General features: G+C 53.3%; 59 protein-coding genes and 1 pseudogene (2 of these 60 only partly in view). 38 read left to right on the top strand and 22 right to left on the bottom strand.

Annotated features, from left to right (window positions below; translation table 11 throughout):
• The 4 genes from V7775_RS06280 to V7775_RS06265 all read right to left on the bottom strand — a co-directional run.
• On the bottom strand, nt 1-488 hold the beginning of the coding sequence (locus tag V7775_RS06280; RefSeq protein ID WP_335750997.1) for a TIGR03862 family flavoprotein. The gene continues 691 nt to the left of window position 1, outside the view; only the first 488 of its 1,179 coding nucleotides appear in the window; its start codon is at nt 486-488; the stop codon falls past the left edge of the window.
• Complete coding sequence (locus tag V7775_RS06275; RefSeq protein ID WP_335750996.1) at nt 485-1,816, bottom strand: mechanosensitive ion channel family protein; 1,332 nt, start codon at nt 1,814-1,816, stop codon at nt 485-487. Before V7775_RS06275 ends, V7775_RS06280 begins: the two co-directional genes overlap by 4 nt.
• 439 nt (nt 1,817-2,255) lie before the next feature.
• Complete coding sequence (locus V7775_RS06270) at nt 2,256-2,864, bottom strand: enoyl-CoA hydratase/isomerase family protein (RefSeq protein ID WP_335750995.1); 609 nt, start codon at nt 2,862-2,864, stop codon at nt 2,256-2,258.
• Entirely contained in the window at nt 2,861-3,610 is a 750-nt protein-coding gene (locus tag V7775_RS06265) for an SDR family oxidoreductase (protein ID WP_335750994.1), read from the bottom strand. Before V7775_RS06265 ends, V7775_RS06270 begins: the two co-directional genes overlap by 4 nt.
• A gap of 167 nt (nt 3,611-3,777) precedes the next feature.
• Here V7775_RS06265 and V7775_RS06260 point away from each other — a divergent pair, with 167 nt between their 5' ends.
• From V7775_RS06260 to lpxK, 6 genes are all read left to right on the top strand, one after another.
• Entirely contained in the window at nt 3,778-5,313 is a 1,536-nt protein-coding gene (locus V7775_RS06260) for a DUF2125 domain-containing protein (RefSeq protein WP_335750993.1), read from the top strand.
• A gap of 119 nt (nt 5,314-5,432) precedes the next feature.
• Nucleotides 5,433-6,779 (top strand): TldD/PmbA family protein, encoded by a 1,347-nt coding sequence (locus V7775_RS06255; protein ID WP_335750992.1) that lies wholly within the window; start codon nt 5,433-5,435, stop codon nt 6,777-6,779.
• The gene (locus V7775_RS06250; RefSeq protein WP_335750991.1) at nt 6,766-7,542 is read left to right on the top strand and encodes a 3'(2'),5'-bisphosphate nucleotidase CysQ; all 777 of its coding nucleotides are present in this window, start codon (nt 6,766-6,768) and stop codon (nt 7,540-7,542) included. The genes V7775_RS06255 and V7775_RS06250 overlap by 14 nt, the downstream gene beginning before the upstream one ends.
• 73 nt (nt 7,543-7,615) lie before the next feature.
• Nucleotides 7,616-7,858: a DUF4170 domain-containing protein gene (locus tag V7775_RS06245; protein WP_335750990.1), complete on the top strand. Its 243-nt coding sequence runs from the start codon at nt 7,616-7,618 to the stop codon at nt 7,856-7,858.
• 7 nt (nt 7,859-7,865) lie between these two features.
• On the top strand, nt 7,866-9,098 hold the full coding sequence (locus V7775_RS06240) for a 3-deoxy-D-manno-octulosonic acid transferase (protein ID WP_335750989.1): 1,233 nt from the start codon (nt 7,866-7,868) through the stop codon (nt 9,096-9,098).
• Nucleotides 9,098-10,093, top strand: a complete 996-nt coding sequence (gene lpxK / locus V7775_RS06235; protein WP_335750988.1) for a tetraacyldisaccharide 4'-kinase — start codon at nt 9,098-9,100, stop codon at nt 10,091-10,093. The genes V7775_RS06240 and lpxK overlap by 1 nt, the downstream gene beginning before the upstream one ends.
• Here the strand turns inward: lpxK and V7775_RS06230 are convergent.
• Genes V7775_RS06230 through V7775_RS06220 form a run of 3 tightly spaced genes read right to left on the bottom strand, consistent with a single transcriptional unit; the run spans nt 10,090 to nt 12,441 of the window.
• Entirely contained in the window at nt 10,090-11,202 is a 1,113-nt protein-coding gene (locus V7775_RS06230; protein ID WP_335750987.1) for a CaiB/BaiF CoA transferase family protein, read from the bottom strand. The two genes, lpxK and V7775_RS06230, sit on opposite strands and share 4 nt — an antisense overlap.
• Nucleotides 11,202-11,885 (bottom strand): DsbA family protein, encoded by a 684-nt coding sequence (locus V7775_RS06225; protein ID WP_335750986.1) that lies wholly within the window; start codon nt 11,883-11,885, stop codon nt 11,202-11,204. Before V7775_RS06225 ends, V7775_RS06230 begins: the two co-directional genes overlap by 1 nt.
• Before the next feature lie 49 nt (nt 11,886-11,934).
• Nucleotides 11,935-12,441, bottom strand: coding sequence for a DUF721 domain-containing protein (locus V7775_RS06220; protein WP_335750985.1), 507 nt, complete (start codon nt 12,439-12,441; stop codon nt 11,935-11,937).
• 146 nt (nt 12,442-12,587) lie between these two features.
• Between V7775_RS06220 and mutY the strand changes: the two genes are divergently transcribed.
• Genes mutY through V7775_RS06205 form a run of 3 tightly spaced genes read left to right on the top strand, consistent with a single transcriptional unit; the run spans nt 12,588 to nt 15,371 of the window.
• Nucleotides 12,588-13,640, top strand: a complete 1,053-nt coding sequence (gene mutY / locus V7775_RS06215; RefSeq protein ID WP_335750984.1) for an A/G-specific adenine glycosylase — start codon at nt 12,588-12,590, stop codon at nt 13,638-13,640.
• A 57-nt stretch (nt 13,641-13,697) separates the two neighbouring features.
• Nucleotides 13,698-14,849 (top strand): alkane 1-monooxygenase, encoded by a 1,152-nt coding sequence (locus V7775_RS06210; RefSeq protein WP_335750983.1) that lies wholly within the window; start codon nt 13,698-13,700, stop codon nt 14,847-14,849.
• 57 nt (nt 14,850-14,906) lie between these two features.
• Nucleotides 14,907-15,371, top strand: coding sequence for a response regulator (locus V7775_RS06205; protein ID WP_335750982.1), 465 nt, complete (start codon nt 14,907-14,909; stop codon nt 15,369-15,371).
• A gap of 133 nt (nt 15,372-15,504) precedes the next feature.
• Here V7775_RS06205 and V7775_RS06200 read toward each other — a convergent pair whose 3' ends face one another.
• The 3 genes from V7775_RS06200 to V7775_RS06190 form a co-directional block, all read right to left on the bottom strand.
• A complete protein-coding gene (locus V7775_RS06200) occupies nt 15,505-16,605 on the bottom strand; it encodes a site-specific DNA-methyltransferase (RefSeq protein WP_335750981.1) in 1,101 nt (366 codons plus the stop codon).
• 117 nt (nt 16,606-16,722) lie between these two features.
• The gene (locus tag V7775_RS06195) at nt 16,723-17,328 is read right to left on the bottom strand and encodes a ribonuclease HII (protein WP_335750980.1); all 606 of its coding nucleotides are present in this window, start codon (nt 17,326-17,328) and stop codon (nt 16,723-16,725) included.
• Between the two features lie 148 nt (nt 17,329-17,476).
• Complete coding sequence (locus V7775_RS06190; protein ID WP_335750979.1) at nt 17,477-18,040, bottom strand: hypothetical protein; 564 nt, start codon at nt 18,038-18,040, stop codon at nt 17,477-17,479.
• Nucleotides 18,041-18,211: 171 nt separating this feature from the next.
• Between V7775_RS06190 and V7775_RS06185 the strand changes: the two genes are divergently transcribed.
• The 6 genes from V7775_RS06185 to V7775_RS06160 all read left to right on the top strand — a co-directional run bounded on the left by V7775_RS06185 (nt 18,212) and on the right by V7775_RS06160 (nt 24,086).
• Nucleotides 18,212-18,502, top strand: a complete 291-nt coding sequence (locus tag V7775_RS06185) for a hypothetical protein (RefSeq protein WP_335751069.1) — start codon at nt 18,212-18,214, stop codon at nt 18,500-18,502.
• A gap of 1 nt (nt 18,503) precedes the next feature.
• Nucleotides 18,504-19,178 carry a winged helix-turn-helix domain-containing protein gene (locus V7775_RS06180; RefSeq protein ID WP_335751068.1) on the top strand — a complete coding sequence of 225 codons (675 nt, stop codon included), beginning with the start codon at nt 18,504-18,506 and terminating at the stop codon, nt 19,176-19,178.
• A gap of 134 nt (nt 19,179-19,312) precedes the next feature.
• Nucleotides 19,313-20,086, top strand: coding sequence for an HpcH/HpaI aldolase family protein (locus V7775_RS06175; RefSeq protein ID WP_335750978.1), 774 nt, complete (start codon nt 19,313-19,315; stop codon nt 20,084-20,086).
• Entirely contained in the window at nt 20,086-21,261 is a 1,176-nt protein-coding gene (locus V7775_RS06170) for an MFS transporter (protein WP_335750977.1), read from the top strand. Before V7775_RS06175 ends, V7775_RS06170 begins: the two co-directional genes overlap by 1 nt.
• 78 nt (nt 21,262-21,339) lie before the next feature.
• Nucleotides 21,340-22,362: an aspartate-semialdehyde dehydrogenase gene (locus V7775_RS06165; protein ID WP_335750976.1), complete on the top strand. Its 1,023-nt coding sequence runs from the start codon at nt 21,340-21,342 to the stop codon at nt 22,360-22,362.
• 104 nt (nt 22,363-22,466) lie between these two features.
• Nucleotides 22,467-24,086, top strand: a complete 1,620-nt coding sequence (locus tag V7775_RS06160; protein ID WP_335750975.1) for a DUF4139 domain-containing protein — start codon at nt 22,467-22,469, stop codon at nt 24,084-24,086.
• A 30-nt stretch (nt 24,087-24,116) separates the two neighbouring features.
• Here the strand turns inward: V7775_RS06160 and V7775_RS06155 are convergent, their stop codons facing one another.
• On the bottom strand, nt 24,117-24,794 hold the full coding sequence (locus V7775_RS06155) for a hypothetical protein (RefSeq protein WP_335750974.1): 678 nt from the start codon (nt 24,792-24,794) through the stop codon (nt 24,117-24,119).
• A gap of 70 nt (nt 24,795-24,864) precedes the next feature.
• Nucleotides 24,865-25,515 (bottom strand): carbonic anhydrase, encoded by a 651-nt coding sequence (locus V7775_RS06150; protein ID WP_335750973.1) that lies wholly within the window; start codon nt 25,513-25,515, stop codon nt 24,865-24,867.
• Between the two features lie 145 nt (nt 25,516-25,660).
• On the opposite strand from V7775_RS06150, the gene V7775_RS06145 reads away from it, so the two are divergent.
• From V7775_RS06145 to V7775_RS06135, 3 genes are all read left to right on the top strand, one after another.
• On the top strand, nt 25,661-26,041 hold the full coding sequence (locus tag V7775_RS06145; RefSeq protein WP_335750972.1) for a hypothetical protein: 381 nt from the start codon (nt 25,661-25,663) through the stop codon (nt 26,039-26,041).
• A 70-nt stretch (nt 26,042-26,111) separates the two neighbouring features.
• Nucleotides 26,112-27,494 carry a leucyl aminopeptidase family protein gene (locus tag V7775_RS06140; protein ID WP_335750971.1) on the top strand — a complete coding sequence of 461 codons (1,383 nt, stop codon included), beginning with the start codon at nt 26,112-26,114 and terminating at the stop codon, nt 27,492-27,494.
• Nucleotides 27,491-28,282: a C40 family peptidase gene (locus V7775_RS06135; RefSeq protein ID WP_335750970.1), complete on the top strand. Its 792-nt coding sequence runs from the start codon at nt 27,491-27,493 to the stop codon at nt 28,280-28,282. Before V7775_RS06140 ends, V7775_RS06135 begins: the two co-directional genes overlap by 4 nt.
• A 102-nt stretch (nt 28,283-28,384) precedes the next feature.
• On the opposite strand, the gene V7775_RS06130 is transcribed toward V7775_RS06135, so the two are convergent.
• Nucleotides 28,385-28,744, bottom strand: coding sequence for a DUF2794 domain-containing protein (locus V7775_RS06130; protein WP_335750969.1), 360 nt, complete (start codon nt 28,742-28,744; stop codon nt 28,385-28,387).
• A gap of 115 nt (nt 28,745-28,859) precedes the next feature.
• Between V7775_RS06130 and paaI the strand changes: the two genes are divergently transcribed.
• Both paaI and paaK read left to right on the top strand, forming a co-directional pair.
• Nucleotides 28,860-29,300 (top strand): hydroxyphenylacetyl-CoA thioesterase PaaI, encoded by a 441-nt coding sequence (gene paaI, locus V7775_RS06125; RefSeq protein ID WP_335750968.1) that lies wholly within the window; start codon nt 28,860-28,862, stop codon nt 29,298-29,300.
• Nucleotides 29,297-30,607: a phenylacetate--CoA ligase PaaK gene (gene paaK, locus V7775_RS06120; RefSeq protein WP_335750967.1), complete on the top strand. Its 1,311-nt coding sequence runs from the start codon at nt 29,297-29,299 to the stop codon at nt 30,605-30,607. Before paaI ends, paaK begins: the two co-directional genes overlap by 4 nt.
• On the opposite strand, the gene V7775_RS06115 is transcribed toward paaK, so the two are convergent.
• Nucleotides 30,604-30,879 carry an I78 family peptidase inhibitor gene (locus tag V7775_RS06115; RefSeq protein WP_335750966.1) on the bottom strand — a complete coding sequence of 92 codons (276 nt, stop codon included), beginning with the start codon at nt 30,877-30,879 and terminating at the stop codon, nt 30,604-30,606. The two genes, paaK and V7775_RS06115, sit on opposite strands and share 4 nt — an antisense overlap.
• Nucleotides 30,876-31,505, bottom strand: coding sequence for a TetR/AcrR family transcriptional regulator (locus tag V7775_RS06110; RefSeq protein ID WP_335750965.1), 630 nt, complete (start codon nt 31,503-31,505; stop codon nt 30,876-30,878). Before V7775_RS06110 ends, V7775_RS06115 begins: the two co-directional genes overlap by 4 nt.
• 153 nt (nt 31,506-31,658) lie before the next feature.
• On the opposite strand from V7775_RS06110, the gene V7775_RS06105 reads away from it, so the two are divergent.
• The 6 genes from V7775_RS06105 (at nt 31,659) to V7775_RS06080 (ending at nt 36,498) form a co-directional block, all read left to right on the top strand.
• Nucleotides 31,659-32,588, top strand: a complete 930-nt coding sequence (locus V7775_RS06105; RefSeq protein WP_335750964.1) for an AEC family transporter — start codon at nt 31,659-31,661, stop codon at nt 32,586-32,588.
• 76 nt (nt 32,589-32,664) lie between these two features.
• Nucleotides 32,665-33,498, top strand: a complete 834-nt coding sequence (fghA, locus tag V7775_RS06100) for an S-formylglutathione hydrolase (protein WP_335750963.1) — start codon at nt 32,665-32,667, stop codon at nt 33,496-33,498.
• Nucleotides 33,495-33,950 (top strand): YaiI/YqxD family protein, encoded by a 456-nt coding sequence (locus V7775_RS06095; RefSeq protein ID WP_335750962.1) that lies wholly within the window; start codon nt 33,495-33,497, stop codon nt 33,948-33,950. The genes fghA and V7775_RS06095 overlap by 4 nt, the downstream gene beginning before the upstream one ends.
• Before the next feature lie 66 nt (nt 33,951-34,016).
• A complete protein-coding gene (locus V7775_RS06090) occupies nt 34,017-34,637 on the top strand; it encodes an HAD family hydrolase (RefSeq protein WP_335750961.1) in 621 nt (206 codons plus the stop codon).
• Nucleotides 34,634-35,554, top strand: a complete 921-nt coding sequence (locus V7775_RS06085) for an ornithine cyclodeaminase family protein (protein ID WP_335750960.1) — start codon at nt 34,634-34,636, stop codon at nt 35,552-35,554. Before V7775_RS06090 ends, V7775_RS06085 begins: the two co-directional genes overlap by 4 nt.
• Nucleotides 35,551-36,498: an alpha/beta fold hydrolase gene (locus V7775_RS06080; RefSeq protein ID WP_335750959.1), complete on the top strand. Its 948-nt coding sequence runs from the start codon at nt 35,551-35,553 to the stop codon at nt 36,496-36,498. The genes V7775_RS06085 and V7775_RS06080 overlap by 4 nt, the downstream gene beginning before the upstream one ends.
• 116 nt (nt 36,499-36,614) lie before the next feature.
• On the opposite strand, the gene V7775_RS06075 is transcribed toward V7775_RS06080, so the two are convergent.
• A complete protein-coding gene (locus V7775_RS06075; RefSeq protein ID WP_335750958.1) occupies nt 36,615-37,073 on the bottom strand; it encodes a LysR family transcriptional regulator in 459 nt (152 codons plus the stop codon).
• A 320-nt stretch (nt 37,074-37,393) separates the two neighbouring features.
• On the opposite strand from V7775_RS06075, the gene V7775_RS06070 reads away from it, so the two are divergent.
• From V7775_RS06070 to V7775_RS06035, 8 genes are all read left to right on the top strand, one after another.
• Nucleotides 37,394-37,576 (top strand): hypothetical protein, encoded by a 183-nt coding sequence (locus V7775_RS06070; protein ID WP_335750957.1) that lies wholly within the window; start codon nt 37,394-37,396, stop codon nt 37,574-37,576.
• 51 nt (nt 37,577-37,627) lie between these two features.
• Complete coding sequence (locus V7775_RS06065; RefSeq protein WP_335750956.1) at nt 37,628-38,140, top strand: GFA family protein; 513 nt, start codon at nt 37,628-37,630, stop codon at nt 38,138-38,140.
• A 387-nt stretch (nt 38,141-38,527) separates the two neighbouring features.
• Nucleotides 38,528-39,286 (top strand): helix-turn-helix transcriptional regulator, encoded by a 759-nt coding sequence (locus V7775_RS06060; RefSeq protein ID WP_335750955.1) that lies wholly within the window; start codon nt 38,528-38,530, stop codon nt 39,284-39,286.
• A gap of 59 nt (nt 39,287-39,345) precedes the next feature.
• A complete protein-coding gene (gene iaaH, locus V7775_RS06055) occupies nt 39,346-40,728 on the top strand; it encodes an indoleacetamide hydrolase (protein WP_335750954.1) in 1,383 nt (460 codons plus the stop codon).
• Nucleotides 40,729-40,756: 28 nt separating this feature from the next.
• Entirely contained in the window at nt 40,757-41,905 is a 1,149-nt protein-coding gene (locus tag V7775_RS06050; protein ID WP_335750953.1) for a substrate-binding domain-containing protein, read from the top strand.
• 13 nt (nt 41,906-41,918) lie between these two features.
• The gene (locus tag V7775_RS06045; RefSeq protein WP_335750952.1) at nt 41,919-42,764 is read left to right on the top strand and encodes a branched-chain amino acid ABC transporter permease; all 846 of its coding nucleotides are present in this window, start codon (nt 41,919-41,921) and stop codon (nt 42,762-42,764) included.
• On the top strand, nt 42,739-44,484 hold the full coding sequence (locus tag V7775_RS06040; RefSeq protein WP_335750951.1) for a branched-chain amino acid ABC transporter ATP-binding protein/permease: 1,746 nt from the start codon (nt 42,739-42,741) through the stop codon (nt 44,482-44,484). The genes V7775_RS06045 and V7775_RS06040 overlap by 26 nt, the downstream gene beginning before the upstream one ends.
• Nucleotides 44,481-45,164, top strand: a complete 684-nt coding sequence (locus V7775_RS06035) for an ABC transporter ATP-binding protein (protein ID WP_335750950.1) — start codon at nt 44,481-44,483, stop codon at nt 45,162-45,164. The genes V7775_RS06040 and V7775_RS06035 overlap by 4 nt, the downstream gene beginning before the upstream one ends.
• A 433-nt stretch (nt 45,165-45,597) precedes the next feature.
• On the opposite strand, the pseudogene V7775_RS06030 reads toward V7775_RS06035, so the two are convergent.
• Nucleotides 45,598-45,814: pseudogene (locus V7775_RS06030) on the bottom strand (MFS transporter); the annotation flags it as partial.
• A 112-nt stretch (nt 45,815-45,926) separates the two neighbouring features.
• Here V7775_RS06030 and zapE point away from each other — a divergent pair.
• Nucleotides 45,927-46,988: a cell division protein ZapE gene (gene zapE, locus V7775_RS06025; RefSeq protein ID WP_335750949.1), complete on the top strand. Its 1,062-nt coding sequence runs from the start codon at nt 45,927-45,929 to the stop codon at nt 46,986-46,988.
• Here the strand turns inward: zapE and V7775_RS06020 are convergent.
• The 5 genes from V7775_RS06020 to V7775_RS06000 all read right to left on the bottom strand — a co-directional run bounded on the left by V7775_RS06020 (nt 46,985) and on the right by V7775_RS06000 (nt 53,683).
• Nucleotides 46,985-47,191: a hypothetical protein gene (locus tag V7775_RS06020; RefSeq protein WP_335750948.1), complete on the bottom strand. Its 207-nt coding sequence runs from the start codon at nt 47,189-47,191 to the stop codon at nt 46,985-46,987. The genes zapE and V7775_RS06020 overlap by 4 nt on opposite strands.
• A 117-nt stretch (nt 47,192-47,308) precedes the next feature.
• Nucleotides 47,309-48,583: a bifunctional folylpolyglutamate synthase/dihydrofolate synthase gene (locus tag V7775_RS06015; RefSeq protein ID WP_335750947.1), complete on the bottom strand. Its 1,275-nt coding sequence runs from the start codon at nt 48,581-48,583 to the stop codon at nt 47,309-47,311.
• A 135-nt stretch (nt 48,584-48,718) separates the two neighbouring features.
• A complete protein-coding gene (accD, locus tag V7775_RS06010; protein WP_335750946.1) occupies nt 48,719-49,657 on the bottom strand; it encodes an acetyl-CoA carboxylase, carboxyltransferase subunit beta in 939 nt (312 codons plus the stop codon).
• A 58-nt stretch (nt 49,658-49,715) separates the two neighbouring features.
• Nucleotides 49,716-50,612, bottom strand: a complete 897-nt coding sequence (locus V7775_RS06005) for a CPBP family intramembrane glutamic endopeptidase (protein WP_335750945.1) — start codon at nt 50,610-50,612, stop codon at nt 49,716-49,718.
• Nucleotides 50,612-53,683 (bottom strand): ABC transporter transmembrane domain-containing protein, encoded by a 3,072-nt coding sequence (locus V7775_RS06000; RefSeq protein ID WP_335750944.1) that lies wholly within the window; start codon nt 53,681-53,683, stop codon nt 50,612-50,614. Before V7775_RS06000 ends, V7775_RS06005 begins: the two co-directional genes overlap by 1 nt.
• Before the next feature lie 142 nt (nt 53,684-53,825).
• Here V7775_RS06000 and ilvD point away from each other — a divergent pair, with 142 nt between their 5' ends.
• The 3 genes from ilvD to V7775_RS05985 form a co-directional block, all read left to right on the top strand.
• Nucleotides 53,826-55,592 (top strand): dihydroxy-acid dehydratase, encoded by a 1,767-nt coding sequence (gene ilvD, locus V7775_RS05995; RefSeq protein ID WP_335750943.1) that lies wholly within the window; start codon nt 53,826-53,828, stop codon nt 55,590-55,592.
• The gene (locus tag V7775_RS05990; protein ID WP_335750942.1) at nt 55,573-56,178 is read left to right on the top strand and encodes a hypothetical protein; all 606 of its coding nucleotides are present in this window, start codon (nt 55,573-55,575) and stop codon (nt 56,176-56,178) included. The genes ilvD and V7775_RS05990 overlap by 20 nt, the downstream gene beginning before the upstream one ends.
• Nucleotides 56,179-56,300: 122 nt before the next feature.
• Nucleotides 56,301-56,612, top strand: partial view of a DUF6478 family protein gene (locus V7775_RS05985; protein WP_335750941.1) — the beginning only. 462 nt of this gene lie beyond the right edge of the window; 312 of the gene's 774 nt are visible here — the first part of the coding sequence; the start codon lies at nt 56,301-56,303; its stop codon lies off the right edge, out of view.

Here is a 56,612-nt window from a genome sequence, read left to right as displayed (position 1 = left end):
GCACCGCCCAGCGCAAGAATAGTTGCATCCGACACCAGGGTTTGTGGGCCTTCTGGCGTGTCAAAGCGTAGCGCGTCACCTTCAAATCCAGTCCACCTCCAACGGGTGTTAAACGTAACCCCAAGAGAATTGAGCCGAGCCAACCAAGCACGCAGCAGCGGAGACGCCTTCATCACTTTTGGAAAGACACGGCCTGTGGAGCCCGTAAATAAATCTTCTCCCAAATCACGTGCCCACGCCTGTGCCTGTTCCGGGCCAAATGCATCTAGCATCGGCGCAAACCAAGGCGCAGCTTCAGCATAGGCCGCCTGAAATAGCGCGGTCTCTTCGGATTTGGTAATGTTGAGACCAGATTTACCCGCCATCAAGAATTTGCGCCCCACCGATGGTTTCGCATCGCAAACCGTTACAGAAACGCCAGCCTGTGCCAACACTTCGGCGGCCATCAGGCCTGCAGGTCCACTGCCAATGATCACAGCGCGGCTCATTGTGACACCACGGCAGGAAACGCGCCCTTAATCTCGACCACACGGTGCGGATAGGGAATTTCGATGTTGTTGTCACGCAGCGCATTCCAAACAAGGAACAGCACGTCAGATGTGTATTTGTTTGGCCCGTCGTCAATTCCGTTGACCCAAAACTCAACAGCGAAATCGATCCCGCTATCGCCAAAACCGCGCAGCTCGCAATCAGGTGGATAAGGCAAGTTAAGAACCTCCGGGTGTTTACAAACCGCCGCTTCAATGATGGCGGGGATCAAATTGATATCCGTGTCATAGCTCACCGAAAATTCTGCCTCATACCGGTTAGCCGAGCCAGAATCGGAATAGTTCACTACACGGGTTGTGATAAAATCTTCGTTGGGGACTACAATCCAACGACCATCAAATGTCTCTAAGATAGCTGCACGCGCTGTCATCTTGACGATTTGGCCTTTTTCGCCCCCGTCAAGTTCAACATAATCGCCGACTGTTGCCTGCCCTTCGACCAACAAAATCACACCAGAGATAAAATTGGACGCAATCTTTTGCAGGCCAAAACCAAGACCAACACCGATGGCACCACCTAGAACAGCAAGCGCACCCAGATTGATCCCCATAACATTCATCAGAATGAGGAAAGCAGCGCCAAAGATCGTAAACTCGACCACTTTGATCAAAAGCTGCCGTAAGGAAGGCCGTATTTCCTGTTTTTGGATCAAAGACGACGTTTGGCTATTTGACCATTGTCCCAACCAAAACAGCAAGGAACCAGCAATCACGCCGCGCACAACGGAAATCAAAGAAAACTGTATATTACCTGCGCCTACGACGGTCTCAGTCAACTGGAGAATAACAAAATCGAGCATGCCAAGCATGTAGAGCGCTGCAATTGGAATGAGGATGAACCGTCCAAGCAACGTGAGAAATGGATCTTTCAAGATATCGCGGACAAAAATACGCACCGCAAGGAACATGAAAACCCGTTTACCAAAGGCAATCACGGCTCCGCTGTCAAAAATCGATCTAACAATCTGTTCACCGATACCAGTTAACAGATAGGCAAGAAGCGGTAACACTAATGGCAAGAACTGCAACACAAACAAGCGTGCTGACGTGAAGATGCTCTGTTTGTCGCCCGGATCGATCAGCTTTTGAAGCGGTGGACGCATTCGCCGTGTGATAAGCACTGCGAGTAAATAGGCCCCAACCAAGATGCCAAACTGCGACCAAGCGGCAGGACTAAGAAGCCAGCCCATCGCCAACTCGTACCCCTGAACCCCATAGTCAGCAATCTGCTGGACGATGGGGGGGTATTCCGAAAGGTCGAATTTCATGTGAGTACCCTTGTTTGTCTGATTGGCCGCGCCCCCCCTCTTGACCCAGTGGCACTGCAGGATCAAGTGGCGTGCTGTTTTGATGTTGCGGCAGGCAGTTTCAATTATCTACCTCCACAGCGATCAATCTGCATACAAACAACCTTAAATTGCGGCACTTATGTCTGAAATTTGAGGCAGATATGATCCAGCGGCTTCTTGCTCAAAGATCAAGTGGACCTAAGCGTGACAAGCTAAACGCATGATCTCCCGACGCTCAAGCTCCTCAAAGCCTCTGTTCTTGCACCATATCCGTGGTAAGATCCAAAGAAAGAAGCCTGAATGGGCGACCGAAATACAGGAGCTAACTCATGCGTATCGCAATTTTCCTCACATCTCTTTTTGTTCTGGCCGCGTGCGATGTGCCGTTTGTGCCGCTCATCTAAGCGGCGACAACCCCCTATTTACACATCTGTTTAATGCCATGGGCAATCTGCTCTGACGCTGCAACCGTGTCTGTACAAAATGATTGCGCAGTCTCTAGCAGTGCATCGGCCTCGACCAAACGGTCAACCAAACCGAACGCCAATGCTTCGTCAGCCAGAATTTTTTGCCCTCCCATCAGGATCAACTTAGTCCGTGAGGGGCCTATCAGCGCCGCCATACGGGCGGGATCACTGGGTTGTGGTAAAAATCCCAGTTTCATAACTGGGTAAAAGAACTTGGCAGCCGGAACCGAAATTCGGATATCGCAGGCCAACGCCATGCCCATAGCACCACCAGCCAATGTGCCGTTGAGTGCTGCAATCGTCAAACCAGGAAGTGCTGCAATCGCGCCAGACAGACGCTCCCATAGGTCGGACACGGCAAGGCCAGCACGCGCGGCCTCTAAATCAGCGCCTGCGCTAAATATCTTGCCACGTCCTGTCAGGATCACTGCGCGCGCGTCTCCTGCGCGTTCCATAATTTCGCATAGCTCTCGCAGCATATCCTCGGTCAAGGCGTTGGCCTTGTCTGGGCGGTTTAGTGTGACTGTCCAGACCTCATTGTCTTGTGTTAGTTCGATCATATTAGACCAACCACGCGGCGAATGTCGTCATCCCTTAGCGAGATTTCCTCGCCACAATACTGGTCCGCTTCGGCGCTGCACATCCACAGCAAGCATTTGGCAGGCCAATCGGCAGGGACGTGTACTTCCCAATCCAGTTGGCTAACCGGATTTATACCTGATGCTTTGATCACCCGCTGCATTTCGGTGGCCACCGTTCCCGGAGACAATCCAATGGCCCGAATGCCATTTGCGGCCTCTTCGAGGTGCAAAGATCGATTGAGCATATTCACCGCCGCTTTGGACGCGCAATAGGCGCTCCATGCTTCAATCGCACTATGTGCAGCACCTGAACTGATGGTCAGAACCGATCCGCCTCCGTTAGCCTTGAGCGCAGGTAAAGCTGCGTGAATGCCGTTAAACACACCCTTTACGTTGATATCAATCAACTGGCCCCATGCATCTGGGTCCGCATCACCCAGGTGACTGATCGGGTTAACAACACCCGCGTTATTGATAAGAACATCCAGCCCGCCAAAGGCCTGAACCGTCGTTGCTACAGCTGATGACATTTCACCGTAGCGCGCCACATTGCACGGGATCGCAATTGCGCGTTCGCCGATCTCGCCCGCCAATGCAGCAATTTCATCCTGAGAGCGGGCCAGCAGGGCAACATTGGCTCCCGCATTGGCGAAAACCCGCGCAGCTTCGGCCCCGATGCCACGGCTTGCGCCAGTAATCAGTACGGTCTTTGAGGTCATATCCATCTGAATTCTCCTAGAAATAGCCAGTTTCAACGTCGATCTTGTCGATTAGGTAGCGCGCTTGCACGCAGACGACCACCCCGAAGAGATAACTGCATTACATGCTCTTGACCCGCTTCGCAGTTTGCCAGACCTTTATGCTAACAATTAAATGACGAGGAATTTCAAACATGTCACTTGCCCGCGCCTATTTGGCATCAACCGCTCTAACCGTGTCGCTATTTGCGACCCCTGCTGCCGCAGATCTTACTTCTGCCGAAGTTTGGGGTGATTGGCGCGGATACCTTGAGGGTATGGGTTATACCGTTACCGCCACAGAAAACACATCTGGCGATACTTTGTCGGTCAACGATATTTCCATTCAAATGAATGGCGGTCCTGACATTGAAGAAATGGTTATCAGCATGGGATCGTTGCAATTCGTTGCAGCAGATAATGGCAGTGTCGAAGTGGTCATGCCTGCATCACTCCCGATCATTATCGAAGTAACACCGAAAAGCACTGAACGCGCGGCACGCATGGAGCTAAATTACACGCAAACCGGACACAGCATGATCGCAAGCGGTGACCCATCGGATATGGTCTATGTTTATAGCGCCGAAACATTTGGGTTGGCCTTGGCGGCGCTGACAGTAGATGGAACTGAGTTCGACGAAACCACCGCGCGATTTTCCCTGACTGGCGATGCGATGCAGTCCCAAACAAAAGTGACCGCCGGGCAAACCCGTAATTACACCCAGAGCATTCAGTGGGGCAGTGTTGTATACGACCTGTTCTTCAAATCCCCTGATGGTGTAGAGGCGATGACCCTCAACAGCATGGCCAACGATCTCGCGTTTTCTGGCACCAGCACAGTTCCCGTCGATAACATTTCCCAAGCTCAAGATTTGGGGCCCCTTCTGGCAGCGGGATTTGCATTTGATGGTTCATTCACCACGCAGGGTACAGAAACCAAGGTTGAAATCGTCTCGGAAGAGGGCACATCCAAAATCAAGACCGGATCGGCAAGCACAACACTTGCGGTTGCCATGGGTCAGGACGGTATTCGCTATGATGTAGATGCAACAAAAGTTCAGGTTGGTGCGCAACTGGCAGGCCTTCCGTTCCCGTTGTTCGCTGAGATGGAAAACTCGGGCTTTGAAATGACCGCTCCCCTCATGAAATCTGACGACGCGCAAGATTTTGCGTTGGCGTTCAACATGACCGATTTCACAATGTCAGATATCGTCTGGGCGCTGTTTGATCCGTCAAACCAGCTGCCCCGCGATCCAGCCACAATTGCGCTGGGATTAAGCGGCAAAGCAAAAGTGCTGGTAGACGCGTTGGCGCCTGAGGCCGTTCAGGACCTCGTTGCAAGCGGCCAATCCGCTGGTGAAATCGAAGCTCTTAAAATTGACACACTGACGATCAACGCCGTTGGTGCCAGTGTCGATGCAACGGGTGATCTGACCTTTGACAATACTGATAAAACCACATTGCCGGGCTTCCCCAAACCAGTCGGCGACATCAACATCAACCTTTCTGGTGCAAATGGGCTACTGGATAAACTGGTCGCTATGGGCATGCTACCATCCGATCAAGTGATGGGTGCGCGTATGATGATGGGTCTTTTTGCAGTGCCCGGCGACGCGCCAGACACACTGAAATCAAAGATCGAGTTTAACGAGGCGGGACAGATCCTCGCCAATGGTCAGCGATTGAAATAAACACGTCCTTAATTCGCAATATCTAAAGCGGCTCTGATGGGGCCGCTTTTTCTTTTTGCGCCAACCCTTGCGGGTCCACCAGACCACAGCTACCTCTATCCCCTGATCAGGAGAGTATGATGACCCAAGCCCTTGATGCGCTGACCGCGCAAATGCTGGATGCCGCAAAAACAGCTGGTGCAGATGCCGCCGATGCGATGGCCGTTCGCGGTACTTCGCTGTCGGTTGATGTGCGGGCCGGAGTTTTGGAAGAGGCCCAGCGCGAAGAAGGTACCGATATTGGCCTGCGGGTTTTTGTAGGCCAACGTACCGCGATTGTTTCGGCATCAGATACAACATCGCGCACCCTGTCTGAAATGGCAGAACGCGCGGTCGCCATGGCACGCGAGGCACCAGAAAATCCATATGCGGGGCTGGCCGATGCAGATCAGCTTGCCACCAATTGGGATGTCACCTCGCTAGAGCTTTATGACCAGACGGAAGAACCAGCTCCAGCCGCTCTGCAAGAAGACGCCGCCGAGGCTGAAGCCGCCGCTTTAGACGTTGAGGGCATCACGCAAGTTCAATCCGCAAGTGCCGGTTACGGCGCACGAGAGATTTACCTTGCGGGCTCAAACGGGTTTGCAGGAGGATATCAGCGCACCGACCGCGGTCTAAGCTGTGTTGCGATTGCAGGCACTGGCGCAGGTATGGAGCGCGATTACGATGGTGACAGCCGCATCTTTCAACGTGATATGCGCAGTGCGACCGAAATCGGTCGCACTGCAGCTGAACGTACCCTGCTACGCCTTGATGCACGCAAACCACCAACTGGTGCGTTTCCCGTCTTGTTTGATGAACGCATCGCCAGCTCTTTGATTGGGCATTTGTTAGGTGCCATCAATGGCAGTGCGATCACCAGAGGGGCCTCGTTTTTGCGCGACGTAATGGGCACACAGGTCCTGCCCAAAGGTCTGTCCCTGATCGAAGATCCACACCGACCCCGGATCACTGGAAGTCGCCCTTTTGATGCAGAATTTCTACCAACATCCAAACGTGCTGTCATCGAGGATGGTGTGTTGCAGGGGTGGACGCTTGATCTGGCAACGGGTCGACAGCTTGATCTGCCCTCGACCGCAAATGCGGCACGCGGTGCTGGCTCTGGCCCTTCGCCAAGTTCGTGGAATATGGAATTGACCCAAGGCACCGCAAGCCGTGAAGAATTGATCAGCGACATGGGAACAGGCCTGTTGGTCACGTCCATGATTGGCGCGACAATCAACCCCAACACAGGGGATTATTCGCGCGGCGCTGCCGGGCTATGGGTTGAAAATGGTAAAGTCACCCATGCGATTAATGAATGCACCATCGCGGGTAATTTGCGCGATATGCTGTTGGCGATGATCCCCGCAAATGACGCGCGCATGCACCTAAGCCGCATCGTGCCCTCAATATTGGTGCCGGGGATGACCATTGCCGGCAGCTGATTTATCCTTATTGATTGACGCCGTTCGCATTGCAGGCCGCGTCGCGACCAGCTTTGTCGGGACCTCTGCCAAACGATGGGACAAGCCCGATGGCGCTGGCCCTGTGACTGAGGCTGATCTGGCAGTGAATGACCTGTTGCAGCAGGTATTGCTGAAGGCACGACCTGATTACGGCTGGCTCTCTGAGGAAACAGATGACGGCGCGGATCGCCTTGGGCATGATCGCGTTTTCATTGTCGATCCCATCGATGGCACCCGCAGCTTTACTGAAGGGGCCAATACATGGGCCCATGCAATCGCGGTCGCAGAACAAGGCCAGATAACAGCAGCCGTAATCTACCTACCGCTTAGGAACCTGCTCTATACTGCCTCTCGTGGCGCGGGCGCACATCTCAATGGCGTACCTATTTCCGCCTCTGGCAAAGACAGCTTTACGAAATCGACGATCCTTGCGGCAAAACCTACGATGGCTGGAAAGGTCTGGCGTGAGGGGGTCTGTCCTCCGTTTACGCCTGCTTATCGTCCATCACTCGCTTACCGTCTTGGGCTGGTTGCGGAAGCAAAATTTGATGCCATGCTGACCCTGCGCCCAAGTTGGGAATGGGATATCGCCGCGGGCGCACTGATCGTGTCCGAAGCCGGGGGCACAATTAGCAATCAACGCGGTGCGCCGCTGCTATTCAATTCAGCCGACCCACGTCTCGACGGCGTGGTTGCAGGCGGCACTGCGATTCATGCCGTTGTAATGGATGCGCTGGCATAAACCGCTTGTCTGCTTGACGTCACGGGCCTGTCCCGTGCAAACAAACCATGAGTAACTCAAAGGACCTGATCCCATGACACAACGCCTGCACCTTGTATTTGGTGGTGAGCTGGTAACCCCCAGCGAAAACACATTCAAGAATGTCGATGATATCCATGTTGTCGGTATCTTTCCGAACTACGCCGCAGCCTATGACGCGTGGAAAAACGAAGCACAGCGCACAGTCGATAACGCGCACATGCGGTACTTCATCGCGCATCTCCACCGCCTACGCGATGAAGAGGCTGCTGCATCTTCCACAGAAGAACTAGGCTAAAGCCGCGATGGCCCGTTCCTTGGGCCTTTCTGCGTATCGTGCAATAGCGCGGCGCGGCGAGGGGGTATTACCTACCCCAAATTCTGCGCGCCCGCACGGAGAGCTTTTGTGGATTCACTGCACTGAAGATGATGCATTCCTAGCAGTTAAAGATCTTGCGTTGCGGCAAATTTCTAGCCGTCCGGGCCTCAATGTGTTGATTACAATGGCCGCTTTGCCACGCGCAGATAATGGCAAATGCATAGCACCACCCGACGGCGTTTTTGTAGAAGCGATTTGCGAAGACCATCCGGCCAGCGTGGATGCGTTCTTGAATCACTGGGCACCTGACTGTTGTGTTTGGACCGGGGGCTGGCTGCATCCAAATCTGATACTTGCCGCCGATGAGCGCAACTGCCCGCTGTTTTTGATCAACGCAGACACTTCCGGCTTTGACGGGCGGCGGGATCGCTGGTTGCCCGATGTTGCACGAAATCTGTTGCCCATGTTCGCAGCGGTGATGGTTCGAACACCTGCTACTGCACGCCGTCTGAATCAATTGGGGTTACCCAAAGAAGATATCGAAATCACAACGGCCCTTCAAGCAAGCGGGCAACCGCTGCCTTGCAACGAAAGTGATCTCGCTGATCTTTCTGCAGCTTGCGTTGGCCGCGCTATCTGGTTTGCAAATGGCGTTCATCAAGAAGAATTGCAAACTGTGCTGGCTGCCCACCGTCAGGCATTGCGCCTATCCCACAGGCTGTTGTTGATTCTACGTCCGACGGGCAACCTTGCCCCAAAAAACGCAATTTCCCAGATCCGCAATGATGGTTTCAGGTGCATGAGCTGGGATGACGGCAATTTCCCAGATGAAAACACGCAGGTTCTAATTTCCGAAGACCCACGAGAGATCGGGCTATTTTACCGCGTTGCCCCTGTATCGTTTTTAGGTGGGTCATTGGTAGTTGGTAGAGGTGACATTGATCCACTTGAAGCCGCCGCATTGGGGTCTGCCGTATTATACGGACCACGTGTTGGTCGTTATCTGCACAGTTATTCGCGCCTTGCCTCGGCCGGAGCGGCACGCATCATCAACGACAGTGCGGCCTTGGGCATGGCAGTGACACGACTGGTCGCGCCTGATCAGGCGGCCCTCATGGCGCATGCAGGCTGGGACGTCGTGAGCGAAGGCGCTGCCCTCATGGACCGGATAACCGATCTTGTACAGGATACGCTTGATACTCAACGAGGGATGAACTGATGCGCCCGCCCGATTTCTGGCACCACCCTCGTCCAGGTTTACGGGCACGTCTGCTGCAACCGATTGGCGCACTTTATGCCCGTGCTACTGCGCGGCGATTGGCGCATGGCCCACGTGTGCAAATGGATGTCCCTGTAATATGTGTCGGCAATATCAACGCTGGCGGCACAGGCAAAACACCAACCGTCATCGCAATCGTCGAACGACTGCGCGATCTTTATCTTGAGCCACATATCGTTTCTCGGGGGTATGGTGGCACATTGGAAGGACCCGTGCGCGTTGACCCCGCCCGCCATTCCGCTGCACAGGTTGGAGACGAGCCCTTGTTGCTTGCAGCTTTCGCCGAAGTTTGGGTTGCACGCGACCGCGCCGCTGGGGCTGCTGCTGCACAAGCCGCGGGCGCCAAGGTTATTGTTCTGGATGACGGATTTCAAAATCCTGCACTGGCATATGATCTAAGCGTCGTTGTGGTAGATGCGGAAAAAGGGTTTGGCAATGGATTATGCCTGCCTGCTGGCCCGTTACGAGAGCCTGTTCAAACAGGGTTGGCGCGCGCTGATATTCTTGTTTCCATCGGCGATTATGCGGCTCAATCTAACTTTGATACCTCGATACTGCCGCCGCAGTTGGCACATGTCCGCGCTGCTCTTGCCCCATTGCAAACAGGTATGGATTGGACAGATACGCCCCTGTTGGCCTTTGCAGGCATAGGGCATCCAGAAAAATTCTTTGCGACCCTGCGGGGCTTGGGTGCCACATTGGTCCATGCCGAGCCACTGGCAGATCACCAGCCACTTACAAGCGCACTGTTGGGCAGGCTAGAGTCGGACGCCCGCGCGCAAGGGGCGCAGTTGGTAACAACGGAGAAAGACGCCGTGCGCCTTCCCCCCGCTTTTAGATCCAAAGTGATCACTCTCCCTGTCCGACTGCAGCTGGATCAGGAGAATGCCCTTTGGGATGCTCTCAAAACAATTGTGAAAACCGCAACGCTTTAATCGTCTTCACCCAATTTTGGAGAAGGTCGTTTCAAAGACAGCTCGGCCCCTGAGAACCTGAAAGGTGATTTGACACCCGGCACACCGTCGATTTCAATCTGCATGCCACGCGCTTTGACTTGGGGGTCATTGAACATGTCTTCCATTGAGTTGATGGGGCCCGCAGGGACGTTGTGATCTTCGCACATCATCAGAAGGGCCTCGCGCGTGTGCTGCCGCGTTGCGCCTTCCAGCCGCGCGTTCATGGCTGGACGGTTGCGCACCCGATCGGCATTGCTGACATAGTCGGGATCGCTTGCCATATCCTCTAGGCCCAACAATTTACACAGGCGCTGATACTGGCCATCGTTGCCCGTAGCAATAATGAGATGCCCATCAGAGGTTTCAAATACTTCGTATGGGGTGAGGTTTGGATGGGCATTGCCCAGACGTGTGGGTACAACCCCTGTCGTCAGGTAGTTCATCGCCTGATTGCCCGTGATTGCAACTGCACAATCAAGCAATGCCATATCGATATGCTGGCCCATTCCACTGGTGTGCCGTTGATGCACTGCAGCCAAAATGGCCGTGGTCGAATAGACACCCGTAAAAATGTCGGTGATCGCTAGACCGTGTTTTTGCGGCTGTCCGTCAGGCTCTCCGGTGATCGACATCAATCCAGAGATACCTTGAATGATAAAATCATACCCTGCCCGATGGGCATCCGGGCCCGTTTGACCAAATCCAGTAATTGAGCAGTATATCAGCTTGGGAAAGCGCCCCTTCAGGCTGTCGTAGTCCATGCCATATTTGGCCAAGCCGCCCGTCTTGAAGTTTTCAATTAGGATATCCGCGTCTTCCAGAAGCGCGTGCATCTTTGCTTGGCCCTCAGGCGTTCGCAGATCAACAACAACAGAGGCTTTGCCGCGATTTGTCGAATGGTAATACGCCGCCGAATGATCATCACCGCGATCAATAAACGGAGGACCCCACTGACGCGTATCATCGCCAGTGGGGCTTTCTACTTTGATCACTTCCGCCCCTAGATCTGACAGGGTCTGACCGGCCCAAGGACCGGCAAGAACACGGGCAAGTTCAATGACCTTTAGACCAGTAAGCGGAGATGCCATCAGCCAGCCAACGCGTCGTCGATGATCTTTTTCATGTCAGCAAAATTCATGTTGGAGTGCTTTTTGCCATTGATGATGAAGCTTGGTGTGCTGTCGACATTATCAGCCTCGGCATTTTTCTGATACCACGCGACCATCGCCTGCGCCTGATCACTGTCTTGCAAGCAGGCCTCAAGTGTTTCGTTATCCAATCCGGCCAGACGCCCGATCTTGCGCAACTCTTCTACAATCGCTGCCGGGTCACCAGCACGTGTCCATTTGGCCTGCTCGTTATAAAGCAAATCGGAAATGCCGAAAAATTTATCTTCGCCACCACAACGCGCAATCAAAGATGCCCACAGACCAAAGCGATCAAAGAAAACTTCGCGGTACACAAACTTGATTTTTCCGGTGTCGATGTATTCAGACTTTAGCTGCTTAAACACGGTTTGGTGGAATGCAGCGCAATGCGGGCAAGTAAAGGACGCATATTCAATGATCTCAACCTTGGCGTCGGGGTCACCGATGATCATGTCAGAGATGCCGGACGTGTCTATGTCTGCATCCGTGGTTTGTGCATTGGCAGCGCCGGGTAGCGGTGCATCAGGGAATGCAACTGTTGTGCTAGAACGGTTGCTGGTCATGTACCAGCCGCCAAGGCCAAGAGCGGCAAAAGCGCCGAGGAGGATATTTCTGCGGTTCATAGGGTTCGTCCTTCGATCAATAGTGTATTTCGGTGCGCTGTTGGTGCGCTCAGTTGTTCTGTTTGTTCAGTATATTTTCGCCCAGACGTGCCAGCGCATCGCGTAGGCCATCATCACCGATGTGCGCGGCGTTTTTGGTCGCTTGCGCGCGCAAGGCTGGATCATGTGCTTTGACTGCTTTCTTGGGGGCATGTTCAAACGCCACTCGACCCTCGGCAAAGCCGGTCGCGGCGGTTTGTGTCACACGCACACGCGCAATAGCGTTGTATCCATAGACCGCATTCACCCGCACGCGCAGTTGTTCTTTTTGCATTTCCAGTATCGGCGCATTGGCCCCTGTCGTTAGCAACGTCAATGTCGCACCCATTCCTCCACGGCCATAAGATACCTCAACAGGGCGGGAAATTGCGGCAGCATCGTCCCCGACAACTTCGGCCCAATTGGTCAGCAAACGTGATTGTGCAAATCCACGGCTTTCAGACGCCTTGCGGATTTTTTGAGTGAGCAAGCTGGCTGTGCGTGCAAAACCTTTGGTGGTGGGGCGACGAGGCGGCATTTGGCGTTGTGTGCTTTCTTCTCTGTGCAGTGGTCCCTAAGGTGCCTCCGCGCTATGTGTCTTGTCAGCTATCATAGCGCAACCCAGCGGCCCTGCCACTATGACAAATCAGGATTGGTTCATAAACTGTGCGTGAGAAAGATAACATGTCTGTAATCCTACTGGGGTGGTATGATGCAAATGCGCGTCAAATGCCTTGGCGCGTGCCCCCGCAGGACCGCGCCGCTGGTGTATTGCCAGACCCCTACGCCGTTTGGATGAGCGAAATCATGCTACAGCAGACAACTGTAGCAACGGTAAAGGACTATTTCAGGCGCTTTATCATCCGCTGGCCAACAGTGCGCGATCTGGCAAGCGCGCAGGACGCGGATGTGATGGGGGAATGGGCCGGACTCGGCTATTACGCACGGGCACGCAATTTGCTCAAATGCGCACGCGCTGTTGTGGAGGAACATGGCGGCATGTTTCCGGCCGACCATGATGCGCTGCTCAAATTACCCGGCATTGGCCCCTACACCGCTGCTGCTGTTTCTTCGATTGCCTTTGATTTGCCGCACGCAGTACTGGATGGCAACGTCGAGCGGGTTATGGCGCGGCTATATGACATCCACACACCGCTACCCGAATCAAAACCACTGCTGATGGAACATGCACGGGCCCTCACACCACAACAACGATCCGGCGACTATGCCCAAGCGGTAATGGATTTAGGCGCGACCATCTGCACGCCGAAATCTCCTGCCTGCGGCATCTGCCCGTTGCAAGCGCCCTGCGCCGCCCGCAAGGCCGGAACCATGACTGAGCTGCCTAAAAAGACACCTAAAAAGGCAAAACCCACCCGCCATGGGACTGTTTATCTCGGACGTCGTCTGGATGGTGCGTGGCTGTTGGAGACACGTCCTGACAAGGGGCTGCTGGGCGGCATGTTGGGCTGGCCCGGGTCCGATTGGGTGGATGTCACCCTTGATCATCCCGACAGCATACCTCCAGTCACTGGCACGTGGGAGGAACAAGAAGGAGAGGTCCGCCATACCTTCACACATTTCCATCTGATCCTACGCATCATGACTGCAGAACTTCCTCGCGATGCCGAACCGCAATGTGGCGTGTTCAAGCCCCACAATGAGTTCCGACCCTCTGATCTGCCGACGGTCATGCGCAAAGCATTTGATCTTATCCAACAGGACAATATGTCTTAAATGACAATATGCGCCCCTATGTTATGATCGGGGGACTCGACAGATTAGGCGACAAAAATGACTGACAAGAATACTCCGATCCAACCATCCGAGCTGGCAAAAATCAGCCGTGCATTGCCGTTTTGGCTTTCATTGGGATTGGCCCCCCTCGCGTGGGTCGGTGCGATTTACGGCGGCTGGGCGCTTCTAATTGTACCAGTCACCACATGGTATCTGTTCACGGCGCTTGATGCCGCCCTTGGTCTGAATACCGAAAACGCCGATGTCTCGGCAAATGACGATGCCATGTATTGGTACAAGATGATCACAATCATCTGGATGCCTGTTCAATTTGTGATGTTAGCAAGCCTGCTCTGGTACGTCCCCCAAGCTGAACATCTTAGCTCCATCGAACGCATCGGCGTATTCTTTGGCGTGGGCGTCATCACGGGTACTGTCGGCATCAACTACTCACATGAATTGATGCATCAAAAAGACAGAATGGAGCGCTGGATGGCCGACGTTTTGTTGGCGATGGTCCTTTATTCGCATTTCAGATCCGAACACATGCTGGTGCATCACCGCTATGTCGCGACGCCGCGCGATCCTGTAACTGCGCGCTACAACGAGGGATTTCACCGTTTTTATCCGCGTGTCTTGCGGGAAAGTTTGATCAGTTCTTTTGCCGCAGAAAAGGCAATGCTCGCCCGTAAGAATTTGCCTTGGACCAATCGTAGCAACCCGTTCTGGCGTTACTGGGCCCTTCAACTAACCTTCTTGGCCTTAGCATTTGCGCTGGGCGGGTGGTCTGGCGTTGGCTTGTTTGCCATTCAGGCAAGCGTGGCGATTTGGCAGCTAGAGCTGGTCAACTATGTGGAACATTACGGACTAAGCCGCAAACATCTCGGAGAGGGTAAATACGAACATGTACATCCCCATCACAGCTGGAACGCGGCGCATAAGGCGTCAAACTGGCTACTGATCAACCTTCAGCGCCACTCGGATCATCATTACAAACCGGATCGCCGTTTCCCCGTGCTGCAAAACTATGGCCCCGATGATGCGCCCCAACTGCCTTTTGGATATCCGTTGATGACGATACTCGCCATGATGCCGCCCGTCTGGCGACGAGTCATGAACCCGCGCGTACGTAAATGGCGCAACATGTACTATCCCGAAATCGCAGACTGGAAGCCCTACAATAGTGCAAACAACCCAATGCCACGCTAAGCGGTTCTTAATCCCTTGTTGCCATACCTTCGAATAGAAAATGGTTAGGGGACTCTCATGCAGCAGCAAGGCACCGTTCAATCGCAAAATATTGCGACCTGCCTCATCGTCGAAGACAGCCAATTTGATCAACAGATGATGACGCGGGTCATTGCGCGTTCGCGAAACCCGATGAATGTGCGGGTTGCATCTACATTGAGCTCGGCAAAAGAAGCTCTAGCACATGGTGATGTCTCCCTCATTCTGCTCGACAATAATCTACCTGACGGAATCGGTGCAGACTTTGCGCTTGAGCTAGCTTCTGATCCAAAACATGCACACACACCCGTTGTGATAGTGAGTGATTGGCCAACGCCCTTCATGTGGGAAAAGGCGGCTTCCGCCGGAGTTCTCTATGTCGTCAATAAATCCGAGTTTGGCGTTCAGTACGTAGAGCAGGCAATCGGAAAGGGTGCAAAAAAACGCCCCCGTGTAAAATTTCCGAATTCGCCTAGCCCAAGCTCACTACGCAAAGCATCCTAACAAACTCCAAACCTACCAGTGCAGGCCACAAAAAAAGCCCCGCCATAAAGGCGGGGCCAAGGTGAGTGTCATCATTGCGGTCCCTCATATTGAGGGCGCAGTGACACTGGCGGTGTTCGAATTCTGGGGTGGATCAGGCTTGCATTTCTGCCCTGATCTGCTGGCGCAAGACGTCAATCGAAACTGACTTACCTTCTTTTTTATAGCACCAGTATGTCCATCCATTGCAGCTAGGTGCGCCCTCTAGGGCAGCGCCAACTTGGTGAATAGAACCTTTAATGTCATCACCGATGAGCGTGCCATCAGCGCGCACTTTGGCTTTGTGACGGTTGTTCATAGAGTAGAGGTTTTCACCTGGGCGCAGCATGCCGCGCTCAACCAATTGGCCGAAGGGTACACGCGGTTCAGCGCGTTTTGACGTTGTGGTCTGAAGTGCCTCATTGTCAAACTTGCGGACCGAATCGATGCGCTTTTTCGCAACTTTGCGGTAGCTTTCTTCGCGCTCGATACCGATGAAATCGCGGCCCAACATCTTGGCAACTGCACCTGTGGTGCCTGTGCCAAAGAACGGATCAAGGATCACATCGCCCGGATTGGTGGAGCCAACCAGCACGCGGTGCAGAAGGCTTTCGGGTTTTTGTGTTGGATGCGCTTTGTTGCCTTCATCGTCTTTTAGACGTTCGTGGCCGTTGCAGATGGGCAGAACCCAATCGCTGCGCATCTGGATACCTTCGTTCAGCGCTTTGAGCGCTTCATAGTTAAAGGTGTATTTGCTAGATTCTTCTTTGCCAGCCCAGATCATTGTTTCATGAGCATTGGTAAACCGTTTGCCACGGAAGTTGGGCATTGGGTTTGCCTTGCGCCAAACTACGTCATTGAGGATCCAGTAGCCTTGATCCTGAAGAGCGGCACCAACGCGGAAGATGTTATGGTAGCTGCCAATGACCCAGATCGCACCGTTTGGCTTGAGCAAGCGACGTGCCGCCTTGAGCCATGCTTTGGTGAATTTGTCGTAGACGGCGAAACTATCGAATTGGTCCCAGTCGTTATCAACTGCATCCACTTTCGAATTGTCAGGACGATGCAAATCGCCGCGCAATTGTAGGTTATAGGGTGGGTCAGCGAAGATCAGATCAACGCTTGCTTCAGGAAGTGAATTCATCACTTCGATGCAATCCCCACCAAGGATCGTATTTAGGGGAAGCGCATGCGCTTCCTTGTTCTTTACTGTCATAAACTCTGCCTCTATCCGCGGTGCATTTTTTGCACTCGTTGGTTGATTACTAAGATGACGGCAGAGTGATTCGTGGTCAATTTGTTTTTTGAAACAAAGTTTTAAGAATTATTCTTGCTACAATATCTTGTGTACTGGTTTGAACGAACGTCTATGGTGTGGGGTAACGCCCAAACTTTGCAGTGCAGACATGTGTCTTTTTGATCCATATCCCATGTTCGTTTCCCACCCATAACCCGGGTGCTGTTGCGCAAGCGACAACATGACATAATCCCGACATATTTTAGCCATAATTGAGGCCGCCGAAATGGAAACAGAACGGGCGTCTCCCTTGATGATTGTTTCCGATGGCAGGGTTAATCCGCGCGGGATCATGTTTCCATCGATCAGGCAATAGTCGGCAGGTTTTTTGAGTCCATCCAGTGCGCGCACCATCGCAATGTGGCTGGCTCTTAGAATGTTGTGCTCGTCAATTTCTTCAACACTGGCATGTGCAATCGAAACATCGGCAACTTCCATGATTTGCCCATAGAGGATTTCGCGTTTTTTGTGGCTCAGCTTTTTGCTGTCATTCAACCCCGGCGGAATGCGCTCTGGGTCCAATATCACAGCAGCCGCAGTCACAGGTCCGGCTAACGGGCCACGGCCCACTTCATCTATGCCAGCGATGCGCGTGTATCCACGGGCGTGTGCGGCCATCTCAAATGTATAATCTGGTTCCATGGGCCGTGAAAAACCGGATGCCAGCCCTGCATGCAAGAGAAAAGGGAGAGATGCCCGAACATCTCTCCCTTTCCAAGTCCTATGCGGCGGGACACACCGCAAAGGGATCGACGCGTTCGTGGTGATACTCATCGCGCCGAATTCGATATTACTGACGGGCCAGGCGATAACCGTTTTGCTGCAGGCAACGTGCGCCGTACCCTACGCGTTTGCCGTTATGGGTACGGATACGCTGAACACAGTTCTGCGGAAGGCGGTTCACAAAGCGATAGTTTTGTTCAAGGCAGCGACGGCCAAACATACGCACCTTCCCATTGCGGCTGTTAAAGCTGCGAAAGCATTTTTGCGGCAGCAGTTTGCGATTCACCCGCTGCGGCAGTGGTTTGGGCGTTACTCGGTGACGGGGTTGAGTAACCCGTTGCTTATGTGTGCTCCGCGCGTTTCCATGTGTGTGTACTTTCGATCCATGGCGGTGGCGCTCGATTCTCGTCTCTGCTCGGACAGGCTCTCTATACACTTTCTTGTCGCGTTTCTTGTCCTGACGGTTTTCATGGATGATCGCACCGACAACAGCCAGCCCGAGAATAGCAGCCACCGTACGTGCGGCGCGGTCATCTCGTTCTGCATAAGCAGGTGCTGCGGTAAAGGCTGTCATGGTCAGTACAGCGGCGGTGAACGTACCTACAAGGCGGGAGGGGAACATGAAGCGCATGAGAGTGATCCTTTTTAATGGTGCGGCACGTTCGTCATGTGCTGCTCTATGGGATCAATCTGGATCTGATGGCATCGGACAGGCAATAACAGCCACATGTTATCGGATAACACCGGCACCGCGCCGCGATGGATATTGTATATCACCTTGGGAAAACGCATCCTCGCTTGCATGAAACATATACGTATCCCCCTTTTTGCAGCCCTGTTAGCAGTCCTAAGCGGACCTGCTTTTGCTGCTGACTGTTATGCCGATTATAAGGCCAAACAGGATAACCCCCTTCGACTGCATTATGGTGTGGCTGAAATCTCAGGCCAGTGTAACAAGGCCACCGCACGTGCCCAGCTCGAGAAGCGGTTAGGCTCACGAGGTTGGAAACTATTGAATGTCGTTTCGGTCTTTGGGCCGGATGGGCTTGCGCAAAGGAAAAATAGTGCCGGATCAAATTTCCTCCGCTTCTGATATGCGCCGTAGTGGCGGCCGTTTTGTCGTACTTGGCATATGTGCGGTTGCAGGCCTGCTGTTTGTCGGAGCAGTTGTTATGTTCTGGGCCCTGCCCGACGCCAACGCTTTTAACGCGCGGGTGGAACGAATCTTTATTGAGAATGACCATCTGACCTCCGCGTCGGAAATCAAACTGCTCGAAATCCTTGCGCAATCGGGCACTGCGTTTTCCGATACGCTTACAAATTACCGTGTGTTGATAGGTGTCTTACTTATCTTCGCCGCTGCGATGCTGGTCGCCGCAGTTGTTTTCCTAACCCTTCTTATCACGTTCAACCGCCGCATGGCCCAGATCGAGCGGACAGGCATACAAGTGTCATCCCTGCTGATCAGCCGTGAAGAGAATAAGGTCTACCTCAACAATCTAGGCTTTAAGCTGACGGATGCGGCGATGGAAACACTCGCCGTTCTGGCAGAGGCGCGCATGGATGATGATATAATGTCAGGATCCGAGATCGAAGGCGTGATTTCAGGCCGTGCCGCCGCAGATTGCGATGAGGCGGCAGGTGCCACACGGATCAAACGTCTTCGCGATACTCTGGGCAACCAGATGGTGAGCGAGCTGTTGGTGAAAAACATCGCGCGTCGCGGCTATATGCTGGCGATTGATAAGGACGTGATTAAGGTTCTTTGAGACTCACGTTTCCGAATAGCCCTCAATTCTCCACCTACATTCATACGCGGGAATAGCGCAAGCATCACCGCCTCTGGTAAAGTCCAACGATCCGGCGCTAATGTGCAGCGAAACCGCTGAAAAGGACCATGCTGATGCCTGCACCTGTAAATCCCTTCAAGAAAGCCCTCGCTGCGGGTGAACTACAATTCGGGTGCTGGGTTGCACTTGCCAATACCTTCAGTGCCGAAGTGATGGGACAAGCTGGTTTTGACTGGCTGGTTGTAGATGGAGAGCACGGACCAAACGATCTACGTTCAATCTTGTCCCAACTTCAGGTGATTGATGGCACCGATGCACATGCCGTTGTGCGTGTACCAGTCGGCGAGACCTATATGCTTAAACAAGTATTGGATGCTGGTGCCCAAACTGTGCTGGTGCCGATGGTTGAAAGCGCGGATCAAGCGCGTCAATTGGTCCGCGATGTCACCTATCCACCACATGGTGATCGTGGCGTAGGCTATGCGCTGGCCCGCGCATCCCGATTTGGTACAATTGGCGATTACGGGAAAACTGCAGACGCGCAGATATGCCTGCTGGTACAGGTCGAGAACCTGCGCGGGCTGGCAGTACTAGATGATATCCTAGCTGTTGAAGGTGTTGACGGCGTGTTTATTGGCCCCGCCGATCTTGCCGCTGATATGGGCCACATGGCCAATGCCGATCACCCAGATGTCCAAGCTGCGATTATGGATGCGTTAACGCGGATCAAGGCTGCTGGCAAAGCACCAGGGATCTTGTCCACGCGCGATGGCATGACACAGGACGCCATCGCAGCGGGTGCGCAATTTGTGGCCGTGGGTGCCGATGTGTTGATGCTCGGCCATGCTGCGCGTCAGCTTGCGCAAAAATGGCAGGCAACAAAATAATGAACGCAGGTCTTGCGCTACTGGCATTCGCATATGTTCTAAGCCAGTTTTTCCGTGCCTTTCTGGCTGTCCTAAGTTCCTTTCTAGCGACAGACATCGGAGCGACACCCGAAGACCTCGCATTTGCATCAGGGCTTTGGTTCATCACATTCGCTGCGATGCAACCGCCAATTGGCTGGGCGCTGGACACGATAGGCCCGCGCCGCACGGCAGCTGCCTTGTTGCTGTTGGGCGGCGGAGGCGGTGCTGCAGTATTTGCGCTGGCCACATCACCCATTCACGTTGCCATTGCAATGGCGCTGATCGGCGTAGGCTGCGCTCCGGTTCTTATGGCCTCTTACTATATCTTTGCGCTGGATCACCCACCCGCACGTTTTGCGTTTCTTGCGGCCTTAATGGTTGGGGTCGGCACCTTGGGTAATATCGTCGCCTCCTACCCCACCACATTGGCTGCGGAAACCATGGGATGGCGTGCGGCCCTATGGGGATTGTGCGTACTGTCTAGCCTCACAGCCGTGGGTATCTGGTTTGCCGTCCGCGACCCCATCAAAGAGGCCACTGAACAAAAGGGCAGCTTTTTAGAGGTCCTGCGTATCCGCGCGCTTTGGTTCATCTTTCCCTTGATGCTGGTCAGCTATGCAGAAGTTGGCGCGCTGCGTGGCCTATGGATCGGGCCCTACCTCACCGAAGTTTTTAACGCTCAGCCGCGCCTGATCGGTCAGGCGACCCTTGCAATGGGGATCGCAATGGTGATCGGGCCTATGGCCTACAGCCCGCTAGACCGCATATTTGGCACCCGCAAATGGGTCATATTTATAGGAAGCTGCGGCATCTTACTGTCCACAATCGGAATGATCTTGCTGGTGGACACCAGCGTAACGTGGGTGATCATTCTAATGTGCGCCATCGGCTTGTTTGGATCTACCTATCCAGCAATCATGGCCCATGGTCGCAGCTTGCTGCCTCGTCACTTGGTTGGGCGCGGAGTGACCCTACTGAACCTGTGCAGCATTGGCGGGGTTGGTGTGGCGCAGTTCGCAACGGGACGGATCTATACAGGGTATTCCGGCGGAGCGGTCGAGGCGCTGCCCTATACGCTTATCCTGATTTTCTTTGCCGCATTGATGACTATTGGTCTCATTATCTATCTGTTTTCGACCGATACAAAACCCTAGGGCCCCAGCCCCTTTCAATAAGCCCTAAAGCGGTATAACAGGCCCGCACCATCAAACACTAATATTGGAGAAAACGAGATGGGTTATCGCGTTGTAGTCGTAGGTGCCACCGGAAATGTGGGCCGCGAAATGCTCAGCATTCTGGACGAGCGTCAGTTTCCTGTGGACGAACTTGCTGTGTTGGCTAGCCGCCGCTCATTGGGCACGGATGTTAGCTTTGGCGATAAGACACTCAAGACGAAAGACCTTGATACGTTTGACTTCACGGGCTGGGATATGGCGCTGTTTGCCGTAGGTTCCGAGGCAACAGCAAAATACGCGCCTGTCGCGGCAAAAGCTGGCTGTGTAGTGATCGATAACTCGTCGCTCTATCGCTACGATATGGATATTCCGTTGATCGTACCTGAGGTAAACCCACAGGACATCCACAAATACTCGAACAAGAATATCATCGCCAACCCCAACTGCTCGACTGCGCAGATGGTTGTCGCGCTCAAGCCGTTGCATGACCGTGCCACAATTAAGCGCGTCGTTGTCAGCACCTATCAGTCCGTATCCGGTTCGGGCAAAGAAGGCGCAGACGAGCTGTGGAACCAGACCAAGAGCATCTACAATCCCGTCACAGATGTGCCGCCGAACAAGTTTCAAAAGCAGATCGCGTTCAACGTGATCCCGCAGATCGACGTCTTCATGGATTCCGGTGATACCAAGGAAGAATGGAAGATGATGGTCGAGACGAAAAAGATCGTCGACCCAAAGATCAAAGTCACAGCAACTTGTGTTCGTGTACCTGTGTTTGTCGGCCACGCTGAATCGATCAACATCGAATTCGAAGACCATCTGGATGAAAACGAAGCACGGGACATCCTGCGCGAAGCACCAGGTATCATGGTGATCGACAAGCGTGAGGATGCTGGCTATGTCACACCGATCGAATGCGTAGGCGATTATGCGACATTCATCAGCCGCATCCGTCAGGACAGCACAGTCGACAACGGCATCAACCTGTGGTGCGTTTCTGACAACCTGCGCAAGGGCGCTGCCCTGAACGCAGTGCAGATCGCTGAATTACTAGGCCGCGAAGTTCTAAAGAAAGGCTGATTTCCGCCCATGCGGAAGACGCTGAGGGGTGCCTGAAAGGGTGCCCCTTTTTCTTTGGGGCACAGCGTTGCATGCTGGTGGCACCTCATAAGGACCTGATGAACATGCGCTTCCTTCCTCTTGCACTCGCCGCGTTGCCCTTGCCCACGCTGGCCGAAACTTACACCGTGACCTCGGCGCCAACCGCTGCAACGGTCTATTCGGGCTTTGCCATGGTCACCCGCAAGATCAGCGTAGATGTCGGCGCCGGAGCGCATGAAATTATCCTTCCCGACCTGCCGCAATGGGTAGATGCAGGCAGTCTGCGTGCCAGCGTTACTGGCGCGAGTATTGGATCCACACGATTGCGCACTGCCGCACTCCCGCCCCAACCAGACAGCGATAGTGCCGCCGTTGTTAAGGCCAAAGAACGGATCAAAATAGCCGAACGTGCGTTGCGCAATTTGGAAGACAGCGTTCAAGATGCGAACCTAACGGTGAAAGCCGCCCAAGCCCGTCTGGTCTTTCTAAACGGTCTCGCAGCTAGCGAAACACTCCCATCTGATCCGTCGGCTTTGGCTGATTTGGCGCAGATGATTGAAACCCAAACCCTCTCTGCCACACAGACCCAAACCAACGCCCAGCGCGACGCACGCCGCATTGGGGAAGATCGCACTGATCTGGTTGAGGATATTACTGACGCCCGCGCCGCACTTGCCGCACTTACACCGCCAGCCGAGCCAAAGGCGTTACTCGCACTGTCCGTAAATGCCGCTAATGCGGGCACTGTTATTGCCACAGTCAGCTATCCTGCGCGCGCGTCTTGGCAACCAACTTACGACGTTGCCCTTATGACCGATGATGGTGGTCACATGACGATCCGTCGCGCCGCCATCGTTCACCAGAATACCGGCGAAAACTGGAATGACGTGACCCTCACCTTATCTACCCTCGCCCCCAGCGGGCAGGTTGTCCCATCCGAGCTTTACCCCCAACTGCTGCGCTTTGAGGACCCTCAATTGCGTGCAAAGCTCCAGCGTTCCGTGAACAGCCTAAGCGCTGAAATGGTCGCCGCACCAGAGCCTGTCATGATGGAGGATGCAGCTGCTGCCCAACCTAATTTCGACGGGCCGGGTGTAACCTATACCCTTCCTCGCCTCATCACGATTGCACAAAATGCCGAAGGTGCGCGGGTCGAATTAGATGCCTTAGAATTTGACGTGAGGGTCTTTGCACGTGCCGTTCCTGTGCAGGATCAAACCGCATTTCTGATGGCAGAAGCCATGAATGACACCGCCGAGCCACTGTTGGCAGCCGACACCGCGCAAATCTTTGTTGACGGTGCATTAGTTGGGCAAAGCTACTTTGCGGCGGTACCCGCAGGCGGCGACATTGTACAAGCCTTTGGACCAATCGAAGACCTACGCCTCACGCGCACTGTGCTAGACAAAAGCGAAGGAGACCGTGGCCTGATCAGTCGCACCAACGCCCAGACACAAGAGGTCAGGGTTTCCATCGAGAACATTGGATCAGAGTCGTGGGATGTAGAGCTGTTGGACGCAGTTCCCTACAGTGAGCAGGACGACCTTGAGATTGAGTGGAAGGCCACGCCTAAACCAGAGGGCATCGATGTGGACGGTCGTCGCGGTCTGGTTCAGTGGAACATTGCCGTAGGAGCAAACCAAATTCAAGAAATCAGGGTTGAACAGATCATCAACTGGCCAGACGGCAAGGTACTTCGTTGAGAGAGGCGTTAGCAATCGGTCGACCAGATGTTATGACCCGTCAATCGGGTGCCCCGGCAGCGCGGCACCAAATCGGTTAACCAATGTCTGGTAGCGCACGCCAACAGTGCCCGAATTGCACAGGTGGCGTCCGGTAGCTGCGATATGAATGCCGAGGCCAGCCCCCAATGGGCGCAGCTCCATCCCCTCAATAGCGAGGCGATGGATCAGATCAGGCCAGTTGCGGGCCGCTGCGAAATGAGTGCTGAGCAGTTCGTGACGCGTAGGGTCTAAACGGCCAGCTGGCATCACACCATTGCCCGTTTTTGCGACGGCCTGACTAGGCATCTGCACGCCAAAGCGCTCAACAAGACTTGCGTATGAGAACCCCAGTTCGGACCCTGTGCAAATACGGGTTCCGCAACTGATTTTATAAAGCACCAGTCCGCCCTCATGCAATTTAAACACATAGCCATGTGGACGCAGCTGCTCTGCCATATCATCCCAATCGCTGGCGTCTGCAATGTCACGCGCAAGCAAAGTTTGCACCGCAGAGATCAAGCCCTCACTTACAGTAATGATGTCTTTTGAAGCAAGCTGGCGTTCGACTTCACGCTTTAGCAATTGCCGAACCATATGGCCTATTGTCACCTCTCGTGCGGTGGCGACGCGCTGCGCACCGGACAACAATTCACGGGGTAGTTTGAGTGTGACTGATTCCAATTCCATACCTAAGCCTGCGTCAAATTTGGTTAACGACCCGTTAACCATCAATAACGCCTTAGATCATAGAACTGATCTATAGCTGTTCGAAACGAGCCACCGCCGGGTTGTAAACTTCTAGCCCACCCTCACCAATATCGGTCCACATGCCGTGCAATGTCAGCTCTCCTGAGGTCACTTTTTCTGCCAACCATGGGAATGTCATAAGGTTTTCAATCGACATCATAACAGCATGCTTTTCCAATTGGCGCACTTGCTCGTCAGCGTCCTCGATGTCTTTTACCAGCTCGTATTTGGGCCGTAAAATATCCATCCAGCGCCCTACAAAGCTGTCTTTAGCCTCTAATTCTGGCGCGGCACCGCTACACATGTTCAGACACCCTTGAACGCCACCACAGTTGGAATGCCCTAACACAATCAAATGCGCAACTTTTAGCACCTCAACAGCGTATTCCACTGCTGCGGATGTACCGTGCTGGGCACCATCGGGATGGTACTCTGGAACAAGATTGGCGATATTGCGGTGGATGAAAAACTCACCTTGGTCGGCGCCGAAGATCGACGTGACATGCACACGGCTATCGCAGCACGAAATCACCATCGCGCGGGGGTGCTGCCCACCTGTTGCCAGCTTTCGATACCATGCACGGTTTTCAGAATATGTCGTTGCCTTCCAACCGTGATAACGCTGTACCAGATAGCTCGGCAGTAGCTTGGCATGTTCCATGGTGCGCATCTCTCCACAATAATTCTAAACTAATTAGACTGAATTCGCGCGGATTTCGAGTGAAATCGCGCGTTTTCAGCAACCATTTAAAAACCCTAGCCCTCCATAACAATTCCAGCCGTGGGGGCAAAGAAAAGGGTGAGAAATGAGTGAAGTCATAAGAATAGGGCTGTCGGAACAAATTCAGCTTGATCAAGGTCGTTTGGGCGCTTTGTACAGTCAACTGGGCGAGAAGGGCGCGGAAAGCGTTGTTTGTCGCGCAATGGAAGAACTAGCCGCGCGCATGGCGCAATGTGAGACGTTCTGGCGCGCGAATGACCGCGAGAAATTGCGAAAGCAGGCGAAATCGTTGATTGCCATTGCTGATCAAATTGGAATGGACCGGCTTGCGATTGTTGCCGGCGACGTCACAGCCTCAATTGATGAAAAGGATGAGGTAGCTCTCGCAGCAACACTTTCGCGGCTGTTGCGCATCGGAGAACGATCCCTGTCCGCGATCTGGTCAATGGAAGATCTAAGCATCTGAGTGCGGTTGCAGCGCGGGCTGGATGGGTTAGTCTATTCCAACATTATATCCTCGAAAGGTCCGCTCTCTTATGTCCCTCAGCTTTGCCGCTTCCGCGTCCAACGCGATTGATTTGCATGTTCTACCTCAAGACGGGGTTGATGATTGGCTTAGCCGTCAGTCTCCGACAACTGTAGCGTGGGTTCGTGCAAATGCATTTGCTGGTTTGATTGGTCAGGCGTTGGTCATTCCCGATACGGGTGGCCTGCCTTCCATGGCTCTTGCTGGATATGGTACGGCAGGCACCCGTTTACGTGGGCGCTTTGCTTTAGCTGCTGCAGCCTCGAAGCTTCCCAAGGGGGCATACCGCATCATCAGTGGATTGCCCGAGGATCAGATCGAAGTAGAAGCCTTGGGCTGGCTGCTGAGCGGTTATCGCTTTGATCGGTACAAATCGGCAGCCCCGATGGCTGCCCAACTCATTGCGCCTGATAGTATTGATGCAAGCAGGGTTGAGGCCATCGCAAATGGTGAAGCCTTAACACGCACACTGATCAACACGCCCGCGTCCGACATGGGGCCGCCCGATCTGGAACAGGCTGCTCGCGATCTTGCAGAGCAGCACGGGGCGTCCATTGCCGTTACAGTGGGCGACGACCTGCTCACGACGAACCTACCGATGATACATACAGTGGGCCGCGCCGCTAATCGCGCGCCACGATTGATCGATATGCGCTGGGGCGAAACTGGCCCAACTCTTACGTTAGTCGGTAAGGGCGTCTGTTTTGACACAGGCGGTCTCAACATCAAACCAGGTGCATCCATGGGGTTGATGAAAAAAGATATGGGCGGTGCCGCTGCTGTTCTTGGGCTTGCGCATATGATCATGGCGACAGGAAAAAAGGTACAATTGCGGGTATTAATCCCTGCTGTTGAAAACTCGATTTCTGACAATGCCTATCGCCCCCAAGACATATTAACCTCCCGCAAGGGCCTAACCGTTGAAATTAACAACACCGATGCTGAGGGACGTTTAGTACTGGCCGACGCACTGGCGCTTGCGGATGAAGAAAAGCCGGATCAAATTATTTCAATGGCAACGCTTACTGGTGCGGCACGTGTCGCCGTTGGCCCAGATTTAGCCCCCTATTTCAGTGATGATGCAGGATTTGTTGCCGCCCTCGAAGCATCAGCCGTACGTGTTGCTGATCCAGTTTGGCGACTGCCGTTTCACACGCCCTACGAGTCAATGATCGAACCTGGCATTGCTGATCTGGATAACGCGCCCAAAGGCGGCTTTGCAGGTTGCATTACAGCCGCTCTTTTCCTGCGGCGGTTCGTTACGGATAGTAAGTACGCACACTTCGACATATATGGCTGGCAACCCAGCGCTGCACCCGCACGCTCCAAGGGCGGCGTAGGGCAAGGTACTCGCGCGCTGCTAGATGCTATCGACAGGATACTGACCCCATGAGCCACCCACGTTTAACACCCGACAAAGACCGCATGCCGTTGAAAGAGTCCGCACAAATCGGGCGCGGCGTCGTGAGCCTACTGCGCAAGCCCAATGGCCCGCGCGATCGCCAGCTTTTGCTGGGCGCAGAAGTTACCGTATTCTCACGCGAAGACGGCTGGGCCTATGTACAGTCTGCGGCGGATGGATATTGCGGTTTTGTTGGTGTTGCGTCTTTGACCAAGCCACAGGCGATCACCCATAAAGTGACAGCACCAGGTAGCCACGGCTATCAGAACGCAAATATGAAATCCATCGACCGCTGCACGCTGAGCCACGGCAGTTTGCTTGCGTCATTGGGTGAAAAGGACGGGTTCATCAATACAAGCCACGGCTTTGTTCCCAAACAGCACATCGCGCCAATTGATTTCTTCGAAGATGACCCTGTTCAAGTTGCGGCACAATTCGTTGGCACGCCTTATCTGTGGGGCGGCAACAGCCGCTGGGGGTTTGATTGCTCGGGTTTGGTTCAGGCAGCGTGCGCCGCGTGTGGCATTCCATGTGGTGGGGATACCGACATGCAAGAAGCAGACCTTGGCGAGTTATTGCCAGACGGGTCCATCCCCCAGCGTAATGACGTTTTGTTCTGGAAAGGTCATGTTGCCTTGGTCTGGGATGAGGAAACACTGGTGCACGCCAATTCCCACGATATGGCCACTGCATTTGAGCCTTTGGATGAAGCAATTGCACGCATTGCAAAAACTGACGGGCCAATCACATCGCACCGCAGGCTTCCTGTTCCTGCTTAAACGACAAATATGCTCACCCGCCCTAACGGGCGGGTAGAGATATTTTTTCTCGGGAATGCTCAAATCACCATGTTGGCGGGCAGCCCATTAGCGGCGACCTAACTACTCAACTGCGCGTATCAGTTTGCGTTCAAGAACACCCAAGACAGACTTTAGATCATGTCCGCGCTTCAGTACCTGCCCGCCGGGTCCCACGACAGCATACAAACCCTGCTTCATCCGCAGTTTGGGTCGTTTTTCGATCCGATAAAGGGGTATTTCTGCCGTCCGCCGAAAGACGGCAAACACAGCAACTTCCCGCAAACAAGATATTCCATAATCGCGCCACTCTCCTGCCGCGACCATTCGGCCATATAGCGACAAGATCACTGAAAGTTCGGTCCGGTGGAACGCCACCTGTTCAACCGGGCGATCAGCGCTACCGCCCGAAATGGTTCGTGTTGGGATCGTCGGTATGTTCATCCTAATAGATTTGCCTTGAAGAGCTGGCAATTCAAGCCCCTAACGATCAAATTCCTTGAACATGTTACGGATATGGATATGATTTGAAAATTGTGAAACATATCCGGGAGGGGACATGACACCACAAGCGCGAGCAACAAGAGCCGCCGAAGTGATGATGGCGGAAGATTCTGCGTCTCGTGACCTTGGAATGCACATCATTGATATCAAACCGGGTGGAGCCACACTGAGCATGCGTGTCTCGGGCAAAATGCTGAACGGGCATAAAATATGTCATGGCGGCTATATTTTCACACTGGCCGATAGCGCGTTTGCCTTTGCCTGCAACAGCTATAATCGGCTCACTGTCGCCCAACAAAACCAGATCACTTATGTCGCCCCTGGCAAGGCGGATGAGCTTTTGACTGCAACTGCTACAGAAACTGCTTTGGCCGGACGATCAGGCGTATATGACGTTATGGTCACCGGAGAAGACGGGCGCACAGTCGCCACCATGCGCGGCCTATCGCGCACCATAAAGGGGCAGTTGTTCCCTGAAGACGGAGACGACACATGAAAGACCTCACGCCTGCACGCGCCAGCCTAGATCACATCGAGACCGCCAGCCGCGACGAGATTTCCGCGTTGCAACTTGAGCGGCTGAAATGGTCCCTGCGCCATGCGTATGACAACGTCGCATTCTATAAAAAGAGCTTTGATGATGCGGGTGTGCATCCCGATGATTTGAAAGACCTGAGCGATCTGTCCAAATTCCCTTTCACCGTCAAAACCGACCTGCGTGACAACTACCCCTTTGGTATGTTTGCTGTTCCACAAGATCAGGTGAAACGCATTCACGCTTCCTCGGGCACAACGGGTCAACCTACCGTGGTTGGCTACACCGACAATGATCTGAAAAACTGGGGAACTGTTGTTGCGCGCTCACTGCGCGCGGCAGGCATGACACCGGGTGATATGCTGCACAATGCATATGGTTATGGCCTGTTCACTGGCGGTTTGGGCATCCATTTGGGGGCAGACACCCTTGGCCTCAGCACAGTCCCTATATCTGGCGGCATGACCCCAAGGCAGGTGCGCCTGATCCAAGATTTCCAACCAAAAGGTATTACCGTAACGCCGTCTTATGCACTTTCCATTTTGGATGAATTCAACGCCCAAGGTATTGATCCTCGCGACTGCTCACTTGAGGTTGGTATCTTTGGCGCTGAGCCTTGGACAAACGCGATGCGACTGGAGATTGAGCAAGCCTTTGATATGCATGCGGTTGATATCTATGGCCTGTCCGAAATCATGGGGCCAGGCGTGTCGATGGAGTGCGTTGAATCCAAAGATGGGCTGCACATTTGGGAGGATCATTTTTATCCTGAAATCATCAACCCAGAGACTGGTGAGGTGGTCGCAGAAGGTGAACAAGGCGAATTGGTATTCACCTCACTGACCAAAGAAGCATTCCCGATCATCCGCTATCGCACCCGTGATTTGACCCGCTTGCTGGCTGGCACTGCCCGCAGCATGCGCCGCATGGAAAAGGTAACGGGGCGCAGCGACGACATGATCATCCTGCGCGGTGTCAATGTGTTCCCCACCCAAATCGAAGAGTCGCTGATGCAGGTGGAAGGTCTTGCGCCTCATTTCCAGATCGAGCTTACCCGCCCGGATCGCATGGATCAGATGCGTATTCTAACCGAAATCACAGATAGTAACATTGACGCTGCTCACCGCAGTCAAGCCGCCGCCCAACTGGCAGCGGCCATCAAACAATCAGTCGGTATCAGCGTTAAAATCGAGGTAGGCGATATCGGTGCGGTGCCCCGTTCAGAGGGCAAAGCGGTGCGCATCCTTGATAATCGGCCAAAACGCTAACCGCAGGTAATGGCGATAATGTTATCTATATCGTCCAACTGCACGTTCAGGCGCGAAGGAATGAAATCGGTTGTCACCACATCGGTAGGTCCGACCAAACGCTTGGGTTCTGGTAGCGCTAGGGAGGACGCGGCATCGAGCCCGATCAATCCCTGATGTGCTGCGGCATTACAGGTATCTGGCGCATTAGCGGCAGGTGCATTTCCCGAGTAAGGGATAACCGCCGAGCCACAACCCGCCAACAATAACCCTGCTAAAATCGTAAATTTCACGTGCCGTACCTCGCTAAAAATGTTTCTACTGCATTGTCTACTACACGGTCGATGTCAGCCGCACTGACTTCCGTGATTACCCCGAACATCAACCGCATCCACACATCGGCTTTGCACAGTTGACCAAACTGATCCGCGGCCATTTCGTAATCGTCTATCTTTAGTTCACCGCGGCCGCAGGCCTCAGCGAAATAAGATGCCATTTCGGCGCGCATCACAGCTGGACCCGATTCAAAAAAACTGCGCCCCAGCTCAGGAAACCGGTCGGATTCCGCAACGCAAATTCGGAAAATTTGCTGACCAAACTCATTGGTAATGAAGGACAGGAAGTGACGGCCCGTTTGCGCCAGCACCTCGCGTGGCGGCGCGCAACTATCAATGCTGTCCATCGCGGATTCAGCCTGCCGCTGACATTCAGTGTTCGCAACCTCGATGAAAATCATCCGCTTGTCTGGAAAATACTTGTAGAGGGTCGCCTTGGACACTTTCGCCGCGCGTGCAATGTCATCCACACTGGCGCCCTCAAAACCGTCTGCCATGAACACGTCGCGCGCGCCCGCTAACACCTGATCATATTTGCGGCCACGGCAAATAGCACCAAGTGGTAAGAGGGCAGTCAGGTTCATTGTGGCTCCTTCAAAACAGATCATCACCTTATAAACTGATCAGTTCACTTCCAATAGAGAATTCGCAAATTGCGCCACCAACCTAGCAATGATCTTCTCGATTCAAGCAGATTTTCGCTAGCGCGCCTGCGTCGCTCAAGCTATCTGTGCCCCATGCTGGCCATCTTTCTCAAAACACTCCCTTTTTTCGCGCTCATCGGTGTTGGTTACTGGGCGGGGCGCACGCGGTTTTTCACGACAGAAGCGACCGCGTATCTGACCAAATTCGTTTTCTACTTTGCACTCTCTGCAATGCTATTCCGCTTTTCAGCGAACCTATCTCTCGCCGAAGTTTGGGATGGACGACTGGTCGCAGCCTATTTGTGGGGAACAGCATTTGTTTACGGAATTGCGACACTGGTCTGCTACTTTCGACGCATAAGCCTAGAGATTACCGCGATTGAGGCGCAATGTGCTGTGATCGGCAATGTCGGTTTCCTTGGTGTGCCAATGCTAACCTTACTACTGGGCCCAGAGGCTATTGGCCCTGTAATGCTCGCGCTCGCAATCGACTTGATCGTATTTTCGTCGCTGATTGTGATCCTAATCACGGGTTCGCGTGATGGCAGGATGAGCGTAGCAATCCTGCGTACCGTAGGCCTTGGCCTGATCAAAAACCCTATGATTGTTGCTATCTCTTTGGGCCTACTATGGTCTGGTCTAAAAATTCCAATTCCTGCTCCAATGAATGAATTCCTTACGCTTCTAGGTGCTGCAGCAACGCCCGGCGCGCTATTCGCTATTGGCGCCTCTCTCGCCTCAAAATCGGCTGAACGTTTGTCGGTTGCAGGCTGGTTGAGCTTTTGCAAACTGGTCGTGCATCCACTGTTTGTAGCCTTCGCCTGCTTTGTCCTGTTCAAGGTCGACCCCTATAAAGCAACGGTTGTAATCTCTGCTGCGGCACTGCCTGTTGCTGGAAACGTTTATATTCTTGCCCAACATTACGGCGTCGCACCCCAACGCGTCTCTGCTGCAATTCTTGTCTCAACGGCGCTCAGCATTGTAACTGTGAGCTTGTGGATCGCATGGTTAACTGGCAGCTAAGCTGCGACGGCCAACAGAACACTTGCCCCGCGCGTCTGCTCTAGTTAGCCATAGATAACATCCCAAAGGAGCCCTCATGGAAACCCTCTCGTCCAACGCCTGCTTTGGCGGCACACAACATGTAATCAAGCACACCTCAAGCAGCTGCGCTTGCGATATGACCTTCGCACTGTTTTTGCCCGCCGAGGCCCAAGACGGCCCGGTGCCCGTCTTGTGGTTTTTGTCAGGTCTGACCTGTACCCACGAAAACGCAATGGTAAAAGCCGGGGCACAAGCATGGGCCGCCGAGCAGGGCATCGCGCTGGTCTTTCCAGACACATCACCACGCGGCGACGGTGCTGCGAATGATGAAGCCTATGATCTCGGCCAAGGTGCAGGGTTTTATGTGAACGCTACCCAAGATCCCTGGAAACCACATTTTCAAATGTGGTCTTACATTGCAGATGAACTGCCTGCCCTTTTGGCCGAGAATTTTCCAGTCGATATGGAACGCCAGTCGATTACAGGCCACTCAATGGGTGGACACGGCGCGCTCACATTGGCGATGTCATTGCCAGGTCGCTTTGCATCTGTGTCTGCCTTTGCACCCATCGCACATCCGACTGCCAGCGATTGGGGCCGCAAACAGCTCACGGCATATCTGGGCACGGATGAAACCAAATGGGCCGCGCACGATTCAACGCTATTGATGCAGGAAAATGGTTTTGACGGACCTGTACTTATCGATCAAGGCACCGACGATCAATTCCTAGATTTGTTGCAGCCCGAAGCATTAAGCGCGGCAATGGCCAAGCGTCGTCAAAACGGAATTTTCCGTATGCAGCCGGGATACGATCACAGCTACTTCTTTATCGCTACGTTTATGGAAGACCATATTACCTTCCATGCTGACGCGCTGTGGTCTGCATGACGGCAGTCTACATTGATGCTGATGCCTGCCCTGTAAAGGACGAGGCCGAGCGGGTGATCACGCGTCACAAGATCAAGATGTTTGTGGTATCTAACGGCGGCCTTCGGCCATCGCAAAACCCCTTTGTAGAGAATGTTATTGTCCCTGATGGACCAGACATCGCGGACATGTGGATCGCTGATCGCGCGGGGCGTGGTGATGTGGTGGTGACCGGAGACATCCCACTGGCCGCCAAATGTGTTGAAGCAGGCGCGAAAGTACTCAAGCACAATGGTGAGGCTCTGACGCAGGCCAATATCGGGAATGTCCTCGCCACCCGTGATTTGATGACTGATTTACGCGCGGCAGATCCATTCCGCCAAGGCGGCGGGAGACCCTTTTCCAAGGCAGATCGCTCGCGTTTTCTAGAGGCCTTGGAGCGTGAAATTCGTGCAGCCCAAAAGCTAATTTAATTGATTTCCCCGAGTCCAGAGACAACCATAAACACCGCACCTCTGGATACAGTCGAAAGGTAAACTATGACCCCCAAGGCAGTGGTTTTTGACATTGGAAATGTCCTGATCGAATGGCAACCAGAACGCTTTTTTGACACTCAAATCGGCGAAGAACGCCGCCGCGCCTTGTTTGCGGCGGTTGATCTTCATGGAATAAATGACCGTGTCGATGCCGGCGAAAACTTCACAGCTGTGTTTACACAGGCGGCCAGTGAGTATCCTGAATGGAGCACCGAATTCGCGCTCTGGCACGACTGCTGGATTGAAATGGCCGCACCTCGTATCGACCATTCCGTTCGCTTAATGCGCGCCCTTCAGACCAAAGGCATTCCTGTTTTCAGCCTCACGAATTTTGGCATCGAAACCATGGTAATCGCGCGCAAGGAATACGAATTTCTGGACGCTTTTGATCACGATTTTATTTCTGGCCACATGGGTGTAATCAAACCTGCATCCCGCATCTACGAACTACTCGAAGAAGGTTCAGGCTTGTCCGGCAATGACCTTTTGTTCACGGATGATCGGATAGATAATATCAATGCAGCTGCTGCACGAAGCTGGCAGACGCATCTATTTGAGGGGCCGCAAGGCTGGGCTGACAGATTGATCTCAGCTGGATTGCTAACAAGCGAGGAAGCAAGATGAACACCATTCCATTTGTACCCTTTGAAGCTGGCGAAAAGCTGCTGGATTGGATTGAACTGACCGATGCCTTGATCGCAGGACATACACTAGGCCGTGCCGAGATAGGTGATACATTTCTCTACCGAGATCCAGATACATTGCTGAGCCGCGCAGCGTGGATCGATGGGATGGGAGTCGCTGTAAAATCCGCAACCATTTTCCCCGGAAATGCAGCTAAAGGAAAGCCAAATATAAACGGCGGCGTAAGTCTTTATTCTGATGATGATGGATCACTGGAAGCCATCATTGATTTTCACCTTGTGACAAAATGGAAAACCGCCGGAGACAGCTTACTGGCGGCACGACGTCTCGCACGCCCTGATACCAAACGCATCCTTTTGGTTGGTGCTGGACCTGTCGCCAAATCACTGCATGCGGCCTATAGCGCGATTTTTCCCGACGCTTCTTTTACCATTTGGAGCAGGACGCGTGCCAAATCCGAGGCCTTCGCTGAGAACCTGTTAAACGTCACTGTTGCAGCTACTCTAGAGACTGCTGTTGGAGATGCCGACCTTATCGGGACTGCAACAATGGCTACTGATCCAGTGATTAAAGGTGCATGGTTGCAACCTGGTCAACACCTAGACCTGATCGGTGCGTATCGCCCCGACATGCGTGAGGTCGATGATGAGGCCCTGCAACGCGCGCGGCTATTTGTTGATAGCGTCGATACAACCGTCGATCATATCGGTGAGATAAAGATTCCGCTGAAATCTGGCGCGATCCAACGCTCCGACATTATCGCTGATTATTATGATCTGGACGCGTTCGTTCGGCAGTCTGATGATGAAATCACCATCTGTAAAAACGGTGGCGGTGCGCATTTAGACCTAATGACCAGCCGGTACATCCTAGAACAATGGCGTGCTGCCGGGTGATTTACCTCCTGCTCATCCTATTGACAGCAGCAGTGGCCCCTTTTGCGATCGAACACTACCGCATCGCAATGAGCGACGGGCGGCGCGGGTCTGCACCTGGTCAGTTTGTTGAATTAAGCCAAGGGGTCACGCATTACCACCTGACGGGGCCGGCGGACGGGCCGCTTGTAGTCTGCGTGCACGGCTTAACCACGCCAAGTTTCGTTTGGACGCCCCTTGCTAGCGCGTTAAATGACTTGGGATTCCGCGTCTTGGTTTATGACTTGTACGGACGCGGATACTCAGACCGCCCTGACGCACTTCACGATAAGATTTTTTTCAACCAGCAACTGGATGACTTGTTAGGTAAACTTGAAATTCAATCACCCTTTCATCTGATCGGGTATTCCATGGGCGGCGCGATTTCAGCGGGCTTTGCCGCCACTTACCCTGCGCGGGTACGGCGGTTGGTCTTGCTGGCCTCGGCTGGAACGTCAGTGATTGAGGGGCCATTGCTGCACTTTATTCGCAACCGTGGAATTGTTGGAAAATGGCTTATGCTTGCTGCCTACCCTTTCCAACTGCGCCGTGGCATTCGCGCTGAATGCGAATCTGTTCCTGTCCTCCCCGAAATCTCTGAGGGACAAGAAGCACAGCTAAGGTTTCGTGGATTTATTCCTGCTGTATTGTTCAGCTTACGAGGCATCCTGTTCAAACCCCTAGAAGGTGAGCACATGACACTACGCCGTAACGGCCTGCCTGTCTTGGCGATTTGGGGAGGTAAAGACACTGTAATCCCTGCCAGCGCCATGGGCCGGATGGCCGCGTGGAACCGTGAAGCCACGCATGAGGTGATCGAGGATGCTGGTCACGGGTTACCCTATACCCACACTGCCGAAATTCTGGAATACGTCACTGCCTTCCTGCCAGCACCGGAAGGCGATGATTGGGGACATGATCAATAAGCGTTTCATCCAACCACGCTTCAAAAACCCAAACCTTAATCAAGCAAACGCAGCCCGCATTGGCTTTTCCCGAACCGGGAGATGCACAATGACGCCGAATGCACCAACTGCCGCACCTATCCACCAAACTGTAGCGTATTGGTCTGGCGCAAGGCAACGTCTGCGTCACGTTCCGATAGGCGGACTGAATTGTTTGTGACCTCTACACGCAAGTTGATCTCTGGATAAGCTTCACTAAATCGCGCGAAAATGGACATCAACAAGGATGACGCCATGTTTGCGATGGCCGAGACATTCAAATCACCAGACGCGACATCGGTCTGCCCCGCGTTTGTTGCTTCAAAGGCCAAAAGCTCCGTTTCCATTCGCAGGACAGAGGCGCGCAGGTTTTCCCCGGTTCGTGTCAGTGTGAAACCGGACGCACCGCGTTCCACCAAAGGTGCGGCAAGGTCATTTCCCATCGCATGGATGCGGCGGGAAACCGTTGAATGTTGAACGCCCAATCGCCGCGCCGCGGCACCAAATGATCCCTCTCGTGCAAAGGCCAGAAATATGCGCACGTCGTCCCAATTCATAGCGGTCCCTGTTCCCCGTGCATTTTTGCAAACCGGTTTTTCGGTTTTTGCCAGTTCCCAAAACCCTGCGCGACGGATTGATTATTAACAACCAAAAATGGGTTTCTGACACAGACAACAACTGGAGATACCAAATGAGTGTTTCACTTTACGACCGTCTGGGTGGTTATGACGTCCTCGCAATATTTGCGACGAAAGTCATTGAGACTGCACAGTAGGACGGCACGCTGCGCCGCTTTTGGGTCAATCGCAGCGAGGACACGAACGCACGCGACCTTCAGTCCCTCATCGACTTTATGGTCAATGCAACAGGCGGCCAAATGTACTACCGTGGGCGGGATATGGCGCTTGCTCATAAGGGCATGGGGATCACACCCATCGGTTGGCAAAGGTTTATTGAGATCGTTGGCGCCGTCGCTGGCGAGATGGGTGTTGGCGGGGCCGAAGGCAAAGAAGTCATGCGCTTTTTGAACACCCTTAAAGACAACATTGTCGCGGCCTAATGCGTGACGGCGCGCTGCATTCGAAATTTAATTCAACGGGGAACCGGAAACATGACTGATCACAAAGCACCATTTCAGGGCGGCTGCGCCTGTGGGTATGTGCGTTATGAAATGGTCTCAGACCCGATGATCGTACACGGATGCCATTGTCGATGGTGCCAACGAGAAAGCGGCGCGTCCTTTGCCGTCAATGCGTTGATCGAAGCGGATCGGGTCAAAGTCACAAAGGGCGAGGTAGCAGAGATTTTGACACCCTCCCTCAGCGGTGTCGGGCAACGGTTCTCGCGGTGTCCCAAGTGCCACGTGACCCTGTGGACCAACTACCTCGCAATGCGCGGCGGGTTGGGGGAAGTCGTGCGTTTTATTCGGGTCGGCACGCTCGATCATCCTGACCTGTTTCCACCCGACGTGCATATATTTACGTCGACAAAACAGCCTTGGGTTATCCTTCCACCTGATGTTCTGGCTTTTGAAGAGTACTTCGTGATCAAAGACTTATGGTCATCCGAAAGTCTGGCAAGGCGCGCCATCTTGCATGAGGTCGCTGGGACGGAGGGACCTTAAGCAACTGATTTCATCCTTGGCTCCCTCGGTTTACATGCTGGGACGCCAAACTCGCTTCAGTATTTTATTTTGAACGCAAAGCGGACGTCGGGGCGATCGCCGCGAAAGCTCACTTTGCTCGCGCTGCAGTCACATGAACCGAGTGCAACGAACTTCCGCTTCGAGCCCATTTTGACCAATGCTGCGGAATGATCAAACAGCTGCTGCAAAACAGAAGCGGACGATAATACAAATCGGTGATGGCCTCTATCTGCTCCCTAAGATCCGTTAACTCCAACTTATTGCGTCAAGCCTTTCAATTGGCTTTCCTGAACTAGTTTTGGCGGAACTTGCAAATTTACTTTGCTCCTGTGATTGTTTTGTAAATAGAATTTTGGAATTTGACCTGTGAACTTGACCGAAGATGAATCAAAGCTGGTCTTCTCGATCATGCATGACCTGAGTGGTGAATTCGACCATTCGGAAGTGCGACAGCGGGTTGGGCAAAAGTTACTCGATCTGCTCAAGGCGGATCATTTTGCATCGTATGTCTGGGATGATGCCAGTCAAGAATTCGTATCTTGTGTGCAACTCAATATGTCAGATGACAATCTGCGCACTTACGAAGGTTATTTTCAGTTCCACGATCCCATTACACCCGTCTTGCAAAAACGCCGGAAGGCGACGCCAGTCAGTGAAATAATGCGTCACGATCGTTTGGTGAGGACCGAGTTTTTTAATGATTTCTTGAAGCAAGACGGCTTGTGCTATGGATTGAACTATTTTGCATTTGATCGAGGCGATAACATTGGTGATCTACGCATTTGGCGTGGTGCCAATCGCGAAGATTTCACGCAGCGGGACGCCCAAATTGTGGATGCGATCGGGCCCAGTTTGGTGAACGCTTTGATCCGTGCGCGCAGCAATAGCGCAAATGCGCCTTCACTTAGGTTCTCGCAAATCGCACTAGATGTTGGCTTTACAGTGCGGGAGGCCGAGGTTGCTGATTTGCTTGTCACTGGTCAGACTGATGATGAGATTTGTGGAAAACTGGGGTTCTCCAAGCCGACTTTGCGGACACATATCGCCGCAATATTCAGGAAGTCGGGCCTAAATCGGCGATCACAACTGGCGCTTTTCCTTGCAGAAAAAAATCATCATTTGTGATGATAGCCTAAGCAACATCGCAGCTTCTATCCTTCTTGTAACAAAACAGGGAGGCTTGCGTGCCACAAGATTTATCAAAACTAGACGGTGTTGCGACGATTGCAGCTTTTAAAAGTGGCGCAGTGACTCCCGCAGCTTATGCAGAAGGGGTGATCGAGAGGTCAGCGCAGCATAGCCAGCTCAATGCAATTCAGAGCTTTGCTGCGATTGCGTTAGGCCCAGATATCCTCGAAGCAATTGATGCCACCCCTGAAGGCGCGTTGGCGGGGCTGCCAGTTCTTGCAAAAGACAACATCAACACAAACACCTATCCGACGTCCGGTGGGACAAAATCACTTCTACATCATACGCCAAAAACCAATGCGGATGTTGTGAACCGGATAAAGGGCGCAGGCGGTTTCATCGCGGCAAAGGCATCCATGCACGAGCTGGCATTCGGGATCACTTCCAATAACGCGGTAACAGGGGCTGTGCGCAATCCGGTTGATCCAGACATGATCGCGGGAGGATCGTCTGGTGGAACTGCGGTGGCTGTTGCTTCAGGGATATTTCCCATTGGACTTGGCACAGACACAGGTGGGTCATGCCGGATTCCAGCCGCGTTATGTGGTGTCGTGGGATTTCGCCCTACCACTGGTCGCTATGATAGCGACGGTGTTCTGCCGATTTCCCATACCCGCGATACCGTCGGAACAATTGCCCGCTCTGTGCGTGACGTTGCATTGATGGACAACGTCCTAAGCGGCAAGTCTGCGGATAAGGGTACGGTTGACCTCTCTCAAGTGACATTTGGTGTTCCAAAGGGTCGGTTCTTTGACGATCTCGAACCAGCGGTTGCCAATGCGATAGAAACGCAACTTTCAGTTCTCTCCAAAGCAGGTGCTAAGCTGGTTGATGTGAGTTTTGAGCCAATTTGGGCGCACAATGATGCCTTCGGATTCCCGGTTGTCTTGTATGAAGTGATGCGGGATTTACCTGCATATCTTGCAAAGCATGTGCCCGATACTTCCTTTGAGGATTTGATCGCCGGTATTGGTTCGCCAGACGTCGCTGGTGCATTTGCGAGCCAGATGGGCGATGATGCGATGCCTCAGGTGGCCTATGACGCGGCCATGAACGAACATCGTCCGGCCATGCGCAAAATATATGCGCAAGTCTTCGAAGATCATGGCTTGGATGCCATTGTCTTTCCAACCACGCCCCTAACTGCGCGGCCAATTGGACAGGATGAAACGGTTGATTTGAACGGGGCACAAGTCCCGACCTTTCCAACGTATATTCGTAACACTGATCTGGGCTCTAACATCGGAGCCCCCGGAATTTCACTACCGTGCCCTGTCACATCAGGTTTGCCAGTCGGCGTCGAATTTGACGCATTACCCGGTCAGGACCGTGCCCTTTTGGCGCTGGCAATGGCCGTTGAAAAAGCAATGGCGCAATAGACGCCGAAATCAACCAGGGAGAAGTAACATGTTAAGCAAGACACTGCGCCTTTTGGCGAGCACTTCAATAGCGACTATGATGGTCGCTGGCACGGTACACGCTGACATCAAAATTGGAGTATTGGTGCCTGATTCAGGCCCCGCAGGACTTTTTGGTCCTTCAACACGTAACGCAGCGGAGCTGGCCGCGGAAAAGATCAATGCAGATGGCGGCATCAACGGCGACCAAATCGAGTTGGTCTTTGCTGATGTTGGTGTCCCACCCGCCGAAGCGGCACAAGCTGCGTTGCGGCTTTGGAAAGGCGAAGGTGTTCAGGCTTTTGTCGGCATGCACGATTCTGCTGTACGCGAAGCATTGCTTGGCCGTTTCAATGGAGAAGTACCGTACGTCTACACCGCGGTGTATGAGGGCGGTGCCTGTGCTGATGGGCTTTACGTAACGGGTGAAACCCCAAGCCAACAGCTTGCTCCAGTCATTCCATACCTCATGGATGCGGAAGAGGTCTCGAAATGGTATCTGATCGGTCATGACTACAATTGGCCGCGCGACACGAATGCACTGGCCAAAGGTTACATTGGCGAAGCTGGCGGCGAAATCGTGGGTGAAGAGTATCTTCCATTCTCGGTTGCTGAATTTGATAGCTCCCTGCAACGGATCAAAGAAAGCGGCGCTGATGCTGTACTGATTACCCTTGTTGGTGGTGGCTCGGTTGGGTTCAACGTCAGCTTTGCAGGCTTTGGTATGGACACGCAGGCCATCCGCCTTGGAACGCTTATCGAAGAGAACACATTGGCCGGTATTGGCGCAGATAACACGAAACGTCTGTTTTCAACATCTGGCTATTTCAGCTCAATCAAGGGCGAAGCGGCGGCGACATTTGCCGCTGATTATGCAGCGACTTACGGTACCGATGCGCCTGCACTCAATACTTTGGGTCAGTCTTCATATGAGGGCCTAATGTTGCTGGATGCTTTGGCCGAAAAGGCTGGCAGCCTTGATGTTGCGGCAATGGATGCTGCTGCTGAAGGTCTGACATGGTCGACGCCACGTGGGAATAACACGCTCACTGGTCGTCACATGGCGCAGACGATCTATCTGGCGGACGGTACAAGCGGCGCTTTCGAAGTCGTGACTTCGTTTGACAACATCGCTTCATCTGAAGCCTGTTCTAACTGATCGGCGATTTAAGATGACTGTTCTGATCCTCAACCTCATCTGGCAAATCAGCACACTGGCGCTGGTTGCCTTGGGGCTTGCCATTGTCTTTGGTAAGTTGCGGATCATGAACATGGCACACGGCGAATTTGTGATGATCGGGGCCTATGCGCCGGTCATCACAAGCAGCCTTGGTCTGCCAACTTGGCTACAGCTCCCCGTTTGCATTGTAACGGTGGCGCTCGTGGCACTGCTTCTCGAACGCACAATTATCCGACATCTTTATGGGCGAATGTTCGACAGTCTGCTTGCGACATGGGGGATTGCCATTCTGCTGCGGGAAGTTGTCGAATTGCTGTTTGGTCGCGGCTATCAATCAGTTAGCGTGCCTATCCCAGGAACAATCGAAGTCTTTGGCGCGCAGTATCCGCTTTATCGGATCGTTGTCGTTGCTGTAATCTTGGTTTGTTTCTCAGCACTCGCATGGTGGAACAGCCGTTCCAGAGTCGCCACACAGATCAAAGCGATGGTAGGCAACCCCGAACTTGCCCAAGCTGTTGGTATCAACACTGGGCGATTGTCTGCGGCGGCATTTGTGTTTGGCTGTTGCACGGCAGGCGTGGCCGGGTTGCTGTTGGCACCAACCATCCGAATAGAACCCGTGATGGGCATCGATTATCTGATCCGCTCGTTCTTTGCGCTGGTGGTTGGCGGCCTTGGCAGCCTCGAAGGGCTTGGCCTTGGTGTAACGCTGATCGCAGGCACACAATCGGTTATCGGTGCATTCGCCAGCCAGACATATGGGTATCTCGCGGTGCTGACCCTTTCAATTTTATTCTTGTGGCTGAAACCTGATGGTATTCGTTCTTCTTCCCGTTAGCCTGCTACTGGCGGTGCTCTTGCTGATCCCCGAGGTGTTAGGGGATTTTGTGGCCTACCAGATCGGGCTTTATCTGATCTATGGCATCGCGGCGCAGGGCATTGGGTATCTATGGGGCAAAACAGGCATACTCCCTTTGGGGCAGGCATTGTTTTTTGGCGTTGCTGCCTATGCCACGGCAATGACGCTGCGCAATATCGACAGTCTGTCAATGCAACTGGGTCTGACAGTGGTCGTCATGGCGGCAATTGGCGTGTTGGCTTACGGTTTGGCAACGCTGATCTTTAGAGGGCGGAGCGAAAGCGGGCCTTATTTCTCCCTCATCACGCTGGCTCTTGTCATGATCGCCGAGCAAGTCGCCAACACCGCTTCCGGTTTGACGGGCGGCTTTAACGGATTGTCTGGTTACAGCAGCATTGGTGGTCTCGACCCGTATGGTAACTTTTATTATCTGATCGTTGGCTGCACAGTCGCAGTGTCCGCAGCCTTGCTGATCTTGAACCGCTTACCAGTCAATCTGGTGGTGAAAGGCGTGGCCGACAATGAACCCCGTCTTCAACTTCTAGGTTTTGCGACCCACAAGATCAAAGCTGCCGCCTTTGCAGCTTCAGCCGTCATCGCAGCCTTAGCTGGCGGACTTTTTGCTTCCCACCAAGGGATCGTGACCCCTACATCCACCGGATTTGGTTTGTCAGCAGAACTGGTCATCCTAGCCGCTATTGGTGGGCGCTTTCATGTGTTGGGACCACTTGTTGGTTCCGTCCTTGTGGGTTGGGCCTCAGCCGAACTGCGCGACAGTTTCCCATATTGGGAGATTGTGATGGCCCTTGGGTTCATTTTGGTGGTTCTAAAAGCACCCGGTGGATTATCCGAACTGATAGAACAGGTTACGCGTCGTTTCTGGACGCCTTCACCACCTGCGAACACCGATATCGTCAACGCGCCACAGCCGCGTGCCCCCCGTGTTTTGGCCCCCTTGGTGTTTGAGGACGTAAAATTGAAAATCGGCGTTGTGCGTATTCTCAATGGTGTCACGTTTGAAACACCGGCCAAAGGGATTGTCAGTATCATCGGGCCAAATGGTGCAGGTAAGACCAGTGCATTAAACACCATTACCAGTAATCTGGATGTCACTGCCGGTCACATTCACCTTGGCGACACACCCATAGAAAACCGCGCACCACACGCTGCTTTAGGCAACGGTATTGGCCGAAAGCTACAGGTGCCGTCAGTCTTCTTTTCCATGAGTGTTGCAGAGAACTTGACCCTCGCTATGTTGGCTGGCCGCGCAGGCTGGAATGATCTTTTTCGCAAGTCCACTTTTAGCTGGCATTCCGAGGCACTTGCCCGCGTTATGGCGAACCCCAGTCTGTCGCTTGAAGGTGACCTTGGGAAAATGGCGGGCAGCTTGCCTCAGGGACATCGTCAGTTTCTAGAATTTGCGATGACGACGGCTTCTGAACCCACATTGCTATTGTTAGACGAACCCTGTGCCGGCCTGTCGCCGGATGAAACCGCTGTCATGACGCAATTGGTGCAGGAATTTCAAAACCAAAGTGGAGGGCTTGTGATTGTCATCGAACACGACATGAGTATTGTCGAGGCCATCTCGGATAAAGTTCTTGTGCTGCATCAGGGACAGGTCTTGGCTTTTGACACTTACGAAAATGTCCGCGCTGACCCACAGGTACAGTCCGTTTATGCTGGAGCAACCAAATGACAGCGTTGTTGGAAATCGAAAACCTGACGGGAGGATATGGGGATACAAACGTAATCTTTGGCTTGTCCGCTCGTATCGTAGCTGGGCAAGTGCTGGGTGTGTTCGGGCGCAATGGGGTTGGGAAAACAACGCTGGCGCGTTTGATACAAGGCAGCCTAAACCCAACCGGAGGTAACCTTATCCTTCAAGGCAAAGAGGTCTCACATCTCAAGGCACATCAAAGACGGGCAAAAGGCATTGGCTACATGCCACAGACCAATATGGTTTTTAACGATCTCACTGTTCTGGAAAACCTGACCATTGGTAAGCCTTCGCTTCGACTTGAACCCTACTTTGATCGGTTCCCCCGACTTGCAGAACGTCGTGATCAACTAGCAGGGACAATGTCAGGTGGTGAGCGCAAAATTCTGGCGTTTGTACGCACGATGATCGAAGATACAAATGTGATCATCCTAGACGAACCTTCCGAAGGTGTGCAGCCTGAGAACATCGAATTGATGGCAGAATGCCTTCGGGAACATGCAAATACTGGTGCAGGTATTTTTCTGTGTGAGCAAAATTTGAATTTTCTCCACAACGTTTCCGACCATTACCTCGGTATTGATGCAGGGAAAACGATCGTAAACCAACGCGCAGTAGATATTAGACCAGACGAGGTTCGGTCCGCTCTTTCGCTGTGATGGCTAAAATTTAGATCTGCGTTGAAACACGGAATATTGACTAGAAGCTGGAGTACCGAAGTTGAACAAATTTGATGTTCTGCTTGCAAGAACGTCGAGTTCGCTTTTCTGCTTAATGTCTGGATTCAGTAAAAATCAGACTCTGAAGTCTTAGGCGGCGAACAGCGGCTTTGTCCGCAGCGCCGACCTAGATCTCAACAAACCAACGGCAGTTCTGAGCTAGCAGGGAGGTTAGCTTCCTAAAAGACTAGCAAGAATTTCACCACTCAGTCTGTAAACGCCATTCAGAAATGTCATCAAACGCGCTGACGGTAGCGCAACCTGACAGAGCGTAGACCGCAAATATCGGAGCTCTGGCTGGCTGCGTGGGCCTCTCGTTCTGCGCGTTTGCGGGCGTCATATGGCTCCATCTTGGACGAACCCTGACCTGCGCCCCTATTTTTTCCGCCATTGCCCCAAAGATCGGTTGGCCAATCCCCCACGCAAGGTCTTGGAATGCAAGCGCCAGAAAAAACTCAACGCGCAGCCAGCCGAACTTTTCTGCGATTGGGATTTGAAACAACCCAAATGATGGGCGGATTGCAAAGCTGACCATGATGATCACATTATCCCACGTTCAAAACAGGTGAGAACAATGAGGTATTTTTCATAGGTCAGCTCCATGACAATTCGGACAAATTGTGCAGACGTGCACTTAACATCAATCATCCGATTGTACGCATACACTTTCCAACAGCTCCGTTGGGTATTAGGAACCGTCTCATGACCTCATTGCGCTCCCTTTATGACCAAATGATTGCTGATGGCTCCCTGCGCCCCGACCCCGCGCAAGAAGCTGTCCTACCCGAGTTCGACCGCATCCGCGAGGCGCTGCTGAATCCGCCGAAAAAGAGCTTGTTTCGCAAGGCACCAGAACTACCAAGGGGGCTGTATCTTTGGGGTGGTGTAGGGCGCGGTAAATCCATGCTGATGGATTTATTCGTGAATAATCTTGGGGAAATTCCGGCAAGGCGGGTGCACTTTCATGCCTTCATGCAAGAAATCCATGCAGCAATGCACGAGGCCCGTAAAACAGGCGTAGAAGACGCCATCGCCCCTGTTGCAAAAGCAGTGAGCGACTCTGTCCGTCTGTTGGCATTTGACGAGATGCAAATCACTGACATCACTGACGCGATGATTGTTGGCCGTTTGTTTGAGGCATTGTTTGCTGACGGTGTTGTTGTGATTACGACATCAAACCGTATCCCTGACGATCTGTACAAGCACGGGCTGAACCGTGTTCTATTTGAACCGTTTATCCAACTGATCAAGGAACGCATGGTTGAACACGAATTGATCAGCCCAACCGATTATCGACAAGACCGGTTATCCGGCAGTACGGTTTATTTTAGCCCCGTCAATTCAGAAAGCCGTGCGGCAATGGACGACGTCTGGCGCGACCTGACCGGGGGCGATGCAGGGCCGCTCACTTTACGTGTCAAAGGGCGCGATGTGGTTTTACCACTGTTTAGAAATGGCGTAGGACGCACGCGGTTTCATGCTCTATGCGGACAGCCCCTTGGACCAGCTGATTTTTTGGCCGTGGCTGAAGCAGTCAAAGTTCTAATGCTGGATGATATTCCCAGCCTCGGGCGCAGCAACTTCAACGAAGCAAAGCGTTTTGTCACCTTGATCGACGCCCTATACGAAGCACGTGTTCGGCTTATTTGCTCAGCGGCGGCGTCACCCGAGATGTTGTATCTTGAAGGAGAAGGTACATTCGAATTTGAGCGTACCGCCTCCCGCCTGAGGGAAATGCAAAGCGAGGACTGGGGTAAGGTCTAGTTTTTGACGTTCATCAGCTCTGCAGCGCCGTCGCGACTTACTTCTTCACCAGAAATATTGGGGTGATAGGGCGCTTGTTGGCCCAGTAAGCTCCATGCACCAACAACCACGATCACCAATGCAACAGCACTGGCAATCATCTGGCGAAAAATCGCAGTTTTAGGGGTGGCAGCCCCCTGCGCATCGGATTGGTTGTTTTTCATGCTCGACCCTCAGGACTATTCGGTTATATGCGCGGATATTCGCCTACCGATATTGATACTGTCCTAATGTGCCGATTGACCTTCCGTCAACGCCGCGAGTCTGCATTTTGTGGCTATCTAACCGTTGTCACGCAAGATGTTGCCCGCAAGATACAATGACCCGCAGATCAACACACGCGCGTGGGGTTCTTGGCGCACAATTTCTATGAGCGCCGACAATACATCTGCTGCCTCAAATGCTGTCATGCCTGCATCCACTGCCGCTTGGGCCGTTGTCTCAGCAGGCAGTGTCGCAGCTTCACCAGGAATGGATACGGCATGAAGCGCGGTCACATAAGGTGCCAAGGGCCGCAAATATCCAGTAATGTCTTTTGTATTCAACATCCCACAGATCAAATAAGTCGGCACCTTTGGCAATTCGGCCAATACACCTGACAGCGCCCTGCCTGCCGCCGGGTTATGCCCACCATCCAACCAAAGCTCGGCCTGACCCGCCGCTTTTATCAGTGGTCCCTCTTTGAGCCGTTGCATCCGCGCGGGCCACGTCACGTTTGTGACAGCTCCCTCACAGGCCGCGTTATCAAAGCCCAGCGCGCGTAACGTGGCAATTGCCCCGCCTGCGTTTTGCACCTGATGCACACCCGGTAATTTTGGCAGCGGGAGATCCAGCAATCCATGTTCGTCCTGATAGACCATACGGCCTGCTTCGCGGTAGGCATGCCAGTGTTGTCCATATACGCTAAGTGGAGCCATGTTGCGGGCCGCGACGGCCTCAATGACTTCCAGACCTGCCTCTTGCTGAGGGCCCACAATACACGGCACACGGCGTTTGATGATGCCCGCCTTTTCACCCGCAATCTCGGCCAAAGTATCGCCAAGGAATTGCTGATGATCGAGGTCAACAGGCGTGATCACCGTCACGGCTGGTGTTCCAACAACATTTGTAGCGTCTAAAATGCCCCCTAGGCCAACCTCTAACAGAGTGTAATCAGCTGGGGTTCGAGAAAATGCCAATATCGCCGCACAGGTTGTGATCTCGAAGTATGTAATGATTTCGCCGTTGTTTGCCGCATAACATTCATCCAGCACATCAGTCAGTGCTTCCTCGGTGATCAACTCTCCGGCGAGGCGAATACGTTCATGAAAACGTGCAAGGTGGGGCGAAGTATACGCATGAGCCGTCTTTCCCGCCGCCTCGATGCCAGCGCGGATCATCGCCTGAGTAGAACCCTTACCGTTTGTGCCTGCGATATGGATCACTGGCGGCAATTTATCTTGCGGGTTCCCCAGCGCATCCAGCAGCTTGTGCATCCGGTCCAGCGTGAGGTCGATAATTTTAGGATGAAGCGCCATCATCCGGTCAAGGATGGCATCAGACGTTGAAGCATTCATGCTAGGATTCTTTTCTAAAATGGGGCCAATTCGCCACAGCGATAGCACGACATGGCACAGAAAAATCCGACCAAATGCGACGCATCAGGTCAGCTTTCGGCCCACTGAAGCGGGCAGCCAGCAGTAGGATCGATCTTAAGAATCAACCTTTGGCGCGGCAGCGACCTCTTCTTGCTGTGGTTCTGACACCTCATCAGGCGGAGGAAGATCACCGCGCACCGCAGGAGGCAAACCCATTAGCATACGGGTAATCGTGATGAGTTCGTCGCGCATTTGCGTGCGCGGGGTAACACGGTCAAGCATCCCATGTTCAAGCAGATACTCAGCGCGCTGGAAACCTTCAGGCAAACGTTCGCGAATAGTTTGTTCAATCACGCGTGCACCAGCAAAACCGATCAACGCATTAGGTTCTGCGATGTGAACGTCACCCAACATCGCATAGCTAGCCGTAACACCACCTGTCGTGGGGTGCGTAAGAACCACAATGTAGGGCAGGTTCGCTTCTTTCAGCATTTGCACGGCAATGGTTGTACGCGGCATCTGCATCAGGCCCAAAATGCCTTCTTGCATGCGGGCGCCACCAGCTGCTGAAAACAGAATAAGCGGGCGCTGGAGTTTGATTGCCTCTTCGGCAGCCGCAATAATTGCGTTCCCAACATACATGCCCATCGAACCCGCCATAAAGCTAAAGTCCTGTGCGCAAGCCACAATAGGAGTGCGGCCAATGTCACCCAAAGCGACAAGCATTGCTTCGTTTTCTTCGGTCAACTTCTGCGCTGCCCGTAACCGATCCGGGTATTTCTTTTGATCACGAAACTGCAGTGGATCGGCTGCTGGCGCAGGCACTTTCACTTCATTAAATACGCCGCCATCAAATAACGCGCTAAAACGGTCGCGCGGCGTGATGTGCATGTGGTGATCACAGTTGGTGCAAACGTTCAGGTTTTCGCTGACTTCACGGTGAAACAGCATCGTGCCGCATTCACTACACTTGGTCCAAAGGTTCTCTGGCGTTTCGCGGCGCGAAAAGATCGAATTGATCCGGGGCCGGACGTAGTTGTTGATCCAGTTCATATCGCGCCTCGTTACGTTAGGTTTTACTTCAAATAAGGGTCTGTGATGGGAATTGCAATCAGCGCCGCAAGGCAAGTCTCGCAGCAAGCCAGCTCACGATCATTAAAGCGAAATCAACAGGCATCCACGCCCGCAGTTCAGCGGTGTCTTCCATGCCAAAGGGCGCGTGCCACAGGGCAAGGCCCCCCAAACTATCCGGCAAGGATGTAATCAACAAAGCAGTGACGTTATTCACAAAATGAACAGCCAACGCAGGCCCAATTGTTCCTGAACGCGCGGTAAGATCAGCCATCAACAAGCCGAACACACCAGCCCAAACGACTATCATCACCGCATTCTCACCAGCTTCGGCCGGTTGGTAATGCCCCATCGCAAACAAGATCGAGGGTAGAACCATCCAGACAAGTGGAGACTGAAACCGCGCCGCCAGTTGTTGCTGCAAATACCCCCGAAAGAAAATCTCTTCTGCGCTGACTTGGATAAAGACGACGCCCAGAGAAAGGGGCAATAAAACCAACCACAGCCCAAACTCCAAATTCGGGGCCAACGGCGCCCCCATCCCGTAAGGGGGCAATACTGCCAGCGTCACACTCAGAATGAGCAGAATACCAAACACCCTAAAAAATTGAGGCACAGCCAAAATCATAGGACCAAAAACGCTAAGACCTGACCGTTTATGAACCAGTCGAACACCGATAAAGACAGCGGCACTGATCATGCCAAAGCTCAATAACAGAGCATACATAGCAAGCGGCGTATCACCTGCGATCAGTTCATTCTCAAAGTTGGGGCGCGCACTAGCAATCCCTGCCAGCGATTGCTGATAGAACACCGCCATCGCGATATAGACACCAATCATCACGACCAATCCAAGAATTAATCGCCAAACCTCGGGCCCGCCCTTGGCTGCATTGGTGTGTAGCGCCCGCGCAGAATAATCTGGCATCAGGCGCATCAGTCTTCGTCCTCGAAGGTTTCGCGCGGTATGGGAATTTCGGCATCGCGGATCATATTGGCCGCACCAGACAAATGCCCTGCCACAGTTTTCAACAAGCTGAGCAATACTGTTCGGTCATTTTCGATAACCGAACGGAATTCTTCTGCACCAAAACGTAGGAATTGCGAGTCCTCTAATGCCCTCAAGTTCGCCTGACGGGGTTCGCGAACGATCACAGCAAGATCACCAATTACGCGCCCCGGCTCTACCAAAGATACACGCCGTTCATCACCGCTTTTGTCTCGAAAGGTAAGTTCTGCTTTGCCAGATAGACACAGATAAGTGGCATCCGGCGGCTCATCCGCGCTAAATATGACCTTCCCAGCAGGTGCATCATACCACTGGGCCGCAAAAGCCAACAACCGCTGTGCGCGCGAGTCTAAGGGAGCAAACAGCTCGCTACGTTGAAGAATATCCAGCTTGCGACGCAAATCTTCGGAGACAGAACTTGAGCTCTCATAACGTTCAGTACTGTCGACCCCATCCACGCGGCCATGATTAACCTCAACCAACAAGTCATAGCTCTCAGGCGCATCAAATTCGTCACTTAGGAAGATTTGGGTTGTCTCTGGCATCAACTCCCGCAGACGTTCTCGAGCTTCTCCCAGCTCATTTCCAACAAACGCTTGGTCAAAAATCAGCACGTCGGGCCGCTTCATCCCTGCACGTGAAAAGGCTGCGCGTTCCATAATGGAGGGCGGCAGGTTTGCCCCGCCAATCGCAGTTGAGACGTCGAATACGTTTGTCGCCACCGCGCTACGCAACCCATGCTCTCGCAGTACGTCCGACACCGCATCAACAACCAGATCCGCCTGCAAACCAGCAATCGACGAAATCCGCCCATAGATAAGATTTTCTAGCAACGTCAAACGCGGCAGGTAGTTTTCCGGCGCGATTGGCACAAACATATCAGCAGCAACCTCCAGCAACTGAGGGGCTCGGCTGCGGCGAATATTGAGGATCTCTTCCTTAAAACTCTCTGGAAAGGCTGGTCCTATTTGCTCGGCAGTGAAAGCGAAAGGCACAGTCATCAGAAGCGCAAACTCGTCTTCGGTCAATGCCCCGTCTCCGCGGCTACGTCTGCGGCCTGCTATTTCGACCAGCCGCTCGTATAGGTTTTCGTCAATGCCAAGGGCGGTAAACAGCGGATGATTGGTGCCATCCATACCAAAAGTCTGGTGCAGCGTCTCAACCAGTGTTTGCGAGATAGCGATGGCTTGTTCGGCTAGGCCTTGCTCTGCGATCATTGCAAGCAACGTTTTTTCAGCAGCCAACCCTTCTTGGGTAATGTCATGTCGCGGGGTAGCAAACAAAAGGTTCCCACCCAGTGGGACTGAAGGGTTAAACACCTCTGGATCGAATCTGTGAACCACGTGGTCCAAATTTCGTTCCACTAATATCGCCTGAACTTCGTCACGCAATCCGACAACCCTTCGTGTCAACTCGACATGCGTTTCTGGGTCCATACGGGAGTCAAGCATCCCTCGAATGATGCCCTCGTCTGCATTCAAGACACAACTCAACCGGAACCACCACGCGTGTACTTCTTCCATATCTTCCAATTCGGCCAAAGCCGGATCAAGCCAATCTGCCCGCAAGCTATCCAAACTGTTCCCAGAACGCTGGGCCTCTATCCCAACTTGATCACGTTGATTTGGATCCCATAAAACGGTTTTAGGTGAGGTACGCAGTGACATCAGCAAATTGTCACCAAGCGTCCCCTGAAAGAGGTAGGGCCGCGCCTGAACATACCCGATGCGTGCAGCGATTACAGCCTGATGCAGATCAGATATATCGTGCCCACCCATCGTGACGCTGCCCCGTAATGGCAACAGTTCACGCGTGAGAAGTTCGGCCATTGCGCGGCGTTCGGACAGCGAAGACGTCTTAATCGCGACTTGCGCGCCTTTGGGTATCTCCAATGACAAATCTTCCAAGACAGGGCTGCCGTCATGACTACGGACAAAAACGTTCTTGAGGCTGATGTCACCCTTAAGGTGGGGAATATCACTTGGTGCTCCCTCAAATAACTTCTCATCAACAATCCCTGCTGGGTCAAAGCGTTCTGTGACGATTTCCCAGCGCAGTGCCATATCCTGTGCCTGATTGTAGTAGTTCAGTAGTTCTTTCCACGGGTTGCTGAGGTCCTTGTAGGCCGCCAGTGCAGCCACAAGGGCGCCAACAGTAATCTCACCACGAATCGCCAAAATGCCGCCAACGAGGTAAAAGAAGAAAGGTGTTAGCTGTGTGATGAAGTTATTGAGAAACTTCATGAAGAATTTCTTTTGATATATCCGGAACCGAATATCAAACAAACGCCCCAAACGATCTGTGAAACCCGCTAATCGAAAGCGCCATCCGCCGTTTGTGCGCAGATCAGTAATACCTGCCGCCGTCTCACCGATCTCTGCTGCCAGCATACGGACCTCTTTGATACGGTCCTTGTTCAACAGGTTAATTTGCCGCTGTAACATCGGGATCACATAAGCCTGAAGCGGGATCAACGCGACGCTTGCCAATCCAAACCAAAACGATTGCAGGAACAAGAATACGACGATGATCAGCATTTGACCCATTTGAAAAACGGGCTGCGCAAGGAAATCACCCATCAGACCACCCATGGGCTCCGCCTCTGATGTGACCATACTCACCAGCTCACCCTGTGAAGTGTCCTGAAAGTACCGCTTGGGAAAACGCATCATCCGAGCAATCAAACTATACCGAAAACGGCGCAGCAGTCGTTCAGCTAAGACACCCTTCATGGTGTTGAGCCGCATCTTGAGCAAACCATGCACAAGCACAGCAGCCAGATAAGAAACACAAAGCCCCGTCAGAAACTGTATCCGGCTTAAGTCGTAGCCAAATGCGTTCACCATCAGATCCTCAGCGCCAATCGCGTCGTTGATGATCCGCTTTGGAAGCTCAAGTGTGGCGTATAGGAACGGGAAGGTTAGAACGGTTACGGCGAGCAAAACCAATTGCTCTCGTTTGGAAAATTTCCAGATAAATGCGAACAGGCTGCGGTCCATAGGTGTGCTTTCTCTGGAAGGTATCATGGCAAACTAGGCGTCCACCCCCCGCATTACAATGCAACTTGGACTGCAAATGCTTGCAGCAGGCCCTTTGCGGGATTATGCCCGTGTCAAAGAATTCTTCGCAGGAGCCCCCACAATGTCCACCACCCCCCGTTTCGACAAATCCAAACTGCCCAGCCGCCACGTCACCGAAGGCCCTGCGCGCGCACCCCACCGGTCTTATTACTATGCGATGGGGATGACAGAAGAGGAAATTCACCAACCATTGGTTGGCGTTGCCACCTGCTGGAATGAAGCTGCTCCTTGCAACATCGCGCTGAACCGTCAGGCGCAATCTGTTAAGGTTGGTGTTGCTGCAGAACAGGGCACCCCGCGTGAGTTCACAACCATCACCGTCACCGATGGCATCGCGATGGGCCACGAGGGCATGCGCTCCTCCCTCGCCTCACGCGAAGCAATTGCAGACACCGTCGAGCTGACGATGCGCGGCCACTGCTATGATGCCTTGGTTGGCCTTGCGGGGTGTGACAAATCGCTTCCCGGCATGATGATGGCGATGATCCGTTTGAACGTACCATCCGTGTTTATGTACGGCGGTTCCATCCTTCCGGGCAAAGCGCCTAAAGGTGCGGATGTTCCTGCCGCATTTGCGGATCGTGATCTGACAGTACAAGATATGTTCGAAGCTGTTGGTAACTGGCAAAACGGCTCGCTTTCAGAGGCGGCTTTGGAAGTTCTTGAGCGCGTTGCATGCCCGTCTGCGGGCGCATGTGGCGGCCAATTTACGGCCAACACAATGGCCTGCGTTTCCGAAGCGATTGGCCTTGCGCTGCCAAACTCGTCCGGTGCACCAGCGCCGTACGAAAGCCGTGACGAGTACGCCATTGCATCCGGCAAAGCGGTCATGAACCTGATCGAAAAGAACATCCGCGCGCGTGACATCTGCACGCGTCAGGCGTTTGAGAACGCCGCACGCATCGTTGCCTGCACAGGCGGCTCTACCAACGCGGGCCTACATTTGCCTGCAATGGCGCATGAAGCTGGCATTGATTTTTTCCTTGAAGATGTCTGCGAAATCTTCCGTGACACGCCCTATTTTGTCGATCTGAAACCAGGCGGCGCGTATGTGGCCAAAGACCTCTATGAGGCTGGCGGTGTACCTGTCGTTATGGGCGAGCTGCGCAAGGCTGGCCTGATCCACGAAGATTGCCTAACAGCCACTGGCTATTCGATGGGCGAAGAGCTGGACAAAATTGAGCGCGAAGCAGATGGCAAAGTGATCCACACAGTCGCCAACCCGATCTCGACCACTGGCGGCGTTGTTGGCCTGAAAGGCAACCTTGCCCCTGAAGGCGCAATCGTCAAAATCGCGGGTATGAGCGACGAAGATATTGTGTTCACAGGCCCTGCGCTGGTGTTTGAATGTGAACAGGACGCATTTGCCGCCGTTCAAGACCGCACCTATTCTGAGGGCGACGTTTTTGTGATCCGCAATGAAGGTCCACGCGGCGGTCCGGGGATGCGCGAGATGCTGGCAACCACCGCGGCATTGTCCGGCCAAGGTATGGGCAAAAAAGTTGCGTTGATCACCGATGGACGTTTCTCGGGTGCGACACGCGGTTTCTGTGTTGGCCACGTAGGCCCAGAGGCTGCAATGGGTGGTCCTATCGGTCTGTTGAAAAACGGCGACATGATCACACTCAATGCGATCACCGGCTCTATCTCGGTTGATCTGTCCGACGAAGAACTGGCAACGCGCAAGGCCGCTTGGGAAGGCCCGCGCGAAACCCTTTATGGTTCCGGTGCATTGTGGAAATACGCGCAGCTGGTTGGCCCGACCTACCTTGGCGCGGTCACGCATCCTGGTGCCAAGAAAGAGCGCCATGAATACATGGAACTCTAAACCCATTGCGGCGCTCAGCATTATCGTTTTGCTGAGCGCCTGCGATGTTACCGATACAGGAACAAGCCTTCTGGCAAACATAACGCCGCCCGCAGACGCGGCGTTGCCTGCTGTTCCGCTGACCCAAGCCTTGATGATGCGGGGTAATGTCACGCTTGTCCCGCCAAACGGATACTGCATCGATGCCGAAAGCCTAAGCCAAAGCTTTGCATTGATGGCCCGATGCGACACGTTGGGAGCAGCAACTGGTGGCGCTGGCGCACCAACGGGCGTCCTCACGGTGAGCCTGACGCGCAGCAAAAAAAATGCGGACCTTCCTACACCTCAGGAAGTCACAACCGCGACGGGTTTAGGCACACCGGAAAATACACGAGAAAACGACTCCAGTGTCGTGTTCAAAACCACAGGCAGCGCGCCCTCGTCTGATTTAGCATCTGAACATTGGCGTTCTGTTTCAATAGTCGGAAACTACATCATGGGGGCTGCACTATTTGGCCCAAAGAACCGTCGCGCGGTATCCCCGGAGGGAGCAGACCTGCTGGAAGAAATGATAAAACGAACCATGGCCAAGACGAACGCAACCTGACGCATCAGCATGCTTGCGTGAGGGTGCGTAAGCATGGCATCTTATGGTTAACGCGCGGACGTTCAGTCAAATGATACGAATTTGCGCCATAAAAAGATGCAGTGAGCAGCAGGGCAGGACCAATGGCCAAAATTGGCGGAAATCTATTTGACGCGGCATTTTACGGCCGGACGATCGCAAAGTGGGCACGCAATGCACGCTTGGCACGATCAGCCGATCTTGTTTCGTTGCGCGCCCAACGGTTGCGCGCGCGGCAGCTAAAGGCACATCTAGACGCTTTGATCCACATTGCCGACGAACGCCTGTCTTTACCGCTTGAGGGGTCCACCAGCTTTCCCAAGCCCCATAACGCCGACTGGGCATGGCGACCCGAACTTTGGCGCGGCCCTTTACCTCATCCCGGCCTTTCGGCGGTCAAGACGCGCTCAATGTTG

The sequence above is a fragment of the Sulfitobacter sp. genome (genome assembly GCF_036960155.1).
Lineage (GTDB): Bacteria > Pseudomonadota > Alphaproteobacteria > Rhodobacterales > Rhodobacteraceae > Sulfitobacter.
This window is presented reverse-complemented; position numbering and strand designations above follow the sequence as displayed.

Excerpts from the sequence above, each read along its gene's own strand:
- V7775_RS06275 (WP_335750996.1), bottom strand. The coding sequence starts at position 1,816 with ATGAAATTCGACCTTTCGGAATACCCCCCCATCGTCCAGCAGATTGCT.
- V7775_RS06270 (WP_335750995.1), bottom strand. The coding sequence starts at position 2,864 with ATGATCGAACTAACACAAGACAATGAGGTCTGGACAGTCACACTAAAC.
- V7775_RS06265 (WP_335750994.1), bottom strand. The coding sequence starts at position 3,610 with ATGGATATGACCTCAAAGACCGTACTGATTACTGGCGCAAGCCGTGGC.
- V7775_RS06260 (WP_335750993.1), top strand. The coding sequence starts at position 3,778 with ATGTCACTTGCCCGCGCCTATTTGGCATCAACCGCTCTAACCGTGTCG.
- V7775_RS06255 (WP_335750992.1), top strand. The coding sequence starts at position 5,433 with ATGACCCAAGCCCTTGATGCGCTGACCGCGCAAATGCTGGATGCCGCA.
- V7775_RS06245 (WP_335750990.1), top strand. The coding sequence starts at position 7,616 with ATGACACAACGCCTGCACCTTGTATTTGGTGGTGAGCTGGTAACCCCC.
- V7775_RS06240 (WP_335750989.1), top strand. The coding sequence starts at position 7,866 with ATGGCCCGTTCCTTGGGCCTTTCTGCGTATCGTGCAATAGCGCGGCGC.
- lpxK (WP_335750988.1), top strand. The coding sequence starts at position 9,098 with ATGCGCCCGCCCGATTTCTGGCACCACCCTCGTCCAGGTTTACGGGCA.
- V7775_RS06230 (WP_335750987.1), bottom strand. The coding sequence starts at position 11,202 with ATGGCATCTCCGCTTACTGGTCTAAAGGTCATTGAACTTGCCCGTGTT.
- V7775_RS06225 (WP_335750986.1), bottom strand. The coding sequence starts at position 11,885 with ATGAACCGCAGAAATATCCTCCTCGGCGCTTTTGCCGCTCTTGGCCTT.
- V7775_RS06220 (WP_335750985.1), bottom strand. The coding sequence starts at position 12,441 with ATGCCGCCTCGTCGCCCCACCACCAAAGGTTTTGCACGCACAGCCAGC.
- mutY (WP_335750984.1), top strand. The coding sequence starts at position 12,588 with ATGTCTGTAATCCTACTGGGGTGGTATGATGCAAATGCGCGTCAAATG.
- V7775_RS06210 (WP_335750983.1), top strand. The coding sequence starts at position 13,698 with ATGACTGACAAGAATACTCCGATCCAACCATCCGAGCTGGCAAAAATC.
- V7775_RS06205 (WP_335750982.1), top strand. The coding sequence starts at position 14,907 with ATGCAGCAGCAAGGCACCGTTCAATCGCAAAATATTGCGACCTGCCTC.
- V7775_RS06200 (WP_335750981.1), bottom strand. The coding sequence starts at position 16,605 with ATGACAGTAAAGAACAAGGAAGCGCATGCGCTTCCCCTAAATACGATC.
- V7775_RS06195 (WP_335750980.1), bottom strand. The coding sequence starts at position 17,328 with ATGGAACCAGATTATACATTTGAGATGGCCGCACACGCCCGTGGATAC.
- V7775_RS06190 (WP_335750979.1), bottom strand. The coding sequence starts at position 18,040 with ATGCGCTTCATGTTCCCCTCCCGCCTTGTAGGTACGTTCACCGCCGCT.
- V7775_RS06185 (WP_335751069.1), top strand. The coding sequence starts at position 18,212 with ATGAAACATATACGTATCCCCCTTTTTGCAGCCCTGTTAGCAGTCCTA.
- V7775_RS06180 (WP_335751068.1), top strand. The coding sequence starts at position 18,504 with ATGCGCCGTAGTGGCGGCCGTTTTGTCGTACTTGGCATATGTGCGGTT.
- V7775_RS06175 (WP_335750978.1), top strand. The coding sequence starts at position 19,313 with ATGCCTGCACCTGTAAATCCCTTCAAGAAAGCCCTCGCTGCGGGTGAA.
- V7775_RS06170 (WP_335750977.1), top strand. The coding sequence starts at position 20,086 with ATGAACGCAGGTCTTGCGCTACTGGCATTCGCATATGTTCTAAGCCAG.
- V7775_RS06165 (WP_335750976.1), top strand. The coding sequence starts at position 21,340 with ATGGGTTATCGCGTTGTAGTCGTAGGTGCCACCGGAAATGTGGGCCGC.
- V7775_RS06160 (WP_335750975.1), top strand. The coding sequence starts at position 22,467 with ATGCGCTTCCTTCCTCTTGCACTCGCCGCGTTGCCCTTGCCCACGCTG.
- V7775_RS06155 (WP_335750974.1), bottom strand. The coding sequence starts at position 24,794 with ATGGAATTGGAATCAGTCACACTCAAACTACCCCGTGAATTGTTGTCC.
- V7775_RS06150 (WP_335750973.1), bottom strand. The coding sequence starts at position 25,515 with ATGGAACATGCCAAGCTACTGCCGAGCTATCTGGTACAGCGTTATCAC.
- V7775_RS06145 (WP_335750972.1), top strand. The coding sequence starts at position 25,661 with ATGAGTGAAGTCATAAGAATAGGGCTGTCGGAACAAATTCAGCTTGAT.
- V7775_RS06140 (WP_335750971.1), top strand. The coding sequence starts at position 26,112 with ATGTCCCTCAGCTTTGCCGCTTCCGCGTCCAACGCGATTGATTTGCAT.
- V7775_RS06135 (WP_335750970.1), top strand. The coding sequence starts at position 27,491 with ATGAGCCACCCACGTTTAACACCCGACAAAGACCGCATGCCGTTGAAA.
- V7775_RS06130 (WP_335750969.1), bottom strand. The coding sequence starts at position 28,744 with ATGAACATACCGACGATCCCAACACGAACCATTTCGGGCGGTAGCGCT.
- paaI (WP_335750968.1), top strand. The coding sequence starts at position 28,860 with ATGACACCACAAGCGCGAGCAACAAGAGCCGCCGAAGTGATGATGGCG.
- paaK (WP_335750967.1), top strand. The coding sequence starts at position 29,297 with ATGAAAGACCTCACGCCTGCACGCGCCAGCCTAGATCACATCGAGACC.
- V7775_RS06110 (WP_335750965.1), bottom strand. The coding sequence starts at position 31,505 with ATGAACCTGACTGCCCTCTTACCACTTGGTGCTATTTGCCGTGGCCGC.
- V7775_RS06105 (WP_335750964.1), top strand. The coding sequence starts at position 31,659 with ATGCTGGCCATCTTTCTCAAAACACTCCCTTTTTTCGCGCTCATCGGT.
- fghA (WP_335750963.1), top strand. The coding sequence starts at position 32,665 with ATGGAAACCCTCTCGTCCAACGCCTGCTTTGGCGGCACACAACATGTA.
- V7775_RS06095 (WP_335750962.1), top strand. The coding sequence starts at position 33,495 with ATGACGGCAGTCTACATTGATGCTGATGCCTGCCCTGTAAAGGACGAG.
- V7775_RS06090 (WP_335750961.1), top strand. The coding sequence starts at position 34,017 with ATGACCCCCAAGGCAGTGGTTTTTGACATTGGAAATGTCCTGATCGAA.
- V7775_RS06085 (WP_335750960.1), top strand. The coding sequence starts at position 34,634 with ATGAACACCATTCCATTTGTACCCTTTGAAGCTGGCGAAAAGCTGCTG.
- V7775_RS06075 (WP_335750958.1), bottom strand. The coding sequence starts at position 37,073 with ATGAATTGGGACGACGTGCGCATATTTCTGGCCTTTGCACGAGAGGGA.
- V7775_RS06070 (WP_335750957.1), top strand. The coding sequence starts at position 37,394 with ATGTACTACCGTGGGCGGGATATGGCGCTTGCTCATAAGGGCATGGGG.
- V7775_RS06065 (WP_335750956.1), top strand. The coding sequence starts at position 37,628 with ATGACTGATCACAAAGCACCATTTCAGGGCGGCTGCGCCTGTGGGTAT.
- V7775_RS06050 (WP_335750953.1), top strand. The coding sequence starts at position 40,757 with ATGTTAAGCAAGACACTGCGCCTTTTGGCGAGCACTTCAATAGCGACT.
- V7775_RS06045 (WP_335750952.1), top strand. The coding sequence starts at position 41,919 with ATGACTGTTCTGATCCTCAACCTCATCTGGCAAATCAGCACACTGGCG.
- V7775_RS06040 (WP_335750951.1), top strand. The coding sequence starts at position 42,739 with ATGGTATTCGTTCTTCTTCCCGTTAGCCTGCTACTGGCGGTGCTCTTG.
- V7775_RS06035 (WP_335750950.1), top strand. The coding sequence starts at position 44,481 with ATGACAGCGTTGTTGGAAATCGAAAACCTGACGGGAGGATATGGGGAT.
- zapE (WP_335750949.1), top strand. The coding sequence starts at position 45,927 with ATGACCTCATTGCGCTCCCTTTATGACCAAATGATTGCTGATGGCTCC.
- V7775_RS06020 (WP_335750948.1), bottom strand. The coding sequence starts at position 47,191 with ATGAAAAACAACCAATCCGATGCGCAGGGGGCTGCCACCCCTAAAACT.
- V7775_RS06015 (WP_335750947.1), bottom strand. The coding sequence starts at position 48,583 with ATGAATGCTTCAACGTCTGATGCCATCCTTGACCGGATGATGGCGCTT.
- accD (WP_335750946.1), bottom strand. The coding sequence starts at position 49,657 with ATGAACTGGATCAACAACTACGTCCGGCCCCGGATCAATTCGATCTTT.
- V7775_RS06005 (WP_335750945.1), bottom strand. The coding sequence starts at position 50,612 with ATGCGCCTGATGCCAGATTATTCTGCGCGGGCGCTACACACCAATGCA.
- V7775_RS06000 (WP_335750944.1), bottom strand. The coding sequence starts at position 53,683 with ATGGACCGCAGCCTGTTCGCATTTATCTGGAAATTTTCCAAACGAGAG.
- ilvD (WP_335750943.1), top strand. The coding sequence starts at position 53,826 with ATGTCCACCACCCCCCGTTTCGACAAATCCAAACTGCCCAGCCGCCAC.
- V7775_RS05990 (WP_335750942.1), top strand. The coding sequence starts at position 55,573 with ATGAATACATGGAACTCTAAACCCATTGCGGCGCTCAGCATTATCGTT.